Raw genomic sequence first — 57,671 nt, 5'->3', positions numbered from 1 at the left:
TATGCAGATAGCCGCCAAACTACGCCTGCTCCGCAAGCCGCTGTTGCTCAATCCACTGAACGCCAGCGCGGAGCTTTTTGGCCAGCGGTGACTTCGGATCAATCACCCGCCAAAACGGTGCCACGTCGGTCGTGGCCTTGCCACCGCAAATCTCGTCCCAAGCAGCCTCAGCCACTGTCCTCAAAAAGATCGCAGTGGAGACTGGGCAAGTGGCGTCCGCACCATGAAGCGAAGCAAGCTCACGCCGTACCTGCTGGATTTCTTTCCTTGTTCCGTACGGCACATGTCTTTTCAAATAGTCCTCAAGCTCCATCGGGCATGAGATGAGCAGTCGCGATCCGGCCGGTACACCCGCAAAATCCTTGTCCAGCGTCACGGTGTGCGGGGGCTTCGCACGCTTCTTGTCGGCCCACGTCTTGACAGCTCTTGGCACTTCGTTCTCCTGATGTTTGTTGCATGAAGCAATTTTCCAGCACAGCGCGCGCAGTGCAAATAATCCCCGTACAAACCCTAATCTCTGGCTTGAGTCGAGGCTTGGTGCAGCTGCAAGGCATCAGCGGGCTGGGCGTCAAAAAGCTCAAAGCCTATGGCCCGCAGGTGCTGCGGGTGTGCAACGGCGTGTGACGAGCTTCAGGCGAAGGGGGTCCATCAGCCAAAACGTCGGGGTCTTCGACCGCCGACCTACGAATACCGTGGCCCCTGTCGGTCCGAAATGGTCAATGCCCGCCATAACAAATGCCTGTCCCCGTAGGTCGGCACTCGAAGAGTCCGACGCTGCCCGTTTGGCACCAAGCGCTGGCAGCAGGCGAATGAGGCCCATCAAGCGAATCGTCGGGGTCTTCGACCACCGACCTACGAGTACCGTGGCCCCTGTAGGTCCGAAACGGTCAATGCCCGCCATAACAAATGCCTGTCCCCGTAGGTCGGTACTCGAAGAGTCCGACGTTGCCCGCATTACAGAAAGCGCTGGCAGCAAGCGAAGGGGTTCCATCAGCCAAACGTCGGGGTCTTCGACCGCCGACCTACAGGGGCCATCCGCATGAGACGACGTCCACAGCAGCCCCTGCATTCAACGCCCGCCCAAAACAAAACCCGCAAAGCGTGAGCTGTTGCGGGTTGTGTGGGGCTCAATGGGGCTGCCCAGAGGGGCGGGCACCGCAGAGTGCAAAAGCTTCAGGCCATGAAGACGGCGATGAAGGCCAGCAGGAAAATCAGCAATGCGCCAGCAGCCGGAATGACCACGGGGATGTGCTTGACCACGTTTTCAACGGGATCGTCAGAAGCAGGGGCGTCGTTGTGAGCAGACATGAGGAACCTCAAAACAAGAATGCGCGTATTGTAGCCAAGCCCGTCCGGCGCTCGCCCTACATCAAGGCGTAGGTCGTGCTGGCCCGAAAAACGCTCTTGCCGTCGTCGGCCCCGGCCAGGTCAATCTCGCCAAAGGCCATGGCCTTGCCTGCGCGCAGCACCCGGGCGGTGATGAGGGCATCTTGCCCAGACAGCGGCTTCATGAAGGTGCTTGACAGTTGCACCGTGCTGCAGGGGCGAAACGCGCCAAACTGCGCGATCAGGGCCAAGACCATGGCCGTGTCGGCCGCAGCCATCATGGCCTGGCCGCACAGCATGCCGCCCACCCGCGACAATTGGTCGCTTTGTGGCAGCCGAAGCGTCACGCTGTCGGCATCGAAGCGCTCCACTTTCAGATTCAGGGCTTGAACCCAGGGGGCAAACAGCTCGGTCAGGGATTGTTGGAGGGTGTCAGTGGTGATGGTGCTCATGGGGCGTGAGTTTAAACAGGGGGCATCCCCTTGCGCGCGGGCAGCGGTCGATGGGGCATGGGCGGGTCTCTATACTGGCCATTTTCATGGGGATGTGTCGCAGCGCCTGAGGCCTGCGAGCACGCACGAACCGCAACGGGGTACCGCATGACTTCTTCCATCCTTGTTGTGGGCGCCGGCATGGTCGGCACCTGCACGGCTTTGCATTTGCAGCAGCGCGGCTTTGAGGTGCTGCTGCTGGACCGGCGGGCACCGGGCCAGGAGACCTCATTTGGCAACGCGGGCCTGATCCAGCGCGAGGCGGTGGAGCCCTATGCCTTTCCGCGTGAGCCGGGTTTTTTGCTGAACGCCGCCTTGGGGCGGGGTGCCGAAGTGAATTGGCATGCCCGGGGTTTGTGGCAAATGGGCGGCTCTCTGCTGCGCTACTTTCGCCAGTCTTCGCCTGCCGCGCATGCACGCGCCACCGAGGCCTACAGCCGCCTCATTGCCCACGCCACGGATGAACACGAGCTGCTGTTGAACGCGGCGGTTGCCCAGGACCTCGTTAAGCGCGACGGTTTCAGGTTGGTGTTTCACACGCACCAGGCGCTCGATGAAGCCGTGCAGCGGGCGGCCTTGCTGCAAGCGCGTTTTGGCGTGCGCCACCAAGCCGAGAGCAGCGCCCAGCTGGCGCAAGCCGAGCCCGCCTTGCGCTTGCCTTTGGCAGGGGCGGTGCACTGGCTCGATCCCTGGGCCGTGCAAGACCCGGGTGCTTTGGTGCAGCGCTATGCCGATCTCTTTGTCGCCCGAGGCGGTCGTTTGTTGAAGGGCGAGGCGACGGGCTTTCAGGCGCAGGGCGCAGGCTGGTCGGTGCAGACCCCTGAGGGCCGCGTGCAGGCCGAACAAGCCGTGCTGGCGCTGGGGCCTTGGGCCGATGGCGTGATCCGCACGCTGGGTTATCGCTTTCCACTGTTCGTCAAACGCGGTTATCACCAGCATTACCGGGCACCTGTTGCGCTGCGCCAGCCGCTGCTCGATGCCGAGCGTGGCTATGTGCTGGCCCCCATGCAGCGCGGCCTGCGCCTGACCACGGGCGCAGAGTTTGCCCCGCTGGATGCCCCGCCCACGCCTGTGCAACTGGCCAAAGCCGAAGCCCTGGCACGCCAACTGCTGGACTTGGGCGAGCCCCTGCCCGAGCCGCCTTGGATGGGCGCACGCCCTTGCACCGCCGACATGCTGCCCGTCATGGGTCCAGCGCCGCGCCACAAAGGGCTGTGGTTCAACTTCGGCCACGCCCACCAAGGCTTCACGCTGGGGCCCGTGGCCGGGCGCCTGCTGGCAGAAATGGTCCACGGCCAGCACCCCTGGATCGACCCGGCCCCCTATTTGCCAGCGCGCTTTGGTTGATGTGGCGCGGGTCTCCTGAAAAGGGGGCCGACATGGGCCTGTGCCGGAGCCACCCATGTCGGAGCTAAAGCTACCGACCTACGGGGGACACGGTATGCGTAGGTCGGCGGTCGAAGACCCCGACGTTTTGTTTGATTGACCATCATCGCCTGCATCCGGCGCTTTGAGCCATGCGTGCAGCGTCGGACTCTTCGAGTACCGACCTACGAGTGCCAAGGTATGCGTAGGTCGGTGGCTTTAGCCCCGACATGGGCCTGTGCCGGAGCCACCCATGTCGGAGCTAAATCTACCGACCTACGAAGGCAGGTATGCGTAGGTCGGTGGCTTCAGCCCCGACAGTTGCCCACGCCGAAGCCCTTCATATGGGAGGTGTGGGATGCCCAATGCGCTGCCTGTGTGTTGCTGCAGCCACTGCGCCACTTGCACGATCAGCGCAGATGGCTGCATGTCACCCCGCGTGGACAGTTGGGGCAGGGCGTCGTGTTGGCCAACGATGTTGGGCCGTGCAGTTTCGTCCTTGAACAGCTCGCGCATTTGCTGCGCCACGATGGGGGCGTTTTCTTCAATCACCAAGACCTCGCGCAAATCTTGTGCAAAGGCGTGCATGCGTGGGCTGTCGATGGGGTAGGTCAGGCCCAGTTTGAGCACGCGCACGCCCGCTGCCGAGAGCGCCTCTTCGCTCAGGCCCAGGCGGCGAAACACCCCCATCAGGTCGTGGTGCGCCTTGCCTGCCGTGACGATGCCGATGTGGGCCATCGGGCTGTCGATCACCCTGCAGTCAATGCTGTTGACCTTTGCAAACGCGGCCACGGCAGCCAGTTTGTCTTGCTGACGCGGTGCGCTGCGCAGTGCAGGCAGATCGGGCCAGCGCTTGTGCTGCTCAGGGGCGACATGCCCGGTCTGGGTCTGTACGACTGGCGGGCTTTTCCAAGCGTTCACTTGGATGTGGATCGCGGCCAGATCTACCGTGGCGCTGCTGTCCACCACTTCCGACAAGGTCGTCATGCCCACCCAGGCACCGGTGTAACGCGACAGCGCAAAACCATACAGGCCAAAACTCATCAGCTCCGACACATCGGCGGGCGAGAGCACAGGCATGTGCGAGGACTGGAACACCTGGTCGCTGTGCGCGGGTTTGGCGGATGACTCGCTGGCGCGCTTTTCGCCCGCCACCACCAACACGCCGCCGTGGGGGGAGACGCCGAAGGCGTTGCCGTGTTTGAGCGCTTCGCTGGCCCGTTCGTCCCCAGGCCCCTTGCCGCACCACAGGGCAAACACGCCATCAACCGTGCGCGTGGTGTTGGGCGCCGACCGCTGCGTGTCCATCAATTGCGTGGCCCCCAAGGATTCATTGATGGCGGGCACAAATTCGATGCCCGCGTTTTTGAATTGCACGCCTTGCTGCCAAATGACTTGCTCCAGCATGCCCAGTGGCGAGCCGCGGTAGCCGCTGATCAAGCCCCGGGTGTTCAAGTGCCGGCGCTCGTCGTGCTGACGCTGGGTCAGCATCAAGCGCACCAAGGCCTGTGTGCCGGATAAGAAGACCTGGCCTTGTTGCGTCCAGATGTGGTCGTTCAGCCGTTCATCGTGCAGCCCAGGGGCAACAGGGGCATCGTCAGGGGTGTGGTCAGGGCAGGTGTGCGGCATGAGGTTTTCCCAAATAGAGTGGGATAAGAATAGGCCTATACCCCAGGAATAAACCTCTTGATTGACTCTTTGTTACCTTGTTTTTGAGAATAAAGCACCATAAATATTTAGAATCGAAGAATGAAAGACATTTACAGCCAAAAAATCCTCGAAGCCCTGCAAGAAGACGCCCGCATGACCGTGCAGCAAATTTCAGAACGCGTGGGCTTGTCCACCACGCCTTGCTGGAAACGCATCAAGGAGATGGAGGCGCAAGGCATCATCACCGGCTACACGGTGCGGGTGGACCGCAAAAAAGTGGGTCTGGGTCTGATGGTGCTGGCCGAGATCAATGTGACCCAACACACCGAAAAAGCCGTGGCCGAATTCATTGCCGCTGTGCAAGCCACACCGCAAATCGTGAATTGCTACTCCACCACCGGAACAGCCGACTATGTGCTGACCGTCATGGTGCAAGACATTGATGTGTATGAACATTTCCTGATGCAGACCCTGTTCAAATTGCCCGCCGTCTCGCATGTGCGCTCGAGCATCGTGCTGCGCGACATCAAGCAAGAGGCGGGTTTGCCGCTGTGATGGGGCTTTACACTTTGGCGATTTGACGCTGACCCCCCATGCTTTCCACCCCAGACAAAACCCGCATCGTTGACACCCGCATTGCCTCAGTGCGCCCCCTCATGACGCCCGCGCTGCTTGAAGAGCGGCTGCCCGCATCGTCCGCGCAACTGGCGCTGGTCGAGCGTTCGCGCCAGGACATCTCGAACGTGTTGCAGGGCCAAGATGACCGACTGGTCGTGGTGGTCGGCCCGTGCTCGATCCATGACCACGACCAGGCCATTGCTTACGCCAGGCTGCTCAAGGCAGAGGCCGACCAGCACGCCCAAGACCTGCAGATCGTGATGCGCGTGTATTTTGAAAAACCCCGCACCACCGTGGGCTGGAAGGGCTACATCAACGACCCGCACTTGGACGGCAGCTTTGCCATGAACGAAGGCCTGGAGATGGCGCGCAAGTTGTTGCTGGACATCCTGGACCTGGGCCTGCCCGTGGGCACCGAGTTTCTGGACTTGCTCAGCCCGCAATACATCAGCGACCTGGTCACCTGGGGCGCGATTGGCGCACGCACCACCGAAAGCCAAAGCCACCGCCAGCTGGCCAGCGGCCTGTCGTGCCCGGTGGGTTTCAAAAATGGCACCGATGGCGGTGTCAAAGTGGCAGCCGATGCGGTCGTGGCGGCCAAGGCACCCCACGCTTTCATGGGCATGACCAAGATGGGCCAAGCGGCGATTTTTGAGACACGCGGCAACCGGGACGTGCACATCATCTTGCGCGGCGGCAAGACCCCCAACTACTCGGCCGCCGATGTCGATGCCGCCTGCAAAGCGCTACAAGCCTCAGGCATTGCGCCGCAGGTGATGGTGGACGTGTCGCACGCCAACAGCAGCAAGCAGCACGCCAAGCAAATTGAGGTGTCGCACGATGTGGCCGCGCAAATTGCTGCGGGCGACCCACGCATCATGGGCCTGATGATTGAAAGCCATCTGAACGAGGGCCGACAAGACCTGAAAGAAGGCCAGCCCCTGGCACACGGCGTGTCCATCACCGACGCCTGCATCAGCTTTGCGCAGACCACGCCGGTGCTGCAGGCCCTGGCGCAGGCGGTGCAAATGCGGCGGGGAAAATGCGGCGTGGGCAGCCATGAAGTCCTGCAAAACATGTAACAACAGCTTGACCGTGATCGGTGGACAGGATTAAAGTGAAAGCGCTGACGTCGGGAAACTGACTGAAGCATTTTTGGGGAGCATTCATGCGCCCCGCCCATCAGAACGACAATTCTTCTTTTGGGCATTTTTGGGGGTGATCCTCTCGTGACACGCCCATCAGCCCGACCGGTTCGCCGGTCGGGCTTGTCATTTGTGGGCCTGGTTTTTTTCAGCCGTGGGCAAATGTCGCACTTGTAAGTCGGTGGTCGAAGACCCCGACGTGGGGCTTGTTCGAGCCGATGAGGTCACGGCTCGTGCTGCGCCAGATACATGTTCCCGCCCAGCTCGTTGGGGTTGAACATGGGCGAGGTGCGGGTGTTTTCCAGGTCGATGCCCATGCGCAGCGCCTGAGACAGGCCGCTCAGGTCTTCGGCCAGCGTTTTGAGCACATCGTCCAGGGACAGCAGGCCCAACAAGCGGCCATTGGGTTCGGTCACAAACACACGCCGCACGCCGTGCTTGTGCATGGCCGCAATCGCCTCATGAACCGTCGCGCTGCCGGGCACGCCAATGAGCTGTGCATGGCTGTATGCCCCAACAGGCAGCTCGCCCGGTAAGCGCCCTTGCGCCAGCAAGTTGACCACCAGATCGCGGTCGGTCACCACCCCCACGACGCGGGCCGGGTCTTCCGGGTCGGTCAGGGCCAAGGCCCCCACATGGTTGACGCGCATGAGTTCGGCGGCTTTTTGCACCGAGGCTTCAGAGCTGACAGAGAGGATGTCACGTTGACACAGGCTCGACAGGTTCATGGCACCATCCTCACCAAACGGTCTTTCAAGCTGCCTTCGACCCACAGGTCTTTGCCTTTGCCCAGCAAAGACTGGAAATCGTGGTCCAGCAACATTTTCTGGTGCATGGCCAGGGACTGATCCACACTGTCAAAGTCCATGAACCAATGGACTTTGGCGTGACCGAAAGCCTCAATGCCAAAGCGCATTTTGGTGCTGTAGGTTTTGTTCACGTAGGCACACACCTCGGTGGCAAAACGAATGGCTGCACTGATGGATGCATCGTTTTTGACGTGGACGCTGCGGGTATACAGGTGCATGACGTGCTCCTTTCTGATGGAAAGTTCCCATACTGGTCAGACCGTCTGGGCCTGTCGGTTCGTTCAGACACTTTGGTGGATGGCCAGTTGCTCAACAATGCACAGCTGTTGTCACTGATCGGAGCTTCATGATTCAGGATTCCTTTTGCGTCAGCCTGGACCGGGATGCGGTCTGCCATGCCCTGGAGCAGGAGATGGGCCACCCGGAGGTGTTTGCGCTGGTGCGTGAGCGTTGCGACTACCTGTTTTCAGCGTCCCCGGTGTTTGTGGCCAGCGCCCACTTGCAGCGCATGCAGGCGCTGATCGAAGCGGTGGAGGCGGCCGTTGCCCATCCGATCTATCAACAAACCGTGCTGGCGCGGGCGCCTCACATTGCCAGCTGGTCGGATGGCGGTGCCAAAGGGGTGTTTCTGGGCTATGACTTTCATGTGTCCGACGCGGGCATGGGCCTGATCGAAATCAACACCAACGCCGGTGGGGCCATGCTCAATGCGGTGCTGGCGCGGTCTCAGCGGGCCTGCTGCGACAAGATGGCCCCGTTCATACCCACAGCGCAAGCTGTGCATGCGCTCGAAACGCGATTTGTCCAGATGTTCCAGCAGGAATGGGCGCTGGCCAGGATGCCCCGGCCCCTGCGCACGGTGGCCATTGTGGACGAGCAGCCGCAAGCGCAATACCTGTACCCGGAGTTCCTGCTTTTCAAATACCTGTTTGAGCAGCATGGCTTGCGCACCGTGATTGCCGATCCGGCTGAACTGCGCTACGACCAGGGGGTGTTGCGTGCAGGCGATGTGACCATTGATCTGGTGTACAACCGGCTCACGGACTTTTATCTCGAAAGCCCCGACTGTGCAGCCTTGCGTCAGGCCTACCAACGACAGGCCATTGTGCTGACGCCTCACCCCCGGGCGCATGCCTTGTATGCCGACAAACGCAATTTGGGGCTGCTGTCGAATGCGGCATTTTTGCAAAGGCTGGCGCTGCCACCCCAGCACCAGCAGGCCTTGCTGGAGATGATTCCCAAATCCGAGACGGTGGACGTCTCCAATGCTGAGCGCCTGTGGGCCCAGCGCAAGCAGCTGTTTTTCAAGCCCTTTGCAGGTTATGGCGGGCGTGCGGCCTATCGGGGCGACAAGCTCACACACCGGGTTTGGCAAGACATTGCCGCAGGGGGTTACATCGCGCAGCACAGGGTGACGCCCGGGCAGATGCGCATCCCGGGTGATCCGGGCAGCGAACGGGTGATGAAATTCGACGTGCGCCAGTATGTGTATGACGCCAAGGTGTTGTGGTCGGCCGCCCGGGTCTATCAGGGCCAGACCACCAATTTCAGAACACCGGGCGGTGGCTTTGCGCCGGTGTACGAATGGCCCGCAGGCGCCACCGTCCCAGAAGGACCCTAAAGCGTCAGAGCGCGCTGTTCATTCCATCTTGCATCGAGGCTCCGGCACAGGCCCATGTCGGCGCTGTTGCCACCGACCTACAAAAGCCTTCGTAGGTCGGTACTCGAAGAGTCCGACGTTGCACGCCTAGCTCAAAGCGCTGGCTACAGGCAAAGGTGGTCCATCAGGCCAAACGTCGGGGTCTTCGACCGCCGACCTACGCATACCGTGTCCCCCGTAGGTCGGTAGCTCCAGCTCCGACATGGGTGGCTCCGGCACAGGCCCATGTCGGCGCTGTTGCCGCCGACCTACAAAAGCCTTCGTAGGTCGGTACTCGAAGAGTCCGACGCTTGACCGCTCCGGCTCAGGTCCATGTAGGCGCTTTTGCCGCTGACCTACGACGGGTATGAAGATGGAAGCCTTTACGAGGCTGGATCAATGGAGGGCTGGCTTGTCGACTTGAATCACCCCGCGGCGGATTTGGTCGCGCTCCAGACTTTCAAACAAAGCCTTGAAGTTGCCCTCGCCAAAACCCTCGTCAGCTTTGCGCTGGATGAACTCGAAGAACACCGGGCCGAGCAGGGTCTGGCTGAAAATTTGCAGCAGCAAACGCTTGTCGCCATTGGCCGTCGATCCGTCCATCAAGATGCCACGCGCCTGCAATTCGGGCACCGGCTCGCCGTGGCCAGGCAGTCGTTCTTGCAGCATCTCGTAATAGATGTCGTTGGGCGCGGTCATGAGCTGAACCCCTGCCATCTGCAAGGCATCGACACTCTTCAAGAGGTCGTCGGTCAAGAGCGCAATGTGCTGGATGCCTTCGCCGTTGAACTGCATCAGGAATTCTTCGATCTGCCCGCCGGTCTTGCCAGACTCTTCGTTGAGCGGGATGCGGATCAGGCCATCGGGCGCGGTCATGGCGCGGCTGGTCAGGCCCGTGTGGGCACCCTGGATGTCGAAGTAACGGATCTCGCGGAAGTTGAAAATCTTCTCGTAAAAGCCACCCCAAAACGCCATGCGGCCTTTGTAGACGTTGTGCGTGAGGTGGTCGATGATCTTGAAGCCGTGACCCGGCGGGTGGCGGTCCACGCCTTCGATGAACTCAAAGTCGATGTCGTAAATGCTCTTGCCGTCTTCAAAACGGTCAATCAAATACAGCGGTGCACCACCAATGCCCTTGATGGCGGGCAGGCGCAACTCCATCGGACCGGTGGGCACTTCCACCGGTTGCGCACCCATCTCGAGTGCGCGTTCATACGCCTTGTGCGAATCCTTCACCCGAAACGCCAGCGCACAGGCGCAAGGCCCATGCTCGGCTGCAAAGTAGCCGGCCAGGCTTTTGGGTTCGCGGTTGACGATGAAGTTGATGTCGCCCTGGCGGTAAAGCACCACGTTTTTGGAGCGGTGCTTGGCCACCAGCGAAAAGCCCATCATCTCGAACAGGGGCTCCAACATGCCCGCCACGGGCGAGGCGAACTCCACAAATTCGAAACCACACAAACCCATGGGGTTGTCAAACAGATCGGTCATGAAAATCTCCAGCAAGGATCGGGACCGCACTGCTGATTGAGCGCGGCCCGAATTGAAATCGGTCAAAGGAAACGGGGCTTTTGTAGGTCGACCTTCAAATCCGAAGTGGTGCTTGTTGAGCACCCACAAGTCGGGGCTGAAGCCGCCGACCTACAAGGAAAGGTTCAGCCCAGTTGCGGCGGAGCGCAGGGCTTGCCCCGCGTGCTGCGCGCGAGGTGAATACCGAAAATCAAAACCTGGATGGACATACGGCGATTGTGAGGGGCAACGAGGGGATTAGCAAGAAAACAAGTTTCAAGCTACTGCTTTCAGAGTACGCAGTTCATCAATTTCTGCAGCACTCAGGCCCAGGCCCTGCAGCAGCTCGTCGGTGTTTTCACCTTGATGGGGTGGTTGGCGACGTACCCCCAAACGCTGGCCATCCATGGTGAAAGGCAGCAAGGCGGCAGGGGCGCTTTGCCCGGCTTTGGCACCATCGGTCAGGCGCACATCTGCCAAGCCTCCGGTGGCTTGCAGGTGCGGGTCGTCAAACAGTTCTTCAGGCTTGACGATGGGCGCAAAGGGCAGACCGGCTTGTTCAAAAATGGCTGTGAGCTCGGCCGCCGTGAAGGCCTCCAGACGACGACGCAGTTCGGGGATCAGCTCGGCGCGCAAAGACACGCGGGCGTTGTTGTCAAAGTAGCGCGCATCGGCTTTCAGGTCTGCAAAGCCGAGCACGTCACAGAAAGTGGCCCACTGCGCATCGCTCACCGCTGCCAAAAAGATTTGCTCGCCGTGTTTGACCGTGAACACGTCATACACCGCCCAGGCCGAGATGCGGTTGGGCATGGGCTCGGCCGCCTTGCCGGTGATGGCGTACTGCAGCATGTGCTGGCCCACCAAAAACACATTGTTCTCAAACAAGGCCGACTGGATTTCTTGCCCGCGCCCGGTGATGCCGCGCTGGATGAGTGCGCCCAGCACGCCAATCGCACCAAACATGCCGCCCATGATGTCGTTCACGCTGGTGCCTGCACGCAGCGGATCGCCCGGACGCCCGGTCATGTAGGCCAGGCCCCCCATCATCTGCACGACTTCGTCGAGCGCTGTGCGGTGGTCATACGGCCCCGGCAAAAAGCCCTTGAGGCTGGCGTAAATCAGCTTGGGGTTGCTGGCCGACAAGCTGGCGTAGTCCAGGCCGTACTTGGCCATGGAGCCGGGCTTGAAGTTCTCGGCCACCACATCGGCTGTGGCACACAAGCGGCGAGCCACCTCGGCGCCTTCGGGTGACTGCAGGTTGAGTTGGATGCTCTTTTTGTTGCGGTTGAACATGGGGAAAAAACCCGCGCCCGAGCCCAGCAAATGCCGTGTGCGGTCACCCTCGATGGGCTCGACCTTGATGACCTCGGCCCCCATGTCGGCCAGCACCATGCCGCAGGTGGGGCCCATGACCATGTGGGTGAACTCGACGACGCGCAGGCCTTCGAGGGGGAGTTTTTTGTCGGAATTGTTCATGCCATTACTTCTGGTGCGCGCAGTTTCTTGGGCAAACCCGCCTGCGCGATCGTGCCGAGCAGACATTCGCCTGCGAGCCAGCGCGCCAATCGGTCGCGCAAAGCCTTGAGCTTATCGAAATCGATGCCGAGGTCGAAAAGCGCATGGCATTGCGCATTTTGCATGTCTATGGATGCGGCCCTTTGAAGTCTGAAGCAAAGATCGAGCGATTGGATTATTGGGAAAGCGGTTCGGAAAGTTTGGGTGCCCCCGCCTGGGCGACGGGTGTTGGACTGAGAGGGTGGATCGCGGCGAAGGCGCCGCTCATACAGATGACGGGCCGTGCAAACTTCATGGGGCCGGATCAATCGGGGAGGGGCTGTGCCCACTGATGCTCGAGTTCGTTGACCGCTGCAGCGCTGATCAGGGTGAGCGCCATCAGGCGCAATGCTCAGTGCCACTCAGGTTCGGGCCAAGTCTGGCTGGCCAGGCTGCCGACTGTGGTGACGATCGCGCAGGCGTGGCACATGCTGACTTTTGGAGGATATGCCGTGACCCCTGCACGCAGCCTGAGATGACAGCGGATCGCCAGGCAGGGCGCAGTCTCAATAAAGGGGGGCCAAACAGCTTGCCAAATCAAGACCTCATTGGGCCGTGCAAGTTGCGCCTATGCGAAGTTCTTCCGCATCAAATTTGCCCGATGGGCTGGAGACATAGCCCTTGCCCGCCAGGCAACGAATGACCGAGCTGCAGGTCGGGATCACGGGTGCGTTGTTGTACTGGTTCATGCGTGAAGTCTCGCGTTGGCAGGCATTGCTGGCGTTGACGAAATCATGCACAGCAGTCCCCCCAGGTCCATCAAACCTGTCTTGTATAGAGGTGATGGCCACCGGAACAGGAAGGGGCGGGGCGGTTTGGCAGCCGCTCAAAGTTGCGACAAGGAGTGTGAATGTGGTCAGGGCTCTGGAGTCAAACATGGGTGAATCTTTCGGGTTCTTAAGAATTCAAATTGATGCAGAAACAATAAAATTGTAAACATAAGGTGTTACACTATTGTAGCTCTTTGTTATTCAAAATTTATAAAAATGCATATTTTTAGAATCATAAAAAAAACCTTCATTGGCTTTTTAATAATTGTTTGTGCAAAAGCCATCATGGCTCAAAATTCAGGACAGGAAATGCTGATCGCAGGATTCGCATACGCTGGAGATCACGCCAATAAAGAAGATCGTTTTCACTATACAAGTTATCTTGAAAAAGAATTCAAAAAATCCAATATATCCATTTCAACAGAGATTGTAAAAAGATTAAAAAATATTGAAGGTAAAAACTTCAATATTGTAACTGGCAGAACATTTTCAACAAAAAATGAAGACTCGCCTTTGAATGCTGTCCTGGTAATGACAGCTGAAACGGTACTCGTAGAAAACTATGGTGATTACTGGAAAATATTTGTTAATCTTCGCGGTGACGCCTTGTTATTTGATTACAAGGGGAAAAAAATAATCAAAACATATCCATTGAATCTGGCAATCTTTGATGCCGTAGAAGGGCAACAGCAACCTTCTAATTTAAAAATATTAAATTTAATCAGGGAAAATATATACACATCGAAAAAAGAAGGACTGATATCACAGTTTGTGGACAAGATTTCAAATGCAATTTTAGATAAAAAAACCGACAAGATCTTCCAGATTGGAAATATCACGATCAAGCCTGAGGCTATGGATAAATTCCCAGCAGAAATCAGAAGCAATGATTCAGCAGTCAAAGACATCGTGGCTGATGCACTGGCCAGCGAATTGTCTGGCCAAACCAGCATTTCTTTGATGCCTGCCAAATTTAACAGCGTCGTTGGGGTGATGACCATGCAGCTGGAAGATACAGGCGAGCAAATCGAATTGAAAATTGGTGATGGTGACTATATTTTCAATGTTGAAGTCAATAAATTGGCCAAGGCCAAGCAGCAGCAAACAAATTCTGAAGTTTCATATATTTATGGTGTTAATGCGTCAATTCAGGTGATTGAGCCATTCAGCAAGACAGTTTTCCTGGAGTCGGTTTTTAGAAACGGCGCAGTATCCATCAGCCCAATAAACAAGATCACGCAGGATGACTATCCTGCATATTACGATGTCATCAATGGTCTGTTCAAGAAATTCTCGATTGCATTAAAAAGTCGAGATTACAAATGGGTCAATGTGGCCACTGGATCAGAAAAAACATCGGAACAAATGAAAAAAGTCAGCAATCTGTTGGATGGAAAAGGAAATTAAATGAAAAAATTTATACTTTTAATGGCGGCAGTTATGCTGTCATTCAGCGTGAATGCGCAATATGTGAATTTGAAAGGTGGTGCAAGCATCAAATTTCAAACCACACTCACGGGAGACGATAAAGAGCGAGCCATCACGGCCGCTTCCATGAATGCGATTGAGCGCTATTTTTCCGAAAAAGGCGAAGCGCAAGATCAAGTGTTCGAAAGCAGTCGTGAAAAAATAGAAAAAGCACTCGAAAGACTGGTTCAAAACACAGCCGTTTTATCCGAACAGGTGATGCAGGATACAAAACGATACCAAGTGACTGTCAGGGTGGAGCTGAATGAAGCCAGATTGAAAAATTTGGTGAAACAAGGCACTGCAGCAACCATGTCAGGAGAGGGTGAGAAATCCAATATTGTTTATTTGTTCACGGCCCGTCAAGCCAACAGCGTCAAGCAATTTGATGACCGTGTGGTCAGAATCAATCAGGTGAGTGTTCAACGTGAAGTGAATGCGAACTCGAAAGTCAGCGGAACCGAAGGCGAAAAAATTTCGGGAAATCAAGTGTCCACCAACACTGGTAAATCAGTGAATGCACGAATGGATGGAAACGCCACAGTAAAGAGGGAAAGTGGTGGCAGTGTGACCAGTAAATCAGATGAAATTGGTTACCAGGTTTTGCCAATGGGGGGTTATAAACCTGCTGTGACGTCCATCTTCACGCAATCTGGATTTGTCGCTCTGGATTCTGATTTTGTGTTGACTGAAGCCGATATCAAAAGCATCAATGCAGATTATGCAAATGGTAATGACATTTCCCCAACAACATTGAGAAATGTGTTCAAGACACTCAAAGCATCACAAGAAAAAATCAAGTTTTTGGTGATTGCAACCATAGATGTGGGTTTGGGTTCGGTAGATGGAAGTTCTGGCATGAGGCGTATTGGTGTGGAAGTCTCTGGCCGTGTTTTAGGTGTTGAGGGGAATATTCCACGCGAGATTGCGTCGGTGCCTCCCGTTCAACAAGCAAGTTTGGGTGTTGATGATGGTGCCGCCAGAACTGCAGCACTCAAAAAAGGCGCTGAGGTAGCAAGTCGAGAGATCATTGCCCAGCTGAACAACAATGGAATCAAGTGATTAAAAAAGGGAAATCAGATGTTTAAGAAAGTCATTGCATTCGCATTTGCAGCCACATTTTCGTTGGTGTCGAATGCTCAACTGGGTGGACTCGGTGGATTGGGCGGCCTGTTGGGTGGTGGGGGTGGTGGCTCTGGCCCAGCACCAGATAAATTGTTGGCTGAATATTTCGTGGGCACAGCAGCGATCTTGAATGCAAATTCGAAAATCCTGACAGCTTTGGGTATGAAAGAAGCGGCTGATGCAGCTGCTTCAAACGCCGCCAACATGAAAACAGGTGCCACCACAGACGCAATCAAAGAGGCTGAGAAAGTACAAACTGAAAGCTCCAAACTGATTCAGGAAAAATTAGCAGACAAGAATTTGAAATTGGACGATGCGGCCAAAAAACAAATGGGTGATGGCTATTTGAGTTTGGCCGCAGGCTCTTTGGCCTATATCGTGTTCATCAAGGATGTGAAGGAATTCAAACCCAGCGTGACTTCGATCGGTGCTTCGGCTTTGGCTCTGGCTGCCATCGTTCCTCGTGTTCCCGAAGACACCAAGAACTTGCTGGCCACCTACAAAGCGGTTGCAGCCTATGCCAAGGAAAACAAAATTCCGGCACCTAGCGAAGATCCAACCAAATCATTGGCTGGTCTTGTTTAATCAAAAAAAAGCAGGAGAGAGTGCCAGTGACGGCACTCTTTTTTTATGAAAAATTGGATGTCATGGGTCATCTTGTCGGTGGTCTTGGTCGCGTGCGGTGACAAAAAACAAGAGGAGGTCAAAGTCGACAGCGACAAACCGAATCTGACAAATACCCCTGATGTGGGAAAAGTCGAACAAGTGGAAGTCAAAACCACGGGCACAGGCTTGACACCCTCAGCTGCAGTGAGTGAGGCCTTGAAATCGGCCGTCATGCAGGTGAATGGCACTGCGGTGGATGCATCGTCGGCCAGCGTCAACATTTCTGCCAAAGCCACAGCACAACTGGACGTGCAGAGCAAAAATGGCTCGGATTCTGTCAAGGCCACTGAAGTGCTGAACAGTCAAGCGTTTGCTGAGTCGGTGGTGACGCAATCGAATGGCGTGGTCTCGACATTCAAGGTTGACAAATTGACGCCTCCTAAGAGCAATGGCGGCGTGTATGTGGTGGACATCACCGCAAAAATTGCCAAATTCAAAGCACCTGTCGATGCTGCAAAAGTCAAGATTGTTGTGGCACCGATCAAATCAACGCAGCAAAGCTTCAACATTGGCGGGCGAAACGTACCCGCCCATGAAGTGCTGGAGCCGATTCGGCAGCAAATCATCGAGTCACTGACCAAAACAGGGCGTTTCACGGTGCTCGATCGCGACTTTAACAGCGAGATCGAGAGTGAATTGATGATGATCGGTAGCGGTCAAACCCATCAGAATGATTTGGCCAAACTGAACCAAGCGCTCAGCGCAGACGTGATTTGGGTGGGGGCAGTGAACGCCTTGTCGTATGACAGGATGGCTCGTCAGCTGAAAACATCTGACAGGGAATTGGTCAGTTATTCTGGCAGCTGGTCCATCACGCAACGCTTGGTGAATTTGACTACCCGTCAAGTGATGCTGTCTGACACCTTCAAAGGAGATTTCCCGAGCGTATCACCCACGACATTGGGGGCTTCCATCAATGAAAAAACATCGGTCGCCAATGTGCAATCCGAAGTGGTCAAGAAGGCCACAGAGTCCATCATGCAAAAAACCTTTCCGATTTCGGTGGTGAGCATGGACGGTGAGTCGGTGGTCCTGAGCCAAGGGGAAGGGGCAGTGGTGGAGGGCGGTCAGTACAAGTTGGTCAAGCTGGGCAAGGAACTGAAAGATCCGCAAACCGGTCAATCATTGGGCAACATGGAGACGGAGTGTTGCCATGTGATCGTTACTCGGGTCACTGAAAAAATGTCATACGGTCAGCTCACCAGCGTCAAGGTGAAACTCGATGGCGTTGAGCCAGGTGTCTTGCAGGTCAGGGGCAAGGTGCATGCCAAGCCTGCAGATCCAAGTCAGCATGCCGCCGTCTCAAGCGACAAACCCAAAGCCAGGCCGAGTGCGCCTGCTGAAAAAACCAGTGCACCAGCGGCTGAAAAGCCTAAAGATAAAGACTGGTGATGCCTCGCTGGGGCGGGTCCTTAGCGTCCTGCTCCAGCTGTATTGGATCGCCTGCAGCTGATGCAGGTTCTGAACACCTCAGCGGTAAAACGCTTCGACCTGCCCCTTGAGCTTGATCAGCAGCGGCTGGCCTTTGCGGTCCAGCGTTTTGCCTGCGGGCACTTTGACCCAGCCTTCGCTGATGCAGTATTCCTCGACGTCGGTGCGGTCTTTGCCGTTGAAGCGGATGCCGATGTCGTGCTCGAACACGGCGCGGTTGTGAAAAGGGCTGCGCGCGTCAATGGACAGGTGATCGGGCAATTCGGGGCGCTGGGTGGCTTCGGTCATGGGGAATGAGGGTGGAATAGAAATGAGTCCTGATTTTCCACCATTTACTCCGCTGCCACGGCGGGCCGTGTGCCTTGAGGTGGCACAATCGCCGGTCCTCAAAATGCAGGGCGTCCGCTGGGCGTTGCTGCATTCCGCTTTGCAGCACCGGCCCGTGCTTCGTTTGTTTTGCTCATGACCCCCACGTTTTCCGGCACGCTCGGCATTGATTTCGGCACCTCCAACTCGGCCATCGCCTGGGCCAACCCGCAGGACAAGGCCCGTCTGATTCCATTGGAAGGCCAGGCCCTGGCCATGCCCACCGCCGTGTTTTACAACGCCGAAGAGGGCAGCACGCACTTCGGGCGCGAGGCCATTGGCCACTATCTGGAGGGCACCGAGGGCCGCTTGATGCGTTCGCTCAAAAGCCTGCTGGGCAGCCCTTTGCTGCAAGAGACCACGCTCATCAACCACCAGCACATCAGCTTCCAGGACATCATCGGCACTTTTTTGACGGCGCTGCGTGAACGCGCCACCGGGGCGCTGGGCTTTGCGCCCACCCAGGTGGTCATGGGCAGGCCTGTGCACTTTGTGGACGATGACGCTGAGCGCGACGCACAGGCCGAAGCCTCGCTGCGCCAGGCGGCGCAAGCCGTGGGTTTTGAAAACGTGTCGTTTCAGCTGGAGCCGATTGCCGCAGCCCTGGATTACGAACGACGCTTGACCCAAGACAGCACCGTGCTGGTGGTGGACTTAGGGGGAGGCACGTCTGACTTCACCGTGGTGCGACTGGGGCCTGAGCGCATGCACCAGGCCGACCGCAGCGCCGACATTTTGGCCACCACAGGTGTGCACATTGGCGGCACCGATTACGACCAGAAGCTGAGCCTGGAGCAGGTCATGCCCTTGCTGGGTTACCGGCACATCGGCCCCGGGCTGCGCGAAGTGCCCAGCGGGGTGTTTTTTGACCTGTCGACCTGGCACCTGATCCACTGGCAATACCAACCCAAGGCCATCGCCCATGCCAAAACCCTGCGCAGCAATTACACCGACCTGCGTCTGCACGAGCGCCTGATGCAGGTGCTGAGCGAGCGGCACGGGCATCACATCGCGCATGAGGTCGAGCAGGCCAAAATTCGCGGCTCTATGTCAGATGCCGACACGGCCATTGACCTGAGCTGCCTGGCGCGTGATTTGCAAGCGCCCCTGGGCGTGGCCGACATGCAAGCCCATCTGGCCCCCTTGCTGGCACGCACCGTGGCGTGTGCGCGTGACTGTGTGGCGCGTGCCGGTTTGCAAGTGCAGCAGATCGACGCCATCTACTTGACCGGCGGGTCTTCGGCGCTGCGCACCTTTCAACGTGCCTTGCAAAGCGAATTTGCGGGCGTACCGCTGGTGGAAGGCGATCTGTTTGGCGGCGTGGCCTCCGGCCTGGCTTACAGCCGCTGAGCGGCAAGGGCAAGGGCGGGGGCGGGGGGTCTGCGCGTCGGGCGCCTGCACAAAATGGCACCAGATGCCTGTCGCGCAGGTCGGTGGTCGAAGACTCCGACGGGGGCCTGTGCAGAAACCAAAAATGTCGGACTCTGCGAGTGCCGACCTGCGAAGTCCCATCTTTTGTAGGTCGGCACTCGCAGAGTCCGACGTTGTATGCAGGCCAGTAGCCTCGTTGCGGAGCACATTGGCTCGCATGCCGTTATCGGGGTCTTTGACCACCGACCTACAAGGCGGCATTTGCCTTCGCACCATAACATCTCGTAGGTCGGCACTCGCAGAGTCCGACGTTGGCCTGCGAGAGGACATGGCTCACACCCATTTCAAACTTCAACGTACTGGATCAAGAATTTACGGGGCGACCACTGGCAGGGTGAATCTGAAGACGGTGCCTTTGGGTTGCTGGGCTTCAAATTCGAGGTGACCGCCGTGCTGTTCGACCACCGTGCGGCACAGGCTCAGGCCCAGGCCCATGCCTTCGGCTTTGGTCGTGAAAAACGGGGTGAACAGCTGCGTGGCCACGTCTGCATCAATACCGGTGCCCACATCGGTCACGGCAAATTCGACCCAGCTTTTCTGGGCATTCGAATGTGTGCGTTTGGCCTGCACCACCAGTACCCGCTCGGGGCAATCGGGGTGGTCCATGGCTTGCATGCCGTTGCGCGCCAGGTTCAGCAGCACCTGCTCGACCATGGTGCGGTCGCACCACAAGGCGGGCAGTTTGGGCTCCACGCGTGTCAGCACCCGCACTTGCAGCTTGCGCGCTTGCAGGTTGACCAAGGGTGCAATCGCGTCCAGCAAGGCTTGCGGGGCCACAGCTTCGCGGGCCTGATCGCGGCGGCGCACGAAGTCGTGCACGCTGTTGATCACGCGCCCCGCCCGGCCTGCCTGCTCGGCAATGCGGCGCAGCGCCATGTGCACGTCTTCCAGGGTTTGCGGCTGTGCACCGGGGTCGCGCAGCAGGTTGAGCGAGCCGTTGGCATAGCTGGCAATGGCCGCCAGCGGCTGGTTCAGCTCGTGGCTCAGCAGAGAGGCCATCTCGCCCACGGTGGCCAGGCGGGCGGTGGCCTGCAGGCGTTCCTGGCTGGCGCGTGAAAGTTCTTCCACCCGGCGCTGCTCGCTGATGTCGATGACCGCGCCCATCCAGCCGGTCTGCTCGCCTTGCACGCTGATGAGCGGTGCCTCGATGATCAGCACTGGAAAGTGCGTGCCGTCCTGGCGCATGAACACCGACTCGAAGCCTTCACGCGGCGGTGCATTGCCCGCCAGCCGGATGGCCTGGCGCTGCTGGTATTCGTCCACCATCTCGGGGGGCCAATAGGGCATGGGCGCGTTGCGGCCCAGCAAGTCTTCGGCTTCCCAGCCCACCATCTGGCAAAACGCCGGATTCACATAGGTGATGCGCCCTTGCTGGTCACGCGCGCGCAGGCCGGTGACCAGCGAATCCTCCATGGCTTTGCGAAAAGCCAGGGCCTCGGCCAGGTCGCGCTCGGCCTTCAGACGCCGGCGCGAGTCCTTGACCAGCAGCACCATCACCGTGATCAGCGCAATCGACATGCCCGTCACCAGCGCGGTGAGCACGTTGGGAAACAGGTCCGGCTCGGCGCGCCGCCCGTCCATGCGCAGCACCAGGGTGTGGCCCGGCAAATCCAGCAGTTGCTGGGTGGTGAACATGCGCAAACCCCGGCGTTGTGCACCGGTGATGGCCAGCCGTGTGCCATCGGGCTCGACAAACGACACCTCGTTGCGCCGCCCGAAAGCGGTCCCCACGCGTTCAGCCAACAGCTCTTGCAGACCGTAGGTGACCACCGTGAAGCCCACCAATTGGCCCAGTTGCACTTGTGGCAAGCACAGCTCCATCACTTCCATGCCCAGTCCGTCGGACTGGGGCAGGTAATAGGTGTTCGAATAGGAAGGGCCATTGAAACGCTGCGCCCGCTGGCAGGCCTGCAGCGCGTCGTTGGCGACCTCACTGCGCGGCGTGCGTTCAAAAGCCGGTGCGCGCAGCGGCGAATCGGCGTGGGCCAGCAACTGCCAGCGTGGGTCGCGCCATTCCACCCGCAGCCAATCGCGGTTTTCACGCAACAGGCCCAGCGCCGAAGGCAACCACGCGCTCAACGCATAAGGCTCCGATTGCAGGGCCTGCAGCGCCTGCACATGGCGCGACAGACTGCTGCGCAAATCACTCACCGCATCGGCACCGTCGCGTTCCAGCTCGGCCTGCACCTGGCTGGTCTCATAGCGCCCGGCCAGCCACACCAGGGTCACCAGCACGGCAATCACCAGGGCAATCAGCGCCGCCCACAAAGAGCGCCGCCTCAAGCTCCAAGGCGATGCGCTGTCAGTGGCGGTCCAGGACGCCAGAGCGCTGCGCAGAAGATGGCCCAGCCTGTCACGCATGGCTGCGATCCGGTGAGGGTCGAAGGTCGTGCCCAGCGTCAAGGTTTGTCATACAGGTGTGTGATCTGTAAGAGGGTGTTCTGTAGGCGCTTGCCCTGCAAGCGAAACGCCTGCGGACTGCAGGCGCAATATGGCCAGCTGGGCGGGCTCCTGAAAGACAAGAAAAATCGAGCACCCGGTGCTTCATGGCGTGCGCGGTGTGGAGGTGGGGGGGGGCACGGGCGTTTCCAGGCGCGTGACGCGGGGCTCGGCCCAGCTGCCGTCGATCAGGAATTCCTGCGTGTTGGCGCGGGTCAGCGGGGTTTGCAAAAACAGCTGCGCCAAATACGAGGTCAGGCCCACCACCGGGTTGACCGCAATGCCTGCCACCAAAGACGCCGTGCCCGCATCCAGCTCGGGCAGGATCAGCACATGCAGTTTTTGCGTTTCGTGGGCGATGTCGGCCAGGCCTTCGAGCTGCACCACCGCGTTGACGCCCTTGATTTGCAGGTTTCGGGTGTGCGCGATGCCTTGCAAAATGCGCACGTCACCTTGCACCGAATCGAAGGCAAAGCCCTCGGAAAACACGTCCCGAAAATCCAGCAACAAGCGCCGGGGCAAAGCCTGCAAGCTCAGCACGCCCAGCAGCTTGGCCGCGCCCGCGTCGGCCTTGAGGAACTGGCCGCGCCCCATCTTGATGGCGAATTGCCCGTTCATGCTGGGGTAATGCGGCGCCAGGGGAGAACCTTGCCAGCCGATGCGGCCTTCGAGCTGGCCGCTGCCCCCGCGCAAGGCCTCGGGGGTGCCCAGGCGCGTGAGCAGGGCACCCGCGTTGTTCACGTCCAGGTGGAAATTCATCTCGGTTTGGCGAGCGCTTTTGCCGTCGGCCGCTGTGAGCCATTTACCGGAACTGCGCAGCGTGGCCTCGGGCACGCTCAGGTTGAATTTGTTGAGCTGCCATTCGCGCACCGATTCGGGCTGCAATTTGCTGCGCGTGCGGGTGGGGGCGCTGTTGACGGCTTCAATCTCCACGCGGCCGAGTTTTTTGCCGCGCAATTCCAGCTGTTCGACCACGATGTCCAGCGCAGGCAGGTTGACGGGCGGGGATTCCAGCAAGGATTCCACGTCGACCACGCTGGAGGGCGGCAGGTTCAGCCGAGCCAACCGCGCATACAACTGGCCGGGCTGTTCTTCGGTGGCCTGGCGATAGGTCAAATGCCCGCTCAGTTCGCGGGCGTCTAGGTTGACCCGCCAGGTCAGGTTCTCGCGTGTGGCCCCGGCCACGACCTGGTGCAAGCTGCGCCCATCGGCCGTGAGCGTGCCCGCTTGCAGTGTGATGCGGGTGGGCACATAACTTTGCATGTCAGCGGGCAGGGCGGGGGGTACGGTGGGAGGAGCGGTGGCGCTTGACCCCGCAGAAGGGACAGACGCCACAGTCGCACTGCTTGGACTTCTTGCCCCGGCCCACAGCGCTTGCCACTCGTCCACCGACAACTTGTCCAGTGCCACTGTGGCCAAGACGCCCGCATCGGGCAGGGCCTGGGCCAGGGTTTGGGCCAGGGTTTGGGATGAGGCCGGAGCCGGGGCTGTCGCCTGCGCCGGTGCGGCCGTGGTGCCCAAGCTCAAGCTGCCGCGCAAGACCACCGGAGCCGGGCCCGACAGGTCGCGCAGGTAATGGACCGAAGCGATACGCCCCAGCTCCAGCTGGATTTGGTCGCGCAGCTGGCCCCCTTGGCCCACCCCTTGGCCCAGCACCTGGGTGCGCAGCGACAGCGGCAAGCTGCTGGCGGCTGTCTTGCCCAGCGGCGTGGGCAGCTTCAGCGCCAGACCCTCGAGCGTGCTGTGCAGCGAAACCTCGGGTTGGCCGTGACGCCAGCCCAGCGTGACGTTGTAACTGGTGCTGCCGCTGGCGTGTTGGGCCAGCAGGCCCGCCAAGGGCATCTCCTTGGCTTCGCGCAGGCCCTCGGCGCTGATTTGGCCCTGCAGGCGCAGCAGCACGGCAGGCTCACCGGTGTTGTCGGCCACCGGGCGCATGCCGCCTTCAATGCGCACCGGCCCGCCCAAAAGCCGTGCTTGCACGCCTTGCAGGGTAAAGCCGCTTTCGGAAAACTGCAGCGTGCCCTGTGCCTTGCCGAGCAGGGGTGTGGTGGGCATCAGGCGCACATCGTTGCCTGCCAGTTGCACGCTGCCTTGCACCTTGCTGGTGGCCAGGTCATGCAGTGGAAGGCTGAGTTTCAGACGGGTTTGCAGCGTGCCTGTTGCCTGTGCCTCGTGCAGCACGCCGCCCAGCAGGCGATCCAGCGGCGACTGTTGCACCGCCGCCAGCATCGGGGTCGCCGGGCCTTTGCTGTCCAGGGACACATTCACCGTGGCGTTGTGCAACAGGTCAGCGATCTCGGCTTGCCCCCCGCTCAGCACGGGCGCTGCGCGGCCTTCGCCAAAGCGTGCTGACGCATCGGACAGCTTGAGCCCCAGGCGGTCAAACACCAGCTGGCCACTGAGGCCTGTCAGGCGCGGCCAGGGCAAGCTTTTGGGCGGGACGGAAGCGGGGGTGAAGGCCGCAGGCACATAGTCAAAATCGACATCGCGCAGCCGCCCGGCAATACGGAACTCGCCGTCTTTGGCGTTGGCAAAGGGCAGGCGCGACACATCGCCCTTGATCTTGACCTGCACGTTGTTGTAGCTGCCCTTGAGCAGCGCATCGCGCACATAGTGGCGCACCTGCACAGGCAGCATGGTGGGCAAATAGCGGTGGGCACGGGCTGCATGGATTTGCGTGAACTGGCCTTGCAAATCCAGCACGCCTGCGCCTTGCTCCGGGGCCGGCCCTGGGGCTTGTTTTTGCTTGGGTACATGGGCGGGTCCTGGCATTTTGAGCTGGGGGGCACTGTGCCACTGGCCATGCCATTGGCCTTGCAGGTCGGCATTGGCAAATTTGAGCTGCCACTGCGGCACGTCCCAGCGCGCGTTCAATCGTTTCCAGGTGGCGTCGGCTTTCAGGCTGCGCACAGGCACCTCGGCCTCTTCGAGCACGCCGGGCAGAAACAGGGCCGAGCCCTCACCCATGTTCAGCTGCACACGACCACCTGCTTCGCTCAGGTCCAGCTTGACTTGTGCGCCGCGCAGACCTGGCCAGGCTGGCAGTGGTGCCGTGGCTGTGGTGGGGCTGGTCGCTGCGGTTGATGCGGAAGTGGAAGCTGGTTGAGCTGGCCCGCTCAAGGCACCTTGGGCATGCCCAGAGCCATGGGTCATATCCAATGCCCCTGGCGGCAGGTGCAGGCGGTTCAGGCTGGCTTGAGCGCTGTAGGTGCTGGGCGCTTGCCAGTCGCCCTGCCAGCGCAGTTGCAAGGCGGCCAATTCGCCACTGATCTCGTGCTGGGCCAGGGATGTGGCCAACACCTCGGGCAAGGGCAGGTGCAGGGCCACCTCACGCAGGGCCTGCAAGTCCAGATGGTCGGCCTGCAAACGGCCCCGTGCCGGGGTGCTGCCTTGGGGGTAGCTGTAGGCCAGGGCCATGTTGCCACCCGGCCAGGCCAGGTCGTGCGCGCTGATGTGTGAACTGGCCAAGGCCAGGTCGCGGGTGGACACCTCAAAACCGCTGGCGCTCAGCCGTCCGGCCACGCGCCCTGAAAGGTGCTCAAACACCAAGGGGCTGCGCGCCACGGGGGGTGGGGCGGGCACTGGCGCTTGTAGATGTGTCGCTGCTTGCGCCTGCACGTTCACCTGCAAATCCGTCAGGTTCACATCGGCTGTGCCCCCGGTCCATTGGCCCAGCGCCACATCGCTCCACAGTCGCACAGCCCCTTGTCCACTGAGGATCTGCAGACCCTGGGGCAGGGCGCGCTGCAGTTGTGGGCCCAGTTGCTGCTGCAATTGGGGCAAATCGACGTGCGAAAAATAGGCATACACCTGGCCCGACCAGTCAGCCATGCGTCCGGGGTGGGTCGACAAAATGCCGCGCCGCATGTGGGCCATGGCCACAAAGCGCGCGCCCCAGGCCTCGGGCGGCGTGGCGTCCAGGCGCAGATCGTGGTGCCGACTCGAATTGCGCAGCACCAGGTCCAGCTCGCGCAGGGCCAGGGTTTGGGCGGCGGTCTGTGGCAAGGATGGGGATCTTGCGGCCAGCTCATCGGTCCAGTGCACCGTGCCGCCGCGCACGATCACCTCGCGCTGCGCAAACAGCCAATCGGCGCTTTGGCTGTCGCCTTGTGGGCTGAGCTGGAGTTCCAGCCCGGCCACCTGCCAATGGCCCTGGGCCGTGCGACGCACCTCCAGTTCGGGTCTGTCCAGCACCAGTTGCTCCAGGCTCAGGCTCAGCACCGAGCGCACGCTGATGGCCACCAACACCCGGGGCAGGCGCAAGGCGGTGCGCCCCTGCGTGTCCAGCAGCTCAATCTCGCGCAACTCAAAAGAAGGGGCCCAGCCGGTCGATTCGGCCGTCAACTGACCGATGCGCACCGGTACCCCGATGCTTTGCCCGGCCAAGCGTTCCAGGGCGGGGCGGTACTCGCTGATTCGCGGCACAATCCAAAAATGCAGCACCCCCCAGGCCATGCCCAGCAGCAGACCCAGGCTCAGCAAACCCCATCCCACAGCCCGCCCACAGCGGGCCAGCACAGCGCTCAAACGGGGAAATCGGGTCGAAGACAGCACAAATTTTTTAAATCAGAAAGTCAGCAGGAATTATGACCGGCAGTCCAACCCCAGGCAGTGACCCATCGCGCCTTGGTGCATTCCCCGATTCAGGGGCCTCGTATTCCCGCTTTGTGCAGCGACTGCAACGCCGTTATGCCGACTGGCTGGCCCTGTTGCCCCCGGGCCAACCCAGCCGTGACAGCCTGTACGCCGCCTTCAAGACGCTGAGCGACAAGGGCCTGGACACCAGCGCCTCCTTGCGGGTGCTGCGCCAGCTCACGCTGGAGCGGTTGATTGGCCTGGACTGCAACCATCGCCCGAGTTTGGACGTGGTCACCCACAGCATGACGTGGCTGGCCGAAGTCACCCTTGACATCGCCTGGCAACACGTCATGACCGACCTGGACGCCCTGCATGGCGTGCCCACCAAGCCCGATGGCCAGCGCGCCGAGATGTGGATCATCGGCATGGGCAAGTTGGGCGCCCGCGAACTGAATGTGTCCAGCGACATCGACCTGATCTACGTCTATGACGAAGACGGCGAAACCACAGGCAACAGCGAAGGCCGCCACAAAGTCTCGTGCCAGGAATACTTCAGCCGCGCCGTCAAACGCATGTACACCCTGATTGGCGACACCACCGAGCACGGCTTTGTGTTCCGCGTCGACCTGGCCCTGCGCCCCAATGGCAACTCCGGCCCCAGCGTGGTTTCGCTGGATGCGCTGGAAAACTACTTGCTCATCCAAGGCCGCGAATGGGAACGCTTTGCCTGGATGAAAAGCCGCGTCATCGCCCCGCGCAGCGCGGTGGTCAACGGCTCGGCCCAGGCCCTGCGGGCCGTGGTGCTGCCCTTTGTGTTTCGCCGCTACCTCGACTACAACGTCTTTGAATCGCTGCGCACCTTGCACCAGCAAATCCGCGACCACGCGTCCAAACGCAGCGCGGGCCACCCCGAACGCGCCAACGACGTGAAGCTGTCGCGTGGCGGCATCCGCGAAATTGAATTCACCGTGCAGCTGCTGCAAGTCGTGCGCGGCGGGCAGTTTCCCGAACTGCGCACCCGCCCCACGTTGGACGCCCTGCAACGCGTGGCCAAAGCTGGCCTCATGCCCCAGGCCACGGCCGACGCCTTGAGCGCGGCTTATGTGTTTTTGCGCCAGGTCGAACACCGCATCCAGTACCTGGACGACCAGCAAACCCACATCTTGCCCACCGCCGATGCCGACCTGGCCTGGATCGCCCAGACCCTGGGCCACGCCAACACCTGCGAGTTTTTGAGTGCCCTGGACGCCCACCGCGAAGTGGTGGCCCAAGAATTTGACATCCTGCTGGGCGGTGACCGGGAGTGCAAAGGCTGCAACGGCAAAAACGGCCAGCGCGAACCCGCTGAGCTGGACGGCATTGCCGGTGTGTTCACCGGCCGTATTGGCGAGCGCCTGGCCCAATGGCCGGGCAACCCCCGCGTGCAAGCTTTGCGCGACGACGCCCGGGGCCGCCTGATGCGCCTGCTGCAACGCACCGCCCAGTGGCTGCAAGACGGCCGCGTCAGCGAAGAAGCCGTGCTGCGCATGGTCGACTGGATCGAACCCCTGCTGCGCCGCGAAAGCTACCTGGCCCTCATGCTCGAGCGCCCCTCGGTGCACGAACGCCTGCTGCGCCTGCTGGGCGCGGCCAAGTGGCCGGCCCGCTACCTGCTGCAACACCCCGGCGTGATCGACGAGCTGGCCGGCGGCAACCTGTTTGACAGCCGCTTTGATGCCGCCGAATTTGAAGGCGAATTGCAAGCCCGCCTGACGGCCCTGCAACGCACCGGCGAAGACGACGAAGAAAGCCTGCTCAATTTGCTTCGCCGTGCCCACCACGCCGAGCAGTTTCGAACGCTAGCGCGGGACGTGGAAGGCGTGCTCACCGTCGAACAAGTGGCCGACGACCTGAGCGCCCTGGCCGACGCCGTGCTGCGCGTGACCGCCCGCTGGTGTTGGGACCGCCTGAAAAACCGCCACCGCGAAGAACCGGCCATTGCCATCATTGGCTACGGCAAGCTGGGCGGCAAAGAGCTGGGCTACGGCAGCGACCTGGACATCGTGTTTGTGTATGACGACGAAGATAAACGCGCCCAGGAAATCTATGCCGCTTACGTGCGCAAAATGATCAACTGGATGACGGTGAAAACCGCCGACGGCGATGTCTACGAAATCGACACCGCCTTGCGCCCCAACGGCAACTCAGGCCTGCTGGTCACCCGCTTTGAAGCCTATGCCGACTACCAGCAGCAGCGCGGCAGCAACACCGCCTGGACCTGGGAACACCAGGCCATGACCCGCGCCCGTTTTGTCATGGGCCTGCAAAGCCTGGCCCCCCGCTTTGACGCCGTGCGCCACGCCGTCATCAGCGCCCCACGCGACGCCGCCAGCCTGAAGGCTGAAATCGTCGCCATGCGTGAACGCGTGCGCCAGGGCCACCCGGTCAAAGCCGACTTTTTCGACGTCAAACACAGCCCTGGCGGCATGGTGGACGCCGAGTTTGCCGTGCAATACCTGGTGCTGCTGCACACCGCCGCTCACCCCGAGCTGGCCGACAACGTGGGCAACATTGCTTTGCTGATCCGCGCAGAAGCCGCAGGCTTGCTGCCTGCTGGCGTGGGCCAGGCCGCTGCCAACGCCTACCGAGAAATGCGCCGCCTGCAACACCGCGCCCGCCTGAACGAAGAGCCCACCCAGGTTGACCCCGACAACCTGGCAGCGGAACGCGACGCGGTGCTGGCGCTGTGGGCGTCGGTCATGGGCTGAGTTGTTTTCCTGTCGGCGCTTGCATTGGCAGCGACCTCACCGTCATTGCATATGGCCCACAGTCATTGCGCCTTCCCCACCGTCATGGAGGCAAGCGCGGCAATCCAGTGAATGCGGCAAGGGGCCAATGCCCGATCAGCACTTGGTCTTGGTCGGCTTACAAATTGTATGCGGCCTTGAGTTCTGGAAGGTTGTAGGTTTTATGGCGAATGTCGGTCAAGAGTCAGAATCTTGCTGTCATGCCCAATTGCAGCGTGCGGCCCCAGAGGTTGGCGTAGCGCGTATTGGCGCCGAACACCTGTATCGATGAGGATGCAAAGGTTTGAGGTGCATCCTGATCGAAAACGTTTCGCACGCCCAGATGGAGCGATACATTGCGTTGAATCGCCCATGAGGCAAAGGCATCCAGAGTCGTGAATGAACGAACTGGTTTGCCACCAACCAATTCTTTTGTGCCTGTGGCAACGTCCGTGGCCAACACACTCGCGTCTAAATAGCCAGAAACGTGCTGGAGCACCAAAGTAGTGCTCCAGGCACCATTGGTCAAACCGCCTGTGATTCGCGCTTGTACACGGGGCGTTACTGTTCCCGTTGCGGCATTAAAGCGACCTATGTCGGAGCTTTGTTCTGATGTCGCGTCGGCTTGGTCGTTGGATCGGAGCATATAAGTTGCTTTTGCAGAGAGATTAAAACGTCCCCAATCGGTGGGTTGACGCCATTGAATTTCCATGTCCAGACCTGATTTTTCGGAGCGACCCACGTTAACTTGCTTCGTATAAAGGGCCAGATCACCGGTCGTATAGCCTTGACTGGCCATACTTTGAGGCATCAACATGTAGTTGCTTGCGTAGCGCAATGGGTCACCCAAGATGGCAGCTTCCGAGATAAAACGGATGGTGTCATTGATGCGAACACGCCATAAATCCAAAGCCAAACGTAAATTGGCATGAGGCACAAAGGCCAAGCCTAAACTTTCTTGCTTTGAAGTCTCCGGGCGCAATTGTGAATTTCCATTGCCGAAAACCACTGGATTCATGGAAAAACACTGTCCACTTGCGCCAGTTTCTGTCTTGAGATTTGCGGCTATTTTTTGTTGCTCGGAATTGCAAGCAAGTTGAACATCGGCTTGTGCAAAACTGAATGGATTAGCCGTTTCATTCACCTGTGCCAGTGATGGTGCCCTGAATCCGGTGCCTACTGATCCACGGACCGCCCATTGTGGTGTGATGGCCCAGCGTGTCGATAGCTTTCCGTTGTTTGTCGTTCCAACGTCACTGTATTTATCGGACCGTAATGCGCCATTGATTTCAAAATCTGCTGTCACTGGAATTTGCAGTTCTGCGTAGGCCGCATAGATGTTTCGACTCGTCTTGAAACTTGGTTGCTGAAACAGCGTCTCATTGTTCAGCTGTTCGTAATTTAAAAACTCCTTTCGTCCATCTAGACCAACGCCTAACAGCACATCCTTGCCGTCAATTTCGCCCAGAGCTCTAGAAGCCCGAAGTTCCATGGCATGAAGATCAGAGCGACCACGGTTGAGTGCTTTGTAATCTCCTCGAAATGCAAAGAGTTCATCACGTAATGGGTTGCCTGCCGTCAGGGGTTGGAGTACTTCAGGTCGTGTCCATTTACCCCAAGCCCCTAGACCCAGACTGTCATAAAACAAGCCCGATGGAGCTTGGTTCAGTATTGTGGCTTTGTTCTGGGCCAAATACGCGGATGATTGATAGCTCCAGTCATTCCATTCCCCTTTGATGCCGACAGACACACGTCCATTTTCAATGTCGTGACGTTCACGTATTGGCGGTAAATTCGGACGCCACAACAGCAAGGTATTGGCAGGGTCCAAGCCAGCTGCTTGCGCTGCTTTGTAACCTGGGCTTCCGACAGGTTGACCATAATCACTCCAGCTTGCAGACCAAAACTGCGCTCCAATGGATGATTGTTGTTGACCATAAAGTAAGTCGGCAAATACCGTTGCATTTTGCAAGGCCCATTGCCCCCGAGCGTGTAAACGCTTGCTGTCTTCTTCAGGGTAGATGCCCAAGTCTGCATATGCTGTTTGGGCGCAGGCTGGTTGGCCTGTGAGTTTTAACGTGTTAGCAATGCATTGGCCATCCTGATAAAACACATTGCTGCGGCGCATGGGGCTCGTCGGTGTTGCCCTTTGTTGAAGCATGGCCGGGGAGGTGTAATTGGTCCTGAATGGACCATCGGCTACCCAGGTTTTTCCATCTTGTTCGAACGTATAGCGGCCTGGGCTCGCGTAGGCGCGATCAGCGCCGCTCAATTCATTTTTTTGTGCAAGTTCTGCTGTCACTAAAAAACTATAGCCGTCGCGTCGAACCTCACCCGCGCCCCATGACAGGCTGGTGTTGTAGCTTTGCCCAACGCCACCCTTGGGCATGGTTTTATCGGCGGTGATTTCAAATCCACGGCGTTCCTGCCGCAAGATGATGTTGACTACCCCTGCGATGGCATCAGTGCCGTAAAGTGATGATGCGCCGTCGGTCAGTATTTCAATGCGATCCAAGTCGGCCATGGGTAGGGTGTTCAGATCTACTGAAGAGCGCTCGGGTCCGACCATGGTCGGTCTTCCAAATGGTGCCACACGTAGACCATTGACCAATACCAAGGTCCCATTGGGCAATCCGTGGATAGACGCGGCTGAATAATTGCCGACGATTTGCGTCAATTGACCAGATTCCACCATCTGCCCCATCTCGGGCAATTTCTGCAGAACCTCTGCCACCGTGCGCAAGCCACTGCGAAACAACTCCTCGCGTGTATAAACTTGCACCGGCAGCGCCTGTGTTTGCGCCTTACGCACAATCGATGATCCTGTGATCTCCACCTTGTCAAACTGCCTGTACTCCAGCGGCGATTCCACGACTTGCACAGGCGGATAGCTTGTTCCTGTGCTTGTTTGTGCGTGCAGAGATGGACTCAGCGACAGCAAGGAGAGCCAAACACAAGGGGTAGAAATCAGCTGGGGATGCGGCATGTCAATGTTCCTGTGCGATGGGAAGATAAATTTCATCAATAAGACATCAATTAGCCATTTTGAACGATAAAAAAGAATTACATAAATTGGGTGTATTGAACGTTCATCCTGAACCGGTGGAATGCCAGCAAGGAACCGCTCACGCCAAGCGATGAGCATGTTTGTAACCGTGGAGACCATGGGGCCAAGGGCATTGCAGTGCCAACTGTCATCGACGCCGCCAATGAGCGGCCAACATCCAATATTGTCGGATACGTCGAAGGATGTGCTTTGCTGAACATTGGGCTTTGATACCCTTGGATTTTGTGCGCCCCGATAAACTCACGCCCATCTTGGGTCTGTGAGTCAATCATGAAAAAAACTGTGTGGATGGTCTGTTTGTTGGGGGGTGTTTGGGGTGCAGCTTGGGCTGCCGATGAAAAAGGCAAGGCCACGCCGCCCCCCAAACCCAGTCTGACCGTCACCGTGACCACCCCCCAAACGGCCAGCCTGGCGCAAAAAATCAGCGCCAATGGCAACCTGGCCGCCTGGCAGGAAGCCATCGTTGGGGCCGAGGCCAATGGCCTGAAGATCACCGAGGTGCGGGTGAACGTGGGCGACCGGGTGCAGCGCGGTGACGTGCTGGCGGTGTTGCAGGCCGACAGCTTGCGTGCCGAGCTGGCGCAGGCCGAAGGCGCTTTGGCCGAAGCCACGGCCAGCAGCCAAGAGGCCAAATCACAAGCCGATCGCGCCCGCAGCCTGCAGCAGCAAGGCTTTTTCAGCAATGCGCAGCTGAGCCAGGCGCTGGCCGCCGAGGCCTCTTCTGTGGCCCGCGTGCAGTCCGCCCGCGCCATGGTGCAGCTGCAAAACGTGCGCTTGGCGCAAACCCAGGTGCGTGCGCCCGATGCGGGTGTGATCTCGGCGCGGCAAGCCACGGTGGGCAGCGTGGTGGGTGCGGGCACGGAGTTGTTTCGCTTGATTCGCCAGGGCCGCATCGAGTGGCGGGCTGAAGTGACGGCTGCCGAAATTGGCCGCATCCAGGTGGGTGCGCCCGTGCAAATCAAAGCCGCCAGTGGCCAGCTGCTGCAAGGCAAGGTGCGCATGGTGGCTCCGTCGGTCGATGCGCAAACCCGAAACGCACTGGTCTATGTCGACTTGCCCGCGCAAACCGGCAGCGCCCGCGCAGGCATGTACGCCCAAGGCGAGATCGCGCTGGGCCAAAGCCAGGCGCTCACCGTGCCGCAAGCGGCGGTGGTGGTGCGCGATGGCTTCAGTTATGTGTACACCGTGGGGGCCGACCAAAAGGTCAGCCAGCTCAAGGTGCAAACCGGACGCCAAAGCGCAGGACGCGTCGAGGTGGTCAGTGGCCTCAAAGCCGATGCCCGCGTGGTGGCCAGTGGCGGTGCATTCCTGAATCATGGCGACACGGTGCGCGTGGTGGATGCGCCAGCCGCTCAAGCCGCGCCAGCTGCCCCCGCCACCAAGTAAAGGGACGTCATGATCAACGTCTCTTCCTGGTCGATCCGCAACCCGATTCCGGCGGTCATGCTGTTTGTGCTGCTGACGGTGGCCGGCTTCATCGCCTTTGGGTCCATGAAAGTGCAAAACTTTCCGGACCTGGACGTGCCCACCATCTCGGTGACTGCCAGCCTGCCCGGTGTCGCGCCCTCGCAGCTCGAAACCGATGTGGCCCGCAAGCTCGAAAACGCGTTGGCCCCGCTGCAAGGCCTCAAACACATCACCACCAAGGTGCAAGACGGCGTGGTGTCCATCACCGCCGAGTTCCGCATGGAAAAGCCCAGCCAGGAGGCGGTGGACGATGTGCGCTCGGCCATTCAGGGCGTGCGGGCCGACTTGCCCGGCGACCTGCGCGACCCGGTGGTGCAAAAGCTCAACCTGGCGGGCTCGCCCGTGCTGGCCTACACCGTGCGCTCGTCGCGCATGGACGACGAGGCCTTGTCGTGGTTGGTCGACAAAGACATCACCCGCAAGCTCCTGTCGTTGCGCGGTGTGGGTGCCGTGAACCGCGTGGGCGGCGTGACGCGCGAAGTGCGTGTGGCCCTCGATGTGAACCGCTTGCAATCGCTCGGCATCACAGCGGCCGAGGTGTCGCGCCAGCTCAAACAGGTGCAGCAAGAAGGCTCGGGCGGGCGCATGGATTTGGGCGCGGGCGAGCAGCCTGTGCGCACTTTGGCTACGGTCAAAACGGCGCAAGAGGTGGGCCAAATTGAGCTGGCCACATCGCGAGGTGGGCGTGTTCGCCTGGACCAAGTGGCCACCGTGAGCGACACGCTGGCCGATGCCCGCTCAGCAGCCAGCCTCAATGGTGTGCCCGTGGTGGGCTTTGAGGTGGTGCGCAGCAAAGGCGAGAGCGAAGTGGCTGTGGGACGTTTGGTGCGCCAGGCGCTGGCCGAATACCGCTTGCAAAACCCGGACATCGAAATCACCGAATCCTTCGACTTTGTGACCCCGGTGGAAGAGGAATACAACGGCTCACTCGTGCTGCTGTACGAAGGCGCGATTTTGGCGGTGCTGGTGGTGTGGCTGTTTTTGCGCGACTGGCGGGCCACCTTTGTGTCGGCCGTGGCGCTGCCGCTGTCGGTCATCCCGGCCTTCATTGGCATGGCTTACTTGGGCTTTTCCATCAACGTGGTGACATTGCTGGCGCTGTCCTTGGTGATCGGCGTGCTGGTGGACGACGCGATTGTCGAGGTGGAAAACATCGTGCGCCATTTGCGCATGGGCAAGTCGCCCTACCAGGCGGCCATGGAAGCGGCCGACGAAATCGGTCTGGCCGTGATCGCCACCACCTTCACCTTGATTGCGGTGTTTTTGCCCACGGCTTTCATGAGCGGCATTCCGGGCAAGTTCTTTAAACAGTTTGGCTGGACGGCGTCGCTCGCGGTGTTCGCCTCGCTGGTGGTGGCGCGGGTGCTCACGCCCATGATGGCGGCGTACATCTTGAAGCCCATCGTCACGGCCGCGCACGAGCCGGGTTGGCTCAAGCGCTACATGGTCTGGGCCACTTGGTGCATGAAGCACCGCCTGGTCACCATGGTGTTGGCCACGCTGTTTTTCATCGGCTCCATCATGCTGGTGCCTTTGCTGCCCAAGGGCTTCATTCCGCCGGACGACAACTCGCAAACCCAGGTCTATGTGGAGCTGCCACCGGGATCGACCTTGGCGCAAACCCAGGCCAGTGCCGAGCATGCCCGCACACTGCTCATGACGGTGAACGACGTGAAAAGCGTTTACACCACGATTGGTGGCGGTAGCGCGGGCAGCGACCCGTTTGCGGGTGGTGGCGCGGCCGAGGTGCGCAAGGCCACGCTCACCATCCAATTGAGCGAGCGCGGCACACGGCCGCGCAAGCAGGTGATTGAAAACGACATCCGCACAAAGTTGCAACAACTGCCCGGCGTGCGCAGCAAAGTGGGCTTGGGTGGTTCGGGCGAGAAATACGTGCTGGTGCTCACCGGCGAAGACCCGCAGGCCCTGCAAACCGCCGCCATGGCCGTGGAGCGCGACCTGCGCACCATCCAGGGCTTGGGCTCGATTGCGTCCACCGCCAGCCTGGTGCGCCCCGAGATCGCGGTGCGCCCCGACTTTGCCAAAGCCGCCGATTTGGGTGTGACCAGCGCGGCGATCAGCGACACCTTGCGTGTGGCCACTTTGGGCGATTACGACGCGGCTCTGCCCAAGCTCAATTTGTCCGAGCGCCAGGTGCCCATCGTCGTGAAGTTGGGCGACGAGTCCCGGCACGAACTGACCACCCTCGAGCGCCTGATGGTGCCCGGCAGCCGTGGCCCCGTTATGCTGGGCCAGGTGGCCAGCATCGAGGTGGCGGGCGGCCCGGCGGTGATCGACCGTTATGACCGCCAGCGCAACATCAACTTCGAGATCGAGCTGTCGGGCATGCCGCTGGGTGATGTGACGGCGGCAGTGCAAAAGCTGCCTGCCCTGCAAAGCTTGCCACCGGGCGTGAAGGTGGTGGAAGTGGGCGACGCCGAAGTCATGGGCGAGCTCTTTGCCAGCTTTGGCCTGGCCATGATGATTGGCGTGCTGTGCATCTACATCGTGTTGGTGCTGCTGTTCAAAGGCTTCTTGCACCCCATCACCATCTTGGCCGCTTTGCCCTTGTCTTTGGGCGGCGCGTTTGTCGGCTTGTTGATCGCGGACAAAAGCTTTTCCATGCCCTCGCTCATTGGCCTGATCATGCTCATGGGCATCGCCACCAAAAACTCGATCTTGCTGGTGGAGTACGCGATTGAGGCGCGGCGCGGTAAACCCGCCGAGGGCGATCACCCCTCCGTGCCGCCCATGAGCCGCTGGGACGCGCTACTGGACGCTTGCCACAAGCGCGCCCGTCCGATTGTCATGACCACGATTGCCATGGGCGCGGGCATGCTGCCCATTGCCGTGGGCTGGGGCGCGGCCGACGCGAGTTTCCGCTCACCCATGGCGATTGCCGTGATCGGCGGCCTGCTCACCAGCACGGTGCTCAGCTTGCTGGTGATTCCGGTGGTGTTCACCTACCTGGATGATTTGGGCCAGTGGTCTGGCCGCATGTTTAGAAAACTCACACAAACAAGGAGCAAAGCATGAGCAACAAAGTGGCGGTGGTGGTGGGTGGTGGCAGTGGCATGGGCGCTGCGGTGGCCCGCAAGCTGGCGCAAGATGGTTTTCAGGTGGCGGTGTTGTCCTCGTCCGGCAAGGGCGAGGCGCTGGGCCGCGAGTTGGGCGGCTTGGGGCTGACCGGATCGAACCAGTCGAGCGAAGACCTGCAAAAGTTGGTCGATCAAACCATGGCCCGCTGGGGCCGCATCGACGTGCTGGTCAACAGCGCAGGCCACGGCCCCAAAGGCCCGGTGCTGGAGTTGACCGATGCGCAATGGCACTTGGGGCTCGAAATGTATTTCTTGAACGTGGTGCGCGCCGTGCGTCTGGTGGCACCCATCATGGTCCAGCAAAAATCGGGGTCCATCGTCAACATCTCCACCGCTTGGGTGGTCGAGCCCAGCGCGATGTTCCCGACCTCAGCGGTGGCGCGCGCTGGCTTGGCTGCTTTCACCAAGCTGTTTGCCGATGAACACGCCGCGCACAACGTGCGCATGAACAATGTGCTGCCTGGCTGGATCGACAGCTTGCCCGCCCAAGAGCAGCGCCGTCAAAGTGTGCCCATGCAGCGTTACGGCACCAGCGAAGAAGTGGCCGCGACCATCGCCTTTTTGGCCTCAGAAGGCGCGGCCTACATCACGGGCCAGAACATCCGCGTAGACGGCGGCTTGATGCGCTCGGTGTGAACGTCTGCTGGCAGGCTCATCGCCTGCCTAGCGGTGTCACCCATAAGGTGAGCGGCTTCGTGCTCACAACGTTCTGCGTTTTCTATGGATACGGTACTTTGAAGTTTGAAATGTGTGAGACCTGTCATCTCGCAGGTCGGCACTCGCAGAGTCCGACGTTTTTGGTTTCGACACAGGCCCCTGTCGGGGTCTTCGACCGCCGACCTACAACAACTTTGAGTGATGCCATCCCGTTGGTCGGTACTCGCAGAGTGCGACGTTTTTGGTTTTGGCATAGGCCCATGTCGGGGTCTTCGACCGCCGACCTACGACAACTTTGAGACCTGTCATCTCGTAGGTCGGCACTCGCAGAGTCCGACGATTTTGGTTTTGGCACAGGCCCCTGTCGGGGTCTTCGACCGCCGACCTACAACAACTTTGAGACCTGTCACCTCGTAGGTCGGTACTCGCAGAGTCCGACATTGTTGGTTTTGGCACAGGCCCCTGTCGGGGTCTTCGACCGCCGACCTACAACAACTTTGAGACCTGTCATCTCGTAGGTCGGCACTCGCAGAGTCCGACGATTTTGGTTTTGGCACAGGCTCCTGTCGTGGTCTGTGACCGCCGACCTACAAAAACTTTGAGACCTGTCATCTCGTAGGTCGGTACTCGCAGAGTCCGACGTTTTTAGTTTAAGCACAGGCCCCTGTCGGGTTCTTCGACCGCCGACCTAGGACAACTTTGAGTGATGCAATCCCGTAGGTCGCCACTCGCAGAGTCCGACATTGTTGGTTTTGGCACAGGCCCCTGTCGGGGTCTTCGACCGTCGACTTACAACAACTTTGAGACCTGTCATCCCGTAGGTCGGCACTCGCAGAGTCCGACATTTTTGGTTTCGGCACAGGCCCCTGTCGGGGTCTTCGACCGCCGACCTACGACAACTTTGAGTGATGCAATCCCGTAGGTCGGCACTCGCAGAGTCCGACATTGTTGGTTTTGGCACAGGCCCCTGTCGGGGTCTTCGACCGTCGACTTACAACAACTTTGAGACCTGTCATCCCGTAGGTCGGCACTCGCAGAGTCCGACATTTTTGGTTTCGGCACAGGCCCCAGTCGGGGTCTTCGACCGCCGACCTACAACAACTTTGAGTGATGCCATCCCGTAGGTCGGCACTCTCAGAGTCCGACGTTTTTAGTTTAGGCACAGGCCCCTGTCGGGGTCTTCGACCGCCGACCTACAACATCTTTGAGCTTTGAAAACTTCACATGCCGTATCAAAATGTTCAAGGGTTGCAGAAATCACACCGGGCCGGATCGGCCCAGAGTTGGGTGTGCACGGCCCGGTGTTCTTCGTGGCCACATTTTTTGCAGCTCCAAACCTCTGCTTTGGGCAATCGGGTCAACAGACCGCAGTCGCGGCAGGGTAAACCCGGTATCTGCTGGCTGAGCCAGTAGCCCGGTGTCTCACACCTTGGGCATGCCGAAAGCAATTTTTGAATCAGGTCCCCGGTCGCCTTGAGGATGGTTTTTTGGCGTGTCGGATTGCAAAAAGATCGCAGATCGTTTTCGACGAATACCGCCCCGTTGGCGGACTTGGCTTGGGCCAGATGAAAGGCCTTGAGCAATGTCTCGCGATCGCGGATGCCTTTGTCCATGTCGGGGTGCTCGGGGTGTTCGGGTCGCAGCACCAGATGGTGTTCTGGAAATCCAGCCTCTGCCGCAAAGCGCTCCAACTCTTGCAGGCTCGACACCATTCGGTGCAAGCTTTGGGCAGGGCCGTGTGCAAAGCCCGTCACTTCAATCCCGGACAAGCGATCGACCCACAGCACCACTTCGGTGTTCCAGGGCATGAAAGCGCCAAAGGGGTCAGGGCCAAACGAACCCTCGCTGGCCATGCCCACAGACGTGTCTGTCAGTGCCATGCCAATGGCTGCCTTTTTTCTGGCTGCATCCAGCTGTGAGCCAGCGCGGGTCAGTTCACGCGTGAAAGTGCCCAACTGGTCGGTGTCATAGCCGTCGGTGTGCACCAGCTGGCAGCCCAGGGCGGCTTCCAGCGGTGCGCGCACCAGGTCCTGCTTGCCATGTTGCGTTAAGAGCGAGACTTGGCGACCTTGGTAAAAAAGAGGCGCTGCTGTGCTCATGTCAGCACCGCCTGCGCCACCGCCAAATAAACCGGAATGCCCAGCACAATGTTCAAGGGAAAGGTCAACCCCAGGCTGAGCCCGAAATACAACGCGGGTTTGGCTTCGGGCAAAGCGGTGCGCAGCACGGCGGGCACGGCGATGTATGAGGCGCTGGCGGCCAGCACCATGAGCAAAGCCCCGTTGCCCGCGCTCAGTTTCAAGACGACAGCCACACCCAGAGCCAGTGCTGCATGCACGACTGGCCCGAGCACGGCATAGGCGATCAGCACGGGCGATTGGCCTTTGACCTGCGGCAGGTTGCGCGCCGCCATCAAGCCCATGTCGAGCAGGAAGAAGGCCAACATGCCTTTGAAGAGGTCCACAGAGAAGGGTGCCATCGCGGCCTTTCCGGCTTCACCCGTGACCAGTCCGATCACCATGGCTCCCAAGAGCAGCAACTGCGCCCCATCGGTGAAGGACTCGTGCAGGATCTTGCCCACCGACGCACCATGAGGAGCGGTAGGCCCGCCCAGTGCGGCCACACCACCTGCTTGCAGCACCACACCCGAGGCCTGCTTTTGCCGCAGCGAATTGGCCAACACCACCGCCAGGATGATCGCGGGCGATTCCATCAGCGCCATGGCTGCAGCCATGTGTCCGCCATAAGGCACGCCCTGGTTTTCCAGTGTCTGCACTGCCGTGACAAAGGTCACCGCGCTCACCGAACCATAAGTGGCCGCCACCGCCGCTGCGTCAAAACCCGAGACAAAACGGCGCAGCACGGCGTAACCGATGAGCGGAATGACGATGGCCAACAACACGGCGGCGGCCAGGCTGATGCCCACGCTGGCCGTCAGGCCCGATTGCGACAGCGCAAAGCCGCCTTTGAGGCCCAGAGCCATCAAGAGGTACAGCGACAAAAAGCGGGATATGGCGGGCGGGATTTCGAGGTTGGATTTGACGGTGCCGGCGAGCACGCCAAAGATGAAAAAGAGGATGGCGGGGTCGATCAGATTTTGCATGGGGTATTCCTTGGACTGATCATAGAAATGGACCATGCATTTGTAAAATCGATTCTTCAATGATTGACCATAGATAAAAATCTATGCATTTGCAGTGGGCTGGTGCGCGGCCGATGCGAGTTTCAGACCAACCCCGGCGATCGTCGTGATCGGCGGTCTGCTCACTGTTGATCCGGCCGGATGTTTTTGGCATGAACGCTATTTTGAGAAACGTTGACCGCGCTGCGAGGGCAGTCTTGCAGACCACCACACATCGCCCAGGCGGGGCTCACACACGCATCGCATGGCTGATCACTGTGCCCAAGACAAGCTGTTCACTTCAAACTTCACAGGGCCGGAACAATCAGGGAACCTGTTGGTCAGATTCAATGCCCGGTTCGCACCGGCATGATGTGCAGCGCCTGCGGCGCGATCAGCAACTGCACCCAACCCCCGGCTTGCGCCTGCAAGCGGCCCAGCAGGCGTGTGGTCAGGTTCAAGGTGATGGTTTGGCTGGGCAGGGCTTCGGGCCGGAGCGTGCACAAACTGATTTCGCCCAGCGACAAGACCTCCAGCAGCTGGCAGCGCAAGCGGGTGTGGCCGGGCTCGGCTGCACTCAACAGCCCGTTATCGGCCATCACGTCCACCTGTTCGCCATTGAGCACCCAGGTCACGGGGGTGCCGTCGTCGATTTTGTTTTTGTCGAACACAGCCAGGTCCAGGCCCAGGTCGGACTGCGTGGCATCGGTCCAGCGCAAGCGACCCCAGCCCGACTGGGCCTTGAAAAAACGCCCTTCAAAGTGGTTTTGAATGCCCACCAGCTCGGCCACCCGGGCGTTGCGCGGGCTGGCAAACACACGAGATGGCTCGCCGGTTTGCAGGGTCTGGCCTGCGTCCACGATCACCACCCGGTCGGCCAGGCGGCGGGCCTCTGCCAAGTCGTGCGTGACCAGCACCATGGGCACCGAGACCTTTTGGCGCAAGGCGGCCAATTCGCGGTAGAGCGTTTGGCGCGTGGGCGCGTCCACCGCAGAAAAGGGCTCGTCCAGCAACAACACGCCGGGCCAAGCTTCTGGCGTCGCAGCCTGGGCCCGGGTTGCTGTCAAAGAGGGCGTGGGCATGACCCGCACCAGCGCCCGCGCCAGCGCCACGCGTTGCTGCTGACCGCCAGACAGTTGCGAGGGCCTGCGCTGGCTCAGCGTTGCCAAACCCAAGCGGGACAACAAGGCATGCACATCCGCGCCCGTCCAGCCCGGCCCGGCGGCCAGCGCCACATTGGCCTGCGCCGTCATGTGCGGAAACAGCGCGTAATGCTGGAACACCAGACCCGCCCGGCGCTGCTGCGGGCTGAGCTGCACGCCCGCCGCCGTGTCCAGCCAAGCCTGGCCCGCCACCCGAATGTGGCCTTGCACATCGGCGGGCGTCCACAGCCCCGCGATGGCGCGCAGCATGCTGGTTTTGCCGCTGCCCGACGGGCCGACGAGCGCCACCAACTCGCCTGCGCCGCAGTCAAATTCGGCCTCCAGCCGAATCGGGCTGCTTGAGCGCAATTGCACTTGCAAGCCGGTCATCAGCGCTCCTGCAGGGCGCGGCCACGCTGGCCCACCCGGTCAAAAGCCAGCACGAGGCTGAGCGCCAGCAAGGAAATGCCCACCAGCGCCAGCGCCATCACATGGGCCGACTGCAAATCCATGCCCTGCACCTTGTCGTAGAGCGACACCGACAAGGTGCGGGTTTCGCCCTCGATGTTGCCGCCCACCATGAGCACCACGCCAAACTCGCCCAGCGTGTGCGCCACCGTGAGCGCCATGCCGGCCAGCAAACCGGGCCAGGCCAGCGGCAGCTCGATGCGCCAAAACGTCTGCCAGCTTGACAGGCCCGAGACCCAAGCCGCTTCGCGCAGGCTGTGCGGCACCGCTGCAAACGCACGCTGAATCGGTTGCACCATAAAGGGCAGGTTGACCAGCACGCTCACCAGCAGCAAGCCTTCGAGCGTGAACACCAGCCGAATGCCCGAGGCCGCGAGCCACGCGCCCCAAGCACTGCCCTGGCCAAAGGCCACCAAAAAGTAAAAGCCGATCACCGTGGGCGGCAGCAGCAAGGGCAGCAGCAGCAAAGCCTCGACCACCGGCCGCCCGGCCCAGGCGGTCACGGCCAGCCAGCGGGCCAGGGCCAGACCCACCGGCAGCAGCGCCAGGGTGGTCAAAACCGCCAAAGTGAGCGAAACGTGAAGGGCGGACCAATCCATGGGGTGGGGTTTTGAAGGTTCAGCTGAAATGTGGGGTGTTGGGCGGGATTATTGCGGCAAGGCGTAGCCGTGCCGCACAAACACCGCCTGCGCAGGCGCGCTGAGCAAAAACCGGTGCCAGTTTGTCGCCGTCGCACTCGCGCCCCGGAGCAGCACCATGCGCTGGTGCAGGGGGGCGTGCAAGTCGCTGGGCAAGGCCAAGACCTGCAAGCTGGTGGCGATCTCGGGGGCTTGGGCCAGCGCCAGAGCGGTGATGCCCGCCTGCGCCGCGCCCGTGGCCACAAATTGGGTGGCTTGGCCGATGTTGTCGCCCAGCACTTTCTGGTGCGCAGGCAGCGACATGACGCCTGCACGCTGTAAAGCCTCAACCGCCGCCACGCCATAAGGGGCCAACGCCGGGTTGGCGATGGCGAATTTGTCACCCGGTTTCAGAGCGCGCACCACCGCCGCCAAGCCTTGGGCGAGTGGCAGTGCTGAATTTTTAGGCACGACCAGCGCCAGGCGACCCGTGGCATAACGCTGACCTGCGTCCACCGTGCGACCGGCTTTGACCAGTTCGGCCACCCAAACCTCGTCGGCGGAGATGAATTGCTCGACCGGCAAGCCCTGCAAAATCTGCCGCGCCAGGTTGCCCGAAGCGCCCAAATTCACTTCAACCTGAACGCCTGTTTGTTGCTTGTATTGGGTTGTCAAGTCAGCCAGCACAAACTTCAGGTTACTGGCTGCGGCGATTTTGAGGCGCACAGGCCCCTGGCCTTGGGCCTGAGCAGAAAACGGGAACAGGGTTGCTGATGCGAGCAGCGCACCAAGCAGCAAGGTGCTTGCGCGTCGGTCTTGTCGCAAGCGGTCCGAGAAACCAGCGTGCATAACGTCATGCTTCTTTTGCATAGATATAAAGGTGTTTTGGCCACAACTGACAGGCACACAAGCAGCAGGCTCCCTAAAATCGAGACCCCGCTGGTTACCAAGCCGTTACAACCCGAATCCGGCTTCATCGCCCAGTATCTCAGCACCCCAGCCGTTTTTTCAAAGCCCCTGTGCAGGGGTTTTGAAAAAACGATTTTTAAACTTGGAGCACTTCCCATGAACTCACCCGTGATGCAGGGCCTGAACCTCAATACACCCAGTTACGTCAAAAACGCCAAGCTGATCGCCTGGGTCGCCGAAATGGTCGCCCTGTGCAAGCCCGCCAATATCCACTGGTGTGACGGCAGCCAAGAAGAATACGACCGCCTGTGCGCTGAACTGGTGGCGGCCGGCACCTTCAAAAAGCTCAACCCCGCCAAGCGCGCCAACTCTTTCCTGGCTTGCTCTGACCCGTCGGACGTGGCCCGCGTGGAAGACCGCACCTACATTTGCTCGGCCCAAAAAGAAAACGCCGGCCCGACCAACAACTGGATGGAACCCGCGCAAATGCGCGCCACCCTGAACCCGCTGTTTGACGGCTGCATGGCCGGCCGCACCATGTACGTGGTGCCTTTCTCCATGGGCCCATTGGGCTCACACATCAGCCACATCGGCATCGAACTCAGTGACAGCGCTTACGTGGCCGTGAACCAGAAGATCATGACCCGCATGGGCAAAGCCGTGTACGACGTGCTGGGCACCGACGGCGACTTCGTGCCTTGCATGCACACCGTGGGCGCGCCCTTGGCAGCGGGTGAAAAAGACAAGACCGCTTGGCCTTGCAACCCCAGCACCAAGTACATCGTGCATTTCCCTGAGACCCGCGAAATCTGGTCTTACGGTTCAGGCTACGGCGGAAATGCGCTGCTGGGCAAGAAGTGCTTTGCGCTGCGCATTGCCTCCAACATGGGCAAAGACCAGGGTTGGTTGGCTGAGCACATGCTGATTCTGGGCGTGACCAACCCCGAGGGCAAGAAATACCACGTCGCAGCGGCCTTCCCCAGCGCTTGCGGCAAGACCAACTTCTCGATGCTGGTGCCACCCAAGGCCTTTGAAGGCTGGAGCGTGACCACCATCGGCGACGACATCGCCTGGGTCAAGCCGCACACCGATGGCAAGATGTACGCCATCAACCCCGAAGCCGGTTACTTTGGCGTCGCCCCCGGCACCAACATGAAGACCAACCCCAACTGCATGCTTAGCCTGCACAAGGACGTGATCTTCACCAACGTGGCCCTCACGGACGACGGCGACGTGTGGTGGGAAGGCATGGAAAAAGACACCGGCAAGCTGCCAGACCATCTGATCGACTGGCAAGGCAAGGACTGGACGCCCCAGATCGCCAAAGAGACGGGTGCCAAAGCCGCCCACCCCAACGCCCGCTTTACCGTGGCCGCAACCAACAACCCGGCCCTGGACCCCGCTTGGGACGACGCTGCGGGCGTGCCGATCGACGCCTTCATGTTTGGTGGCCGCCGCTCGACCACCGTGCCCTTGGTGACTGAGGCACGCAGCTGGACCGAAGGCGTGTACATGGCCGCAACCATGGGCTCTGAGACCACTGCTGCCGCTTTTGGCGCACAAGGCGTGGTGCGCCGTGACCCCTTCGCCATGCTGCCGTTTTGCGGCTACAACATGAGCGACTACTTCCAGCACTGGCTGGACACTGGCGCTAAAGCCACCGCCGCTGGCCACAAGTTGCCCGCCATGTACTGCGTGAACTGGTTCCGCAAGGGCGAAGACGGCTCGTTTGTCTGGCCCGGCTACGGCGACAACATGCGCGTTTTGAAGTGGATGATCGACCGCCTGGAAGGCAAGGCTCAGGGCGAGCAAACCATGTTCGGCGTGGCCCCCACGTACGGCGAAATCAATTGGACCGGTCTGGATTTCAGTGCCGAGCAGTTCAAGGCGGTGACCAGCATCGACCCAGGCGCATGGCAAGCCGAATTCAAATTGCACGACACCCATTTCGAGCAACTGGCCTACAACATGCCCAAGGCATTGCTGGACACCAAGGCCGCGCTGGAAGCACGCTTGGGTTAAAAAAGCAGGGTCTGCGCCCAAGCGGCGTCGAGTCTTGAAACCGCCCCGGCTACAAACCGGGGCGGTTTTTTTACGCGTCTGATTGATTCGATCCTGTGAAGTATTCAATGCTCAGAGAGCTTGCAGGTCGGTGGTCGAAGACCCCGACAGGGTCCTGTGCCGAACCAACACTGTCGGACTCTGCGAGTACCGACCTACGAGACCCCGGGTCAAAAGAGCTGCGTATCGAACCGATAAATATCACTGCTTGAAATAAAACTCACCAATCGCCTGGTCATAAAGCGCGGGTGTTTGTTCATGGCCCACGGAGCGGGCCAGGCGGACCACTTCATTGCGCACATTGCGCAAGACACGATCTACAGAAAGGCCCGGCTTTAACATTTCCTTGACAAAAATGCGGGTGAACAGGCCATTTCTTTCTTTGTCGTTGTCGCCCAAGCGGTCCAGCGCCTGCTGGCCCGAACCGGCCGAGAACATGATCATTTGCCCGGTGGCAGCCGATGTGGGGGCCAGACCCCGACCCCCAATGGCGCGGCCTTTGCCTTTGAAGGGGTTGTCACGGCAAGCGTCGATCACGGCCAGCGCAAACTTGGTTTTCTTCTCTTCCAGGTCATCCAGCACTTTTTGCAAGAGGATGGCATCGTCCTTGACCTGGTCTTCCTGATCACCTTTCACATCGATGGGCAACAAATAGTTGGCATTGCCCAGCTGCACCCCGTGGCCTGCATAAAAGAACAAGACTTCATCGCCTCCGCTCAATTGCTGCCGGAAATCGCGCACGGCTTGTTTGAATTTCTTTTCGTTGAGGTTCAGGTGTTTGTAAACCTTGTAGCCCACCGCCTCCAGCGACTTGGCCATGGCCTCGGCATCGGCGCCTGCGTTGTTGAGTTTGGGCACATCGGTGTAGAGGTCATTGCCGATCACCAAGGCCTTGCGATTGGCGTAAGTCACAGGGGTTTTGGCAGCAGCTTCGGCCTGGGCCAAGGATGCAGCTTCATCTTTGGCTTTGGCCGTAGCGGCGGCGGCTGCCGCTGCTGCTGCCGCGTTTTCCTTTTGCAGTTTGGCCAGCATTTGCGTCATGGCTTCCAGTTGCTGGGCCATTTTGCGTTTTTCTTCATCCAGGGCTTTGCGCTCTTGATCGAGTCGCAGCTGAGCGGCTGTGTCGGGGGCAGCTGCCACAGGTGGAGCGGCCGGGGGCAAGGGCTTGGGGGCGGCAGTTGGGGCTTCTGTTTTGGCCGGGGCGGTGACGCTGGCCACCACCGCAGCAGGAGCGGGCTTGACTGCCGCAGCAGGTGCGGGCTCAATTTTGACGGGTGTCACAGCCGCTGGGGCCACAGCAACGGTGACGGCAGGAGGCGCAGGCGGCGTTGTGGTCACCGGCGCAGCGGCGGGTGCTGACAAAGCGGAGGGAGTGGAAGGCGTGGAGGGCGTGGAGGCTTGTGCAACCGCGTTCACCGGATAAGCCAGCGCCATGATGGGTTGAGGCTTTTTGTTGAAATAACTTTGTTGCATCGACTCGATATAAATCGAGGCCCAGGTGTCGAGCATGGTTTGCTCGGGCCGGGGATCGCCTGCTTTGACGGCATCCCTGAATTGACCAGCGCCGATGCCTTTGGGCGGCAAGATGAAGGCTTCAACGCGCAGGCCCTTGCCGTTGAACTGCTGAACCGACAATTCGGCCAGGAACATGCTGGATTTGAAGGATTTGCCCGGTTCTTCAAAACCTTTGACCACATCAAGCCACCACTCTTTGTCAGTGGCGTTGGTCCAAGCGCTGACATTTCGCCAATTGTCAAAATTACCCATGGCAAAAAAGCGTGAGCACTTGTTGATCAATTGGTTGGCTTGAGTTCCATGTTGGTTGACCAGGAAGTGATTGGCCGTGCTGGACTGACAATTCGTGTTGCCCCATCGCACCGATCCTGTGGCCTGGCGCACCACCAAAAACGGTACACGCGCATCGACCTGTGTGTTTTTCAGGGTGTAGGTTTCCCAGATATACCCCGTGCGTGTGATCGTGCTGTTGTGGCTGGACAGCCAGGCGCCTTCAGGCAAGGCCACGCTGGCGCCCCCGCCCATCGGCAAGAAATCCTTGTAGGTCGAACCGACCACGGGTTGTGCCAGGCCAGGCAACAGCGAAAAAGCCAGACACGCGGGCATCACCCATCGCAAAAAGGCCATTGCCTTGTCATGAAGCGTGTGCAGAAATGAAGGGGTTTTGTTCGGGGTCATTCCAACGGGCCTTGAAGAGTGAATGCACCCTGGATGACGCAGCGCGATCAACGCAGGGCTTTGGGATGCGCAATTTCAATGGTTCTGATTGTTACACTGATAGACAGCACACAGACAAACCTGCCAAAACGATCCTTGAACCATGCGCCTGTCCTACATTGCCTCCTGTCTTGCACTGAGCTTGATCACCCCCTGGGCTGCACAGGCCCAGGTCAAGTTGATCACCGAAGAAGAAGCCAAAGCCCCGAACCTGCAAGTGCCCTCCACCCGGGCCATCACGCGTGGGCCGGGCATCACGCTGTTGTCGTCCGCTGAAGTCCAGGCCAAGGCATTTGCTTTGAAAATCGCCTTTGAGCCCCGTGGCGGCAGCCAAATTGATGCGGCATCGATCAAGTTTGAATACCTCAAACAACCAGTCCTGGACTTGACCGCACGCTTCAAATCCGGATTGAATGGCAACCAGTTGAACCTGCCTCAAGCCAGCGTGCCTGTGGGTGCCCACCCCATTCGGGTATCGGTGCGCGACAGCGAAGGGCGAGAGGCCAGCACGGTGATCCAGCTGAGCGCCAAGTGAGCCGCAGCACCTTTGACTGCCCTTATTGCTGCAGCAACATCCCGCTGCAGGCCTCGGTGTGCAGCCAATGCACCCGCGATCTGGTGCTGTTCAAGCCCCTGGCTTTGCGCTTGCAGGATCTGGCCGATGAAGTGGCGCAGCTCAAGACCCAGGTTCAGCAGCAATCTGAGCTATGGGGGCAAATGCCAGTTCAGGAGATTGGTGCAGCGGCTATGTCATATGCCCATGAACACGAGCAGCCCCCTCAGTCCGAACCCGCCCATTTGGCCAAGGCCTCGTCCTGGATGGCCTTGAGCCTGAGCGTTGAGCTGACCACGGCCGCCATCGGCCTGAGCCATTGGGTTTTGCTTTTCGTTTATGACGTGCGTCCCCTGTTTTTGCGGCTGCTGACCATTTTGCTGCCTGTGTTGACGGGATTTATCTGCGCACGCCAAAGCCGTCTTGGGGGGCTGTGGCAGGCGCTGGCTGCAGGCGCGGCGGGGGTGGCTTCGGTCTGGCTGATGCTGGCGATCACCGCATACATGGATGGCGTGCCACTGTGGCCAGACAATCCCAGGGATTGGCGTGAAACGCTGGAGTACACGGCTTCGATCACCTTGGCCTTCTTCACGGGCTTTTTGATTCATAGCCTGCTCAGCCGCTGGGCGCGTGAGCAGCGCCAGAAAATCAGCCTCAAAGTTTTGCTCTCACGCGATGCCAATGGCAAATACAAAATCGCCGAGGTCACCCATCAGGTGCAAAGCCTGGTCGCTGCGGTCGCGCCGCTCGTGTCTGCAGGCACGGCCCTGTATTCGGGCCTGAAGATTTTTCTCTCGAATTGACCGCCCCTTTTGAAAGCGACGCGCCCATGAACACAATGAAGTGGCCCTTGTTGGCACTGACGGCCATGCACATGGCCAGCGCGGGGGCGCAAGCCCAGACCCCGGCAGCGGCGCGTTCGGCACTGGTCATCGGTCTGAGCCAATATGCAGCCAGCACAGGCGCGGCCACATTGGAGGGCGTGCCCCACGATGTGGACAGCGCGCAGCGTATTGCCAAAGCCATGGGCATACCCGGGCAGCACACACGCGTGTTGCGCGACCAGCAAGCCACCAAAGCGCAAATCCTCGAAGAAATCCGGCTGCTGGGTGAACGCACCCGCGAGGGTGGTCGCAGTTTCATTTACTTTTCGGGCCACGGCACCCGGTATTGGGACCCCAGCGTCAAGGGTTGCGTCGAAGGCCTGCTGACCCATGACGGTCAGGCCATCACCCATGCCGAGCTGGCCCAGGCGGCCCAAAAAGTCACCGCCGGTGCCGACAAGCTCATCACCATGATTGACGCCTGCCATTCGGGCGGTGTGGCTTCTGGCAAAGCGGGCACACGCTCTTTGGGCGGCATTGAGCTCAAACCCAAATTCAGCTTCAAGGCCAGCAGCGCGGCCGATGCCTGCGCGCAGCCCTCGAACATGAAAACCCGCAGTCTGCTGGGCGAAGTCACCCGTCTGGGTGCCTTGCAGGAAAACGTGGTGCAAATCACTTCCTCCCGCCCCGATGAAGTGAGTTTTGACGAACCTGGTAAAGGCGGCCTGGCCACACAGGGCGTGCGCGATTGTCTGCTGGGCAAAGCGGTCGATACCGATGGCTCCGGTGCGGTGTCGCTCGCTGAAATCCAGCAATGCGCCCAGAGCGTGATTGACCGCAAGCTGCAAGGCGTCAAAGACCTCACGCCCCACCATGTGACCGTGTCGGGCAACCGCAATTTGATCCCTGTGGCCCAGCAGCGGCCCAACCCCGTGGCAGCGGCCCCCGCTGTGGTGACCGCGCTGGCGGCTCCGGTGCCTGCACCAACACCTGCACCAGCACCGGCACCGGCACCGGCACCGGCACCGGCACCGGCACCGGCACCGGCACCGGCACCGGCACCGGCTCCGGCTCCAGCTCCAGCTCCAGCTCCAGCTCCAGCTCCAGCTCCAGCTCCAGCTCCGCTGGCCCAGGTGCCAAGCAGCCCATCTCCAGTGAAGCCTCCAAGTCCATCCCCTGCTGCAGTGACCAGCAACACGCCCGCCATGCCAGCCCCTGCAGTGGCTGCACCTGCCAGCCCACCGCGCCCACCTGCGGCAGCGCCTGCAGCACCCGCAGCACCCGCAGCACCCGCAGTCTCTGTTCCTGTCCCCGCACCGGAACCCCTGCTGGCGTCTTTGGCCACCTTGAAAGACATTGAGCAGCAACGCGACCCGCGCATCGCCGTGAACGTGAAACTCAACAAGCCGGTGCTCAAAATCGGCAAAGACGCGCTGGAGATGAGCATCCAGTCCAGCCATGATGGGTACATCTACCTGGTCATGCTGGGCAGCGATCGCAAGAGCTTTTATGTGCTCTACCCCAATGGCCTGGACAGAGACAACCGCATCCGGGCGGGGCAGACCCGTCAATTGCCACGTCCCGACTGGCGGCTGGAGGCGGCCGGGCCTGCGGGTACCGATCACCTGTTGGTGATGGTGGCCAGCAGCCCCCGCCAAATCGACCGCCTGGTCATGGCCGAGCCCAGCGCCACCAACCCATTCACCTTTGCCCTCAATGACATCGGTGGCCGTGCCGACCTGATCCAGTTTTTGGTTCACAACAAAGCGGGTGACGGCTCCGAGCGCTTCGGCGCCCAAATTCTCACCCTCAAGGAAGTGCCATGAAACACCTGAGCCTCGCGCTTGCCCTGCTGCTGACTCTGGCCCCCGTGGGGGCGCAATTGGTGCAACAAGCCTCCAAGGAAGACCTCATCGACAAACTCACGCCGCCTGCGCCACCGACCACCCGCAGTCTGCGCAACATCGCACCCAAACCGGTCACGGTGGATTTGTCCATCCAGTTCGATTTCGACTCGGCCCGTCTGCAATCGAGCAGCAAACCCCTGCTGGACAACCTCGCCCAGGCCATGAACAGCGAGCGCCTGTCGGTGCTGAAGTTCAAGGTCGAAGGCCACACCGATGCCAAAGGCAAACCTGACTACAACCAGGAGCTTTCCGCGCGTCGGGCGCAGGCCGTGCAGACTTACCTGGTCAGCCAAAACGTGGCTGCTGAACGCCTGCAAGCCGAAGGCAAGGGTGCCAGCGAACTGCTGGTGCCCGACAAGCCACTGGCCAGCGACAACCGCCGCGTGCGCATCTCGGTGAACCCATGATCCTAGAAAACGCAGTTGACCGCTTTCAACCCGCTGGAGACCTCTGTGCACCCTGAACGCTGTGAACACGAAGACGCTCACCTTGTGGGTGACACCGCTACGCACCCGATGGCACAGCCCTGGGGGGCACTGGCGGCGTTGCTCGTCGTTGCAGGGGGGCAGCCTGCGGCCTCCTCGCGCCTGGCCATTGCCCACCAGCGCAGCACCCTCGGGCGCGTCCAACTGCGTTTTCTAGGATGATGTCCACACGCGCATCTTGGCTCGCAGGCCTTGTTGCAGGGGTGGCTTTGAGTGTATCTGCGGCACAGGCGTTTGAGCTGGTTTCACTCCAGGAGCAGCAGGCGGCCTTGACTGCGCCTGAACCGTTGTCGCCCAAAACCAACCCCGTGGCGGGCGCGCCCATGATTGACATCGTGGAGCCCCGCATAGGCAGTGTCATCACATCGCCCACCAGCATTCAGCTGGTTTTCCAGGCCTCGGCGTCCAGCGCTGTGCGGCCTGAAACCTTCAAGGTGCTGTACGGACGCCTCAGGCTGGACATCACTCAGCGCTTGTTGGGCGCAGCTTCCATCACGGCGCAAGGCATTGCCGTCAAAGGCGCGAATTTGCCCAAGGGCAGCCACCGGCTCTTGCTGAGCATTGAAGACAGCCTGGGCCGTCAAGGCCAAAGACAATTGGACATTGAAGTCAACTGAAAGCCTGGGTGGGTGCCTTGTAAAGCGCCTGTTCAATCCAACCCATGTTGAAAACCGCCGAATCCCGTCACCGCCTGGCCCTGTGGCTGTTGTGGATCACGCCCGCCATGTGGTCGGTCAATTACCTCGTGGCCCGCACCGCGCCCGGCGTGGTGGAGCCGCACATGCTGGCGCTGGGCCGTTGGGCTTTGGCGGGTCTGATCCTGAGTTTTCTGGCGCGTCACGAACTGTGGCGTGAAAAGCGCAGCACGCTGCGGGCTGCAAGGCAGTACCTGGTGCTGGGCGCTTTGGGCATGCTCATTTGTGGGGCCTGGGTTTACAAGGGCGCGCAGACCACCGCCGCCATGAACATCGCGCTGATTTATGCCGCCTCGCCGGTGCTGATCGCGCTGGGCGCGGTGCTGTGGCTGGGCGAGCGGTTTTCCTGGCGGCAGGGCTTGGGCGTTGTGATCGCCCTGTCGGGTGTATTTCATGTGGTGGTCAAGGGCCAGTGGCTGGCGCTGGGCCAAGTGCAGTGGGTGGCGGGCGACGGCTGGATTGTCTTGGCCATGGTGGCTTGGGCGGCCTATGCCCTGTTGCAAAAAAAGTGGACCAGCCCGCTCAGCGCCACCGCTCGGCTGGCCGCCATTTGCATGGGCGGTGTGCTGGTGCTCTTGCCCTTTGCCGTTTGGGAAGGCCTGCAGTCCGATACCCCGGCCTGGAGTTTTCAGGCCAGTTGGCTGGTGCTGATCGCAGCCCTGGTGCCGGGCATTGGCGCTTATGGGGCTTATGGTTTTTGCCAAAAAGTGCTGGGCGCCAGCCGGGTAGCGGCCAGCTTGTACCTGGGGCCTTTGTACGGCGGCCTGGCCGCTTGGGCGGTGCTGGGCGAGTCCATGGGCTGGCACCATCTCATGGGGGCCTTGCTGATATTGCCCGGCATTTACCTGGCGTCGCGCCAAGCACCCGAGACGCCCGAGCCCTGAGCCCGGCAGGCAAACGTCGGATTCTGCGAGTACCGAGCTGCGAGGCGCAGTACGGGCGGTATTCGTAGGTCGGTGGTCGTAGACCCCGACGTTCTGTGAATGGGCGTTGAGGATGGGTGAGGGGTGATGGACATAGCGTCCTCAGGACTGATCTGGCGCCCGCCCCCTGGTGAGCAGAGCGGCTGTTCGGGCCAACGTCGGACTCTGCGAGTGCCGACCTACAAGGGAAACAGCAGGGCCTCTTGTAGGTCGGCACTCGCAGAGTCCGACATGGATGCAAAGGCCCCAACCAGCTGCAAGACGCCTATGAAAAAAGCCTCCCGCAGGAGGCTTTGAAGGGTCCAATCCGAAGGGCGGATCAGATGTAGTACAGGCGGTTGCGCACAATGCGCGCAGCCCGGCGGTCCATCAAGGTGGACATATCCAAGGACGCTGTTTGGGTGACATCAGCACGGTCCATGGCGGTTTGCAAATCGTGCATCAGGCGCTCGTCCGATTGGGCCATGGTCCACAGGCGCTCGTCAGCGCGGCGACGCGCCACACGGGCAGACCAGCCATCGAGTGTGGCCATCATTTTTTGTGCAAACAGGCGGCTCACACCGCGCAGTGCACCAATGGCCAGCACAGCCACGGCCCACAAGGCCAACCAGGAAGCGATGACGTGCGTTTCAGCCCAGTCGTCGATCAACTGGTCGGCCATGACGACCAAACCGGCGACGCCGGCAGCCAGCAAGAAGGTGGCCAGGGTTTTGGTGGAGCTGGCGGGCGCAGCAACAGCTGCAGGGGCGGGCAGGTGGCCCAACATGGATTTGGTGCTCATGGTCATGATGTTTTTCCTTTTAAAAAGATCTTTCAGTTTTTTTCTGCAAACAACTGATAAATTTGTGAACCGAATATTAGGGTTAATACGAGTATTGTTCAACTTTATATTCATGATGGTTATCATTCACATTGGTGATAGATAGATGGATTGACAGAAAAACCCCATGAACTCGCACATCCCGCCCGCATTTCGCACGCTGGACCTGAACCTGCTTCGGGTCTTTGATGAGGTCATGGCCGAGCGCAGCCTGACCAAGGCGGCGCGCAATTTGTCGCTGACGCAGCCTGCAGTCAGCAATTCACTGCGTCGCCTGCGTGATGCCCTGGACGACGAACTGGTGCGCAGACAGGGCCATGGGATCGAGCCCACCCCGCGAGCCTTGGCCCTTTGGCCCAGCGTGCGCGAGGCGCTGCGCCAGTTGCAAGAAGCCCTGGTGCCCCAAGCCTTTGTGTCGGCCGAGGCTCACAACACTTTTGTGCTGGCCATGGCCGATGCCACCGCCGCAGAGTTGATGGGCGGCCTGGCCCGGCAGATGCAGACCGAAGCGCCCGGCGTGTCCATGCGCGTGGTGCCCCTGACCACACGCGATCCGCGCCGCCTGCTCAGCGACGGGGCGGCCGACATGGCGTTGGGCTACTTTCCGGCGGTGCTGACCGATTTGACCGGCCGCGCACAAGCGGGTGAAGCGGTGGCCTTTGAACACCAGCGCCTCTATGCAGGTGAATATGTGTGTGTGATGCGCCAGGGACACCCGCTGGCCGATGTGCCCCTGACACTGGATGCCTACTGCGCAGCGCGGCATCTGTTGGTGAGTTTTTCAGGCCGCCCCTATGGCTTTGTGGACGAAGCACTGGCCTCGATCGGCAGGCAGCGCCGCATCGTGCTCACGGTGAACCAGTTCTTCACGGCGGGTCAGGTGGTGGTCAACTCGGACTTGCTGACCGTGTTGCCCCGGCATTTTGTGCCCACCACGGGCATGACCGAGCAGTTGGTGCTGCGCGACTTGCCGCTGGATGTGCCACCCGTGCACGTAGAGGCTTTGTGGCACCGCAAACAGCAACACGACAGCGCCCACCAATGGCTGCGTGCCCAATTGCTGCAAGTGGCACAAAGCGCATTCGCAGAATCAGAGACACCATGAACATCCAATTGCTGTCGGATTTACACCTGGAATCCAACCCCGGCTTTATGCCCGTGCCCGCTCCGGGTGCCGATGTGCTGGTGCTGGCCGGAGACATTGGCTCGTACCAAAGCAACTCCGCACTCAGCGCTGCGGGCGACACCGATTTTGGCCTGGGCCGGTTTTCGCCGAGCCGTGGCTGGCCCACGCCGGTGCTGTTTGTACCCGGCAACCACGAATACGATGGCCTGGACTTTGACCAGGCCCACAGCCGGTTGCAAGACACCTGTGAGCGGCTGGGCATCACCTGGCTGGAACGCGAAGTGCAAATCTTGCACGGCATCCGATTTGTGGGCACCACGCTGTGGTCAGACTTTGACGCACTGGGGCCCCTGGCGGGCCAAGTGCTGCCCGAAAAACTGCCTGCCCATTTCAACCACCCCAACAGCCAGTACACCCGCCAGCTCAAGGCCCGTGACAAGGCCTTTCGCGCGGCCAACTACTACTTGCGCAAAACCGGCACCACCCGTGCAGGCCAGCCCTGGCTGGCCGAGGCCATGCGCGAACAGGCCCTGCAATGCCAAAGCTGGCTGAGTGACACGCTGAGCACCCCGTTTGAAGGTCGCACTGTCGTCGTGACCCACTTTGCCCCCAGCCTGCGCAGCGCCGATCCGCGCTATGGCGAAACCCCCGGCACTGCGGGCTTTTGCAATGCGCTCGATACGCTGCTGCCGCAAGCCCAGGCATGGCTGCACGGGCATTTGCACTGCCCCAGCGACTACACCCACCAAGGCTGCCGCGTGATCGCCAACCCGCTGGGCTACGCACACAAGAACGAACAAATCCGCTTCCAGGCCCAACAGGTCTTGAGCCTGGGCTGATGCCCACGTCGTGGTCTGCGACCGCCGACCTACGGGTGGGAGCGTCGAGCGGGCGGGTAAATCACGCAAACGTCGGGGTCTTCGACCGCCGACCTACGGGGAGTGGGTATTCGTAGGTCGGTACTCGAAGAGTCCGACGCTGCACGCCTGGCACAAAGCGCAGGCTGCAGGCGAAGGTGGTCCATCAAGCCCAACGTCGGGGTCTTCGACCGCCGACCTGCGGGGAGTGGGTATTTGTAGGTCGGTACTCGAAGAGTCCGACGCTGGACGCTTGGCACAAAGCGCTGGCTGCAGGCGAAGGTGGTCCATCAGGCCCAACGTCGGGGTCTTCGACCACCGACCTACGGGGGATGGGTATTTGTAGGTCGGTACTCGAAGAGTCCGACGCTGCAAGCTTGACCCAAAGCGCTGGCTGCCGCCGAAGGTGGTCCATCAAGCCCAATGTCGGGGTCTTCGACCGCCGACCTACCGGCCGTTTTCAAGCTAGTTGTCGCATTTATTTTGGTGGTTCAGGCTGGTTTTCGTAAGTTTTTATTCTCCGTGGGTTTAGGGGTATGGGGATTGAGGTGGACTTCGTTGACCGGGTGCCAATTGCGTGCAGTTGCGGACCATCGGTTCGGATTGGCCTGTCGGGCAGCAGCGTAAACATCCTCGCGCTTTGCAAGCATTGGCCCGTCAAGCCCTGCGTGGCGCTGAGTTGGGGTTACAAAACGAATGGCACTGTGCCTGTGCTCGGTGTTGTACCAATGGACCAAATCTGTCACCCAGCGGCGCGCATGCAAGATGTCGGTAAAGGGCCCCAGAGGTAGCTGCGGGCGGAACTTGAGAGTTCGGAACAGCGATTCCGAGTAGGGGTTGTCATTGCTGACTGAGGGCCGACTGCGCGAAGGCGTGATACCCAAGCGCCACATTGTCGCCAGCATGGTCTCACCCTTCATCGGCGAGCCATTGTCTGAATGCACCGTGAGCTGCCCTTCGGGAATGCATTGGCGCTCGCAGATATCACGAAGCAAATCGGCGGCCAGCTGTGCGCTCTCACAATCAAATACCTGCCAGCCGACAATTTTTCGGCTGAAGATATCCACAAAAAGGTAGAGGTAGAAATGCATTCCTCGCACCTGAGTGGGCAAATAGGTAATGTCCCAACAATAGACTTGATCGGGCTCGGTAGCGACCAATGCGCGCGGCTTGCTCACCTTGCGCGGCACACGCTCCAGGCGGCGATGGCCCATCTGCTGGGCGCAATGGAGCAGTCGGTACATCGTCGATTCACTGCACACGTACTTGCCCTGGTCGGCCAAGCGAGGCACGATTTGGCTGGGTGGCAAATCTTTGAACTCCTCGCTGTTAAGCACGCTCATCGCGGCCTCTCGCTCAGCTTGACTGAGCTGGTTTGGCGGCACGCTGTGCGCACGTAGCGTGCTGACACGCCGGTCTCCTTCGTGCCCACAAGGGTGTACCCAGCGCTGCAAGGTGCGAACGCTCATGCCAATTTGGGCGCAGGCCTGTTGAGCGCGGG

Annotated in this window: 46 protein-coding genes; 24 read left to right on the top strand and 22 right to left on the bottom strand. The window is 60.1% G+C overall.

The window, feature by feature from the left end:
- Positions 1-19: 19 nt before the first annotated feature.
- The gene (locus tag H663_RS33225; protein ID WP_133240024.1) at positions 20-376 is read right to left on the bottom strand and encodes a hypothetical protein; all 357 of its coding nucleotides are present in this window, start codon (positions 374-376) and stop codon (positions 20-22) included.
- 80 nt (positions 377-456) lie between these two features.
- Between H663_RS33225 and H663_RS41635 the strand changes: the two genes are divergently transcribed.
- On the top strand, positions 457-624 hold the full coding sequence (locus H663_RS41635; protein WP_165803916.1) for a hypothetical protein: 168 nt from the start codon (positions 457-459) through the stop codon (positions 622-624).
- 549 nt (positions 625-1,173) lie between these two features.
- Here H663_RS41635 and H663_RS42405 read toward each other — a convergent pair.
- Entirely contained in the window at positions 1,174-1,308 is a 135-nt protein-coding gene (locus H663_RS42405) for a hypothetical protein (protein WP_255350715.1), read from the bottom strand.
- A 56-nt stretch (positions 1,309-1,364) separates the two neighbouring features.
- Positions 1,365-1,778, bottom strand: a complete 414-nt coding sequence (locus H663_RS33220) for a PaaI family thioesterase (RefSeq protein ID WP_053172977.1) — start codon at positions 1,776-1,778, stop codon at positions 1,365-1,367.
- 147 nt (positions 1,779-1,925) lie between these two features.
- On the opposite strand from H663_RS33220, the gene H663_RS33215 reads away from it, so the two are divergent.
- Positions 1,926-3,164 (top strand): NAD(P)/FAD-dependent oxidoreductase, encoded by a 1,239-nt coding sequence (locus H663_RS33215; RefSeq protein ID WP_053172975.1) that lies wholly within the window; start codon positions 1,926-1,928, stop codon positions 3,162-3,164.
- Positions 3,165-3,458: 294 nt separating this feature from the next.
- Here H663_RS33215 and H663_RS33210 read toward each other — a convergent pair whose 3' ends face one another.
- Positions 3,459-4,811, bottom strand: coding sequence for a hypothetical protein (locus H663_RS33210; protein WP_053172974.1), 1,353 nt, complete (start codon positions 4,809-4,811; stop codon positions 3,459-3,461).
- A gap of 120 nt (positions 4,812-4,931) precedes the next feature.
- Here H663_RS33210 and H663_RS33205 point away from each other — a divergent pair, with 120 nt between their 5' ends.
- Together H663_RS33205 and H663_RS33200 are read left to right on the top strand one after the other, a co-directional pair.
- Positions 4,932-5,387: an Lrp/AsnC family transcriptional regulator gene (locus tag H663_RS33205; RefSeq protein WP_053172973.1), complete on the top strand. Its 456-nt coding sequence runs from the start codon at positions 4,932-4,934 to the stop codon at positions 5,385-5,387.
- A gap of 38 nt (positions 5,388-5,425) precedes the next feature.
- Positions 5,426-6,532 (top strand): 3-deoxy-7-phosphoheptulonate synthase, encoded by a 1,107-nt coding sequence (locus tag H663_RS33200; RefSeq protein ID WP_053172971.1) that lies wholly within the window; start codon positions 5,426-5,428, stop codon positions 6,530-6,532.
- Between the two features lie 287 nt (positions 6,533-6,819).
- Here H663_RS33200 and H663_RS33195 read toward each other — a convergent pair whose 3' ends face one another.
- Positions 6,820-7,323: a CBS domain-containing protein gene (locus tag H663_RS33195; protein ID WP_053172969.1), complete on the bottom strand. Its 504-nt coding sequence runs from the start codon at positions 7,321-7,323 to the stop codon at positions 6,820-6,822.
- The gene (locus H663_RS33190; protein ID WP_053172968.1) at positions 7,320-7,622 is read right to left on the bottom strand and encodes a hypothetical protein; all 303 of its coding nucleotides are present in this window, start codon (positions 7,620-7,622) and stop codon (positions 7,320-7,322) included. Before H663_RS33190 ends, H663_RS33195 begins: the two co-directional genes overlap by 4 nt.
- A gap of 128 nt (positions 7,623-7,750) precedes the next feature.
- Between H663_RS33190 and H663_RS33185 the strand changes: the two genes are divergently transcribed.
- Complete coding sequence (locus H663_RS33185) at positions 7,751-9,025, top strand: hypothetical protein (RefSeq protein ID WP_053172966.1); 1,275 nt, start codon at positions 7,751-7,753, stop codon at positions 9,023-9,025.
- A 414-nt stretch (positions 9,026-9,439) separates the two neighbouring features.
- Here the strand turns inward: H663_RS33185 and hppD are convergent, their stop codons facing one another.
- The 4 genes from hppD to H663_RS41335 form a co-directional block, all read right to left on the bottom strand.
- Entirely contained in the window at positions 9,440-10,531 is a 1,092-nt protein-coding gene (gene hppD, locus H663_RS33180) for a 4-hydroxyphenylpyruvate dioxygenase (protein ID WP_053173616.1), read from the bottom strand.
- Between the two features lie 294 nt (positions 10,532-10,825).
- Entirely contained in the window at positions 10,826-12,025 is a 1,200-nt protein-coding gene (locus H663_RS33175; protein ID WP_053172964.1) for a CaiB/BaiF CoA transferase family protein, read from the bottom strand.
- Positions 12,022-12,189 carry a hypothetical protein gene (locus H663_RS33170; RefSeq protein WP_205872725.1) on the bottom strand — a complete coding sequence of 56 codons (168 nt, stop codon included), beginning with the start codon at positions 12,187-12,189 and terminating at the stop codon, positions 12,022-12,024. Before H663_RS33170 ends, H663_RS33175 begins: the two co-directional genes overlap by 4 nt.
- Positions 12,190-12,648: 459 nt before the next feature.
- Complete coding sequence (locus tag H663_RS41335; RefSeq protein ID WP_133240023.1) at positions 12,649-12,981, bottom strand: hypothetical protein; 333 nt, start codon at positions 12,979-12,981, stop codon at positions 12,649-12,651.
- A 177-nt stretch (positions 12,982-13,158) separates the two neighbouring features.
- Here H663_RS41335 and H663_RS33155 point away from each other — a divergent pair, with 177 nt between their 5' ends.
- The 4 genes from H663_RS33155 to H663_RS33140 are packed head-to-tail and all read left to right on the top strand — an operon-like array spanning position 13,159 to position 17,523.
- The gene (locus tag H663_RS33155; RefSeq protein WP_133240022.1) at positions 13,159-14,280 is read left to right on the top strand and encodes a hypothetical protein; all 1,122 of its coding nucleotides are present in this window, start codon (positions 13,159-13,161) and stop codon (positions 14,278-14,280) included.
- Complete coding sequence (locus H663_RS33150) at positions 14,281-15,402, top strand: hypothetical protein (protein ID WP_133240021.1); 1,122 nt, start codon at positions 14,281-14,283, stop codon at positions 15,400-15,402.
- Between the two features lie 18 nt (positions 15,403-15,420).
- Positions 15,421-16,050, top strand: a complete 630-nt coding sequence (locus H663_RS33145; protein ID WP_053172953.1) for a hypothetical protein — start codon at positions 15,421-15,423, stop codon at positions 16,048-16,050.
- A 57-nt stretch (positions 16,051-16,107) separates the two neighbouring features.
- Positions 16,108-17,523, top strand: coding sequence for a CsgG/HfaB family protein (locus H663_RS33140; protein WP_053172951.1), 1,416 nt, complete (start codon positions 16,108-16,110; stop codon positions 17,521-17,523).
- 78 nt (positions 17,524-17,601) lie between these two features.
- On the opposite strand, the gene H663_RS33135 is transcribed toward H663_RS33140, so the two are convergent.
- Positions 17,602-17,850, bottom strand: coding sequence for a DUF3297 family protein (locus H663_RS33135; protein WP_053172949.1), 249 nt, complete (start codon positions 17,848-17,850; stop codon positions 17,602-17,604).
- A 174-nt stretch (positions 17,851-18,024) separates the two neighbouring features.
- On the opposite strand from H663_RS33135, the gene H663_RS33130 reads away from it, so the two are divergent.
- Complete coding sequence (locus H663_RS33130) at positions 18,025-19,278, top strand: Hsp70 family protein (protein ID WP_053172947.1); 1,254 nt, start codon at positions 18,025-18,027, stop codon at positions 19,276-19,278.
- A 393-nt stretch (positions 19,279-19,671) separates the two neighbouring features.
- Here H663_RS33130 and H663_RS33125 read toward each other — a convergent pair whose 3' ends face one another.
- Together H663_RS33125 and H663_RS33120 are read right to left on the bottom strand one after the other, a co-directional pair.
- Positions 19,672-21,720 carry a sensor histidine kinase gene (locus H663_RS33125; protein WP_083451185.1) on the bottom strand — a complete coding sequence of 683 codons (2,049 nt, stop codon included), beginning with the start codon at positions 21,718-21,720 and terminating at the stop codon, positions 19,672-19,674.
- A gap of 183 nt (positions 21,721-21,903) precedes the next feature.
- Positions 21,904-26,352, bottom strand: coding sequence for a YhdP family protein (locus H663_RS33120; RefSeq protein ID WP_053172945.1), 4,449 nt, complete (start codon positions 26,350-26,352; stop codon positions 21,904-21,906).
- 32 nt (positions 26,353-26,384) lie between these two features.
- On the opposite strand from H663_RS33120, the gene glnE reads away from it, so the two are divergent.
- On the top strand, positions 26,385-29,123 hold the full coding sequence (gene glnE / locus H663_RS33115) for a bifunctional [glutamate--ammonia ligase]-adenylyl-L-tyrosine phosphorylase/[glutamate--ammonia-ligase] adenylyltransferase (protein ID WP_053172943.1): 2,739 nt from the start codon (positions 26,385-26,387) through the stop codon (positions 29,121-29,123).
- Between the two features lie 223 nt (positions 29,124-29,346).
- On the opposite strand, the gene H663_RS33110 is transcribed toward glnE, so the two are convergent.
- Positions 29,347-32,307: a TonB-dependent receptor gene (locus H663_RS33110; protein ID WP_083451184.1), complete on the bottom strand. Its 2,961-nt coding sequence runs from the start codon at positions 32,305-32,307 to the stop codon at positions 29,347-29,349.
- A 171-nt stretch (positions 32,308-32,478) separates the two neighbouring features.
- On the opposite strand from H663_RS33110, the gene H663_RS33105 reads away from it, so the two are divergent.
- Genes H663_RS33105 through H663_RS33095 form a run of 3 tightly spaced genes read left to right on the top strand, consistent with a single transcriptional unit; the run spans position 32,479 to position 37,409 of the window.
- Entirely contained in the window at positions 32,479-33,594 is a 1,116-nt protein-coding gene (locus H663_RS33105) for an efflux RND transporter periplasmic adaptor subunit (RefSeq protein WP_240620528.1), read from the top strand.
- Positions 33,595-33,606: 12 nt separating this feature from the next.
- Positions 33,607-36,711 carry an efflux RND transporter permease subunit gene (locus tag H663_RS33100; RefSeq protein WP_053173610.1) on the top strand — a complete coding sequence of 1,035 codons (3,105 nt, stop codon included), beginning with the start codon at positions 33,607-33,609 and terminating at the stop codon, positions 36,709-36,711.
- The gene (locus H663_RS33095) at positions 36,708-37,409 is read left to right on the top strand and encodes an SDR family oxidoreductase (RefSeq protein ID WP_053172939.1); all 702 of its coding nucleotides are present in this window, start codon (positions 36,708-36,710) and stop codon (positions 37,407-37,409) included. The genes H663_RS33100 and H663_RS33095 overlap by 4 nt, the downstream gene beginning before the upstream one ends.
- A 1,262-nt stretch (positions 37,410-38,671) precedes the next feature.
- Here H663_RS33095 and H663_RS33090 read toward each other — a convergent pair.
- From H663_RS33090 to modA, 5 genes are all read right to left on the bottom strand, one after another.
- Positions 38,672-39,529 carry a DUF6671 family protein gene (locus H663_RS33090; protein WP_053172937.1) on the bottom strand — a complete coding sequence of 286 codons (858 nt, stop codon included), beginning with the start codon at positions 39,527-39,529 and terminating at the stop codon, positions 38,672-38,674.
- Complete coding sequence (locus tag H663_RS33085) at positions 39,526-40,533, bottom strand: sodium-dependent bicarbonate transport family permease (protein ID WP_053173608.1); 1,008 nt, start codon at positions 40,531-40,533, stop codon at positions 39,526-39,528. The genes H663_RS33090 and H663_RS33085 overlap by 4 nt, the downstream gene beginning before the upstream one ends.
- A 365-nt stretch (positions 40,534-40,898) precedes the next feature.
- Positions 40,899-42,083: an ABC transporter ATP-binding protein gene (locus tag H663_RS33080; protein ID WP_053172935.1), complete on the bottom strand. Its 1,185-nt coding sequence runs from the start codon at positions 42,081-42,083 to the stop codon at positions 40,899-40,901.
- Positions 42,083-42,760, bottom strand: coding sequence for a molybdate ABC transporter permease subunit (gene modB / locus H663_RS33075; protein ID WP_053172933.1), 678 nt, complete (start codon positions 42,758-42,760; stop codon positions 42,083-42,085). The genes H663_RS33080 and modB overlap by 1 nt, the downstream gene beginning before the upstream one ends.
- Before the next feature lie 48 nt (positions 42,761-42,808).
- Positions 42,809-43,627 (bottom strand): molybdate ABC transporter substrate-binding protein, encoded by an 819-nt coding sequence (modA, locus tag H663_RS33070; RefSeq protein WP_116695879.1) that lies wholly within the window; start codon positions 43,625-43,627, stop codon positions 42,809-42,811.
- A gap of 216 nt (positions 43,628-43,843) precedes the next feature.
- On the opposite strand from modA, the gene H663_RS33065 reads away from it, so the two are divergent.
- The gene (locus tag H663_RS33065) at positions 43,844-45,709 is read left to right on the top strand and encodes a phosphoenolpyruvate carboxykinase (GTP) (protein WP_053172929.1); all 1,866 of its coding nucleotides are present in this window, start codon (positions 43,844-43,846) and stop codon (positions 45,707-45,709) included.
- Between the two features lie 240 nt (positions 45,710-45,949).
- Here H663_RS33065 and H663_RS33060 read toward each other — a convergent pair whose 3' ends face one another.
- On the bottom strand, positions 45,950-47,890 hold the full coding sequence (locus tag H663_RS33060; RefSeq protein WP_165803915.1) for a caspase family protein: 1,941 nt from the start codon (positions 47,888-47,890) through the stop codon (positions 45,950-45,952).
- Positions 47,891-48,083: 193 nt separating this feature from the next.
- Between H663_RS33060 and H663_RS33055 the strand changes: the two genes are divergently transcribed.
- Genes H663_RS33055 through H663_RS33025 form a run of 7 tightly spaced genes read left to right on the top strand, consistent with a single transcriptional unit; the run spans position 48,084 to position 53,328 of the window.
- A complete protein-coding gene (locus H663_RS33055; RefSeq protein WP_053172924.1) occupies positions 48,084-48,515 on the top strand; it encodes a hypothetical protein in 432 nt (143 codons plus the stop codon).
- Positions 48,512-49,336, top strand: a complete 825-nt coding sequence (locus H663_RS33050; RefSeq protein ID WP_053172922.1) for a hypothetical protein — start codon at positions 48,512-48,514, stop codon at positions 49,334-49,336. Before H663_RS33055 ends, H663_RS33050 begins: the two co-directional genes overlap by 4 nt.
- Positions 49,337-49,362: 26 nt before the next feature.
- A complete protein-coding gene (locus tag H663_RS33045; RefSeq protein ID WP_116695878.1) occupies positions 49,363-51,183 on the top strand; it encodes a DUF4384 domain-containing protein in 1,821 nt (606 codons plus the stop codon).
- Positions 51,180-51,671 (top strand): OmpA family protein, encoded by a 492-nt coding sequence (locus H663_RS33040; RefSeq protein WP_083451182.1) that lies wholly within the window; start codon positions 51,180-51,182, stop codon positions 51,669-51,671. Before H663_RS33045 ends, H663_RS33040 begins: the two co-directional genes overlap by 4 nt.
- A 15-nt stretch (positions 51,672-51,686) precedes the next feature.
- Complete coding sequence (locus tag H663_RS33035; RefSeq protein ID WP_133240020.1) at positions 51,687-51,911, top strand: hypothetical protein; 225 nt, start codon at positions 51,687-51,689, stop codon at positions 51,909-51,911.
- Positions 51,911-52,366 (top strand): hypothetical protein, encoded by a 456-nt coding sequence (locus tag H663_RS33030; RefSeq protein WP_133240019.1) that lies wholly within the window; start codon positions 51,911-51,913, stop codon positions 52,364-52,366. Before H663_RS33035 ends, H663_RS33030 begins: the two co-directional genes overlap by 1 nt.
- Positions 52,367-52,410: 44 nt before the next feature.
- The gene (locus H663_RS33025) at positions 52,411-53,328 is read left to right on the top strand and encodes a DMT family transporter (RefSeq protein ID WP_053172915.1); all 918 of its coding nucleotides are present in this window, start codon (positions 52,411-52,413) and stop codon (positions 53,326-53,328) included.
- 358 nt (positions 53,329-53,686) lie between these two features.
- Here H663_RS33025 and H663_RS33020 read toward each other — a convergent pair whose 3' ends face one another.
- Positions 53,687-54,154 (bottom strand): hypothetical protein, encoded by a 468-nt coding sequence (locus H663_RS33020; protein WP_053172913.1) that lies wholly within the window; start codon positions 54,152-54,154, stop codon positions 53,687-53,689.
- Positions 54,155-54,314: 160 nt separating this feature from the next.
- Here H663_RS33020 and H663_RS33015 point away from each other — a divergent pair, with 160 nt between their 5' ends.
- A complete protein-coding gene (locus H663_RS33015; protein ID WP_053172910.1) occupies positions 54,315-55,292 on the top strand; it encodes a LysR family transcriptional regulator in 978 nt (325 codons plus the stop codon).
- Entirely contained in the window at positions 55,289-56,152 is an 864-nt protein-coding gene (locus H663_RS33010) for a metallophosphoesterase (RefSeq protein WP_053172908.1), read from the top strand. The genes H663_RS33015 and H663_RS33010 overlap by 4 nt, the downstream gene beginning before the upstream one ends.
- A 509-nt stretch (positions 56,153-56,661) precedes the next feature.
- Here the strand turns inward: H663_RS33010 and H663_RS33005 are convergent.
- Positions 56,662-57,671 (bottom strand): IS3 family transposase (locus H663_RS33005; RefSeq protein ID WP_116695877.1); only part of this gene is annotated, 1,010 nt, incomplete at its 5' end.

Source organism: Limnohabitans planktonicus II-D5, assembly GCF_001270065.2.
In the GTDB taxonomy this organism is placed as follows: Bacteria; Pseudomonadota; Gammaproteobacteria; order Burkholderiales; family Burkholderiaceae_C; genus Limnohabitans_A; species Limnohabitans_A planktonicus.
This window is presented reverse-complemented; position numbering and strand designations above follow the sequence as displayed.

Bases quoted from the DNA above. Each gene is read 5' to 3' on its own strand.
- H663_RS33135 (WP_053172949.1), bottom strand. From the start codon at position 17,850: ATGACCGAAGCCACCCAGCGCCCCGAATTGCCCGATCACCTGTCCATT.
- H663_RS41635 (WP_165803916.1), top strand. From the start codon at position 457: ATGAAGCAATTTTCCAGCACAGCGCGCGCAGTGCAAATAATCCCCGTA.
- H663_RS33060 (WP_165803915.1), bottom strand. From the start codon at position 47,890: ATGGCCTTTTTGCGATGGGTGATGCCCGCGTGTCTGGCTTTTTCGCTG.
- H663_RS33095 (WP_053172939.1), top strand. From the start codon at position 36,708: ATGAGCAACAAAGTGGCGGTGGTGGTGGGTGGTGGCAGTGGCATGGGC.
- H663_RS33150 (WP_133240021.1), top strand. From the start codon at position 14,281: ATGAAAAAATTTATACTTTTAATGGCGGCAGTTATGCTGTCATTCAGC.
- H663_RS33215 (WP_053172975.1), top strand. From the start codon at position 1,926: ATGACTTCTTCCATCCTTGTTGTGGGCGCCGGCATGGTCGGCACCTGC.
- modA (WP_116695879.1), bottom strand. From the start codon at position 43,627: ATGCACGCTGGTTTCTCGGACCGCTTGCGACAAGACCGACGCGCAAGC.
- H663_RS33205 (WP_053172973.1), top strand. From the start codon at position 4,932: ATGAAAGACATTTACAGCCAAAAAATCCTCGAAGCCCTGCAAGAAGAC.
- H663_RS33200 (WP_053172971.1), top strand. From the start codon at position 5,426: ATGCTTTCCACCCCAGACAAAACCCGCATCGTTGACACCCGCATTGCC.
- H663_RS33190 (WP_053172968.1), bottom strand. From the start codon at position 7,622: ATGCACCTGTATACCCGCAGCGTCCACGTCAAAAACGATGCATCCATC.
- H663_RS33085 (WP_053173608.1), bottom strand. From the start codon at position 40,533: ATGCAAAATCTGATCGACCCCGCCATCCTCTTTTTCATCTTTGGCGTG.
- H663_RS33195 (WP_053172969.1), bottom strand. From the start codon at position 7,323: ATGAACCTGTCGAGCCTGTGTCAACGTGACATCCTCTCTGTCAGCTCT.
- H663_RS33175 (WP_053172964.1), bottom strand. From the start codon at position 12,025: ATGAACAATTCCGACAAAAAACTCCCCCTCGAAGGCCTGCGCGTCGTC.
- hppD (WP_053173616.1), bottom strand. From the start codon at position 10,531: ATGACCGATCTGTTTGACAACCCCATGGGTTTGTGTGGTTTCGAATTT.
- H663_RS33105 (WP_240620528.1), top strand. From the start codon at position 32,479: ATGAAAAAAACTGTGTGGATGGTCTGTTTGTTGGGGGGTGTTTGGGGT.
- H663_RS33210 (WP_053172974.1), bottom strand. From the start codon at position 4,811: ATGCCGCACACCTGCCCTGACCACACCCCTGACGATGCCCCTGTTGCC.
- H663_RS42405 (WP_255350715.1), bottom strand. From the start codon at position 1,308: ATGTCTGCTCACAACGACGCCCCTGCTTCTGACGATCCCGTTGAAAAC.
- H663_RS41335 (WP_133240023.1), bottom strand. From the start codon at position 12,981: ATGTTTGACTCCAGAGCCCTGACCACATTCACACTCCTTGTCGCAACT.
- H663_RS33030 (WP_133240019.1), top strand. From the start codon at position 51,911: ATGTCCACACGCGCATCTTGGCTCGCAGGCCTTGTTGCAGGGGTGGCT.
- H663_RS33140 (WP_053172951.1), top strand. From the start codon at position 16,108: ATGTCATGGGTCATCTTGTCGGTGGTCTTGGTCGCGTGCGGTGACAAA.
- H663_RS33065 (WP_053172929.1), top strand. From the start codon at position 43,844: ATGAACTCACCCGTGATGCAGGGCCTGAACCTCAATACACCCAGTTAC.
- H663_RS33015 (WP_053172910.1), top strand. From the start codon at position 54,315: ATGAACTCGCACATCCCGCCCGCATTTCGCACGCTGGACCTGAACCTG.
- H663_RS33025 (WP_053172915.1), top strand. From the start codon at position 52,411: ATGTTGAAAACCGCCGAATCCCGTCACCGCCTGGCCCTGTGGCTGTTG.
- H663_RS33185 (WP_053172966.1), top strand. From the start codon at position 7,751: ATGATTCAGGATTCCTTTTGCGTCAGCCTGGACCGGGATGCGGTCTGC.
- glnE (WP_053172943.1), top strand. From the start codon at position 26,385: ATGACCGGCAGTCCAACCCCAGGCAGTGACCCATCGCGCCTTGGTGCA.
- H663_RS33125 (WP_083451185.1), bottom strand. From the start codon at position 21,720: ATGCGTGACAGGCTGGGCCATCTTCTGCGCAGCGCTCTGGCGTCCTGG.
- H663_RS33020 (WP_053172913.1), bottom strand. From the start codon at position 54,154: ATGACCATGAGCACCAAATCCATGTTGGGCCACCTGCCCGCCCCTGCA.
- H663_RS33155 (WP_133240022.1), top strand. From the start codon at position 13,159: ATGGCTCAAAATTCAGGACAGGAAATGCTGATCGCAGGATTCGCATAC.
- H663_RS33040 (WP_083451182.1), top strand. From the start codon at position 51,180: ATGAAACACCTGAGCCTCGCGCTTGCCCTGCTGCTGACTCTGGCCCCC.
- modB (WP_053172933.1), bottom strand. From the start codon at position 42,760: ATGGATTGGTCCGCCCTTCACGTTTCGCTCACTTTGGCGGTTTTGACC.
- H663_RS33080 (WP_053172935.1), bottom strand. From the start codon at position 42,083: ATGACCGGCTTGCAAGTGCAATTGCGCTCAAGCAGCCCGATTCGGCTG.
- H663_RS33055 (WP_053172924.1), top strand. From the start codon at position 48,084: ATGCGCCTGTCCTACATTGCCTCCTGTCTTGCACTGAGCTTGATCACC.
- H663_RS33110 (WP_083451184.1), bottom strand. From the start codon at position 32,307: ATGGTCTCCACGGTTACAAACATGCTCATCGCTTGGCGTGAGCGGTTC.
- H663_RS33130 (WP_053172947.1), top strand. From the start codon at position 18,025: ATGACCCCCACGTTTTCCGGCACGCTCGGCATTGATTTCGGCACCTCC.
- H663_RS33220 (WP_053172977.1), bottom strand. From the start codon at position 1,778: ATGAGCACCATCACCACTGACACCCTCCAACAATCCCTGACCGAGCTG.
- H663_RS33145 (WP_053172953.1), top strand. From the start codon at position 15,421: ATGTTTAAGAAAGTCATTGCATTCGCATTTGCAGCCACATTTTCGTTG.
- H663_RS33045 (WP_116695878.1), top strand. From the start codon at position 49,363: ATGAACACAATGAAGTGGCCCTTGTTGGCACTGACGGCCATGCACATG.
- H663_RS33170 (WP_205872725.1), bottom strand. From the start codon at position 12,189: ATGCAAAATGCGCAATGCCATGCGCTTTTCGACCTCGGCATCGATTTC.
- H663_RS33010 (WP_053172908.1), top strand. From the start codon at position 55,289: ATGAACATCCAATTGCTGTCGGATTTACACCTGGAATCCAACCCCGGC.
- H663_RS33090 (WP_053172937.1), bottom strand. From the start codon at position 39,529: ATGAGCACAGCAGCGCCTCTTTTTTACCAAGGTCGCCAAGTCTCGCTC.